General features: G+C 70.6%; 48 protein-coding genes (2 of these 48 only partly in view). 25 read left to right on the top strand and 23 right to left on the bottom strand.

Annotated elements, in window-relative coordinates; all coding sequences use genetic code 11:
* The 6 genes from RSA25_RS01035 to RSA25_RS01010 form a co-directional block, all read left to right on the top strand.
* Nucleotides 1-433, top strand: partial view of a fatty acid desaturase gene (locus RSA25_RS01035; RefSeq protein ID WP_332807064.1) — the end only. 770 nt of this gene lie to the left of the window's left edge; the window shows 433 of its 1203 coding nt (coding positions 771-1203); its start codon lies off the left edge, out of view; the stop codon is at nucleotides 431-433.
* Between the two features lie 72 nt (nucleotides 434-505).
* Complete coding sequence (locus RSA25_RS01030) at nucleotides 506-808, top strand: EF-hand domain-containing protein (protein WP_332807069.1); 303 nt, start codon at nucleotides 506-508, stop codon at nucleotides 806-808.
* Between the two features lie 43 nt (nucleotides 809-851).
* Nucleotides 852-1664: a bifunctional DNA-formamidopyrimidine glycosylase/DNA-(apurinic or apyrimidinic site) lyase gene (gene mutM, locus RSA25_RS01025; protein WP_332807063.1), complete on the top strand. Its 813-nt coding sequence runs from the start codon at nucleotides 852-854 to the stop codon at nucleotides 1662-1664.
* Nucleotides 1665-1728: 64 nt separating this feature from the next.
* Nucleotides 1729-2295, top strand: coding sequence for an ECF-type sigma factor (locus RSA25_RS01020; protein ID WP_332807062.1), 567 nt, complete (start codon nucleotides 1729-1731; stop codon nucleotides 2293-2295).
* 62 nt (nucleotides 2296-2357) lie between these two features.
* Nucleotides 2358-5234, top strand: coding sequence for a protein kinase (locus RSA25_RS01015; protein WP_332807061.1), 2877 nt, complete (start codon nucleotides 2358-2360; stop codon nucleotides 5232-5234).
* A gap of 48 nt (nucleotides 5235-5282) precedes the next feature.
* Nucleotides 5283-6884, top strand: a complete 1602-nt coding sequence (locus RSA25_RS01010; RefSeq protein WP_332807060.1) for a glucan biosynthesis protein D — start codon at nucleotides 5283-5285, stop codon at nucleotides 6882-6884.
* Nucleotides 6885-6935: 51 nt separating this feature from the next.
* On the opposite strand, the gene RSA25_RS01005 is transcribed toward RSA25_RS01010, so the two are convergent.
* Nucleotides 6936-7544, bottom strand: coding sequence for a thymidine kinase (locus RSA25_RS01005; RefSeq protein WP_332807059.1), 609 nt, complete (start codon nucleotides 7542-7544; stop codon nucleotides 6936-6938).
* Nucleotides 7545-7674: 130 nt separating this feature from the next.
* Between RSA25_RS01005 and RSA25_RS01000 the strand changes: the two genes are divergently transcribed.
* On the top strand, nucleotides 7675-9651 hold the full coding sequence (locus tag RSA25_RS01000) for a UvrD-helicase domain-containing protein (RefSeq protein ID WP_332807058.1): 1977 nt from the start codon (nucleotides 7675-7677) through the stop codon (nucleotides 9649-9651).
* 76 nt (nucleotides 9652-9727) lie between these two features.
* Entirely contained in the window at nucleotides 9728-10261 is a 534-nt protein-coding gene (locus RSA25_RS00995) for a GNAT family N-acetyltransferase (protein ID WP_332807057.1), read from the top strand.
* A gap of 72 nt (nucleotides 10262-10333) precedes the next feature.
* Here RSA25_RS00995 and RSA25_RS00990 read toward each other — a convergent pair whose 3' ends face one another.
* The gene (locus tag RSA25_RS00990; protein ID WP_332807056.1) at nucleotides 10334-11008 is read right to left on the bottom strand and encodes a DUF480 domain-containing protein; all 675 of its coding nucleotides are present in this window, start codon (nucleotides 11006-11008) and stop codon (nucleotides 10334-10336) included.
* A 111-nt stretch (nucleotides 11009-11119) separates the two neighbouring features.
* Between RSA25_RS00990 and RSA25_RS00985 the strand changes: the two genes are divergently transcribed.
* From RSA25_RS00985 to plsB, 5 genes are all read left to right on the top strand, one after another.
* Nucleotides 11120-12022: a 5'-nucleotidase, lipoprotein e(P4) family gene (locus RSA25_RS00985; RefSeq protein ID WP_332807055.1), complete on the top strand. Its 903-nt coding sequence runs from the start codon at nucleotides 11120-11122 to the stop codon at nucleotides 12020-12022.
* Nucleotides 12019-12744 (top strand): orotidine-5'-phosphate decarboxylase, encoded by a 726-nt coding sequence (pyrF, locus tag RSA25_RS00980; protein ID WP_332807054.1) that lies wholly within the window; start codon nucleotides 12019-12021, stop codon nucleotides 12742-12744. Before RSA25_RS00985 ends, pyrF begins: the two co-directional genes overlap by 4 nt.
* A gap of 161 nt (nucleotides 12745-12905) precedes the next feature.
* Nucleotides 12906-13742 (top strand): serine protease, encoded by an 837-nt coding sequence (locus RSA25_RS00975; RefSeq protein ID WP_332807053.1) that lies wholly within the window; start codon nucleotides 12906-12908, stop codon nucleotides 13740-13742.
* A 206-nt stretch (nucleotides 13743-13948) separates the two neighbouring features.
* Complete coding sequence (locus RSA25_RS00970) at nucleotides 13949-14926, top strand: hypothetical protein (protein ID WP_332807052.1); 978 nt, start codon at nucleotides 13949-13951, stop codon at nucleotides 14924-14926.
* Entirely contained in the window at nucleotides 14926-17628 is a 2703-nt protein-coding gene (gene plsB / locus RSA25_RS00965; protein WP_332807051.1) for a glycerol-3-phosphate 1-O-acyltransferase PlsB, read from the top strand. Before RSA25_RS00970 ends, plsB begins: the two co-directional genes overlap by 1 nt.
* 42 nt (nucleotides 17629-17670) lie before the next feature.
* On the opposite strand, the gene RSA25_RS00960 is transcribed toward plsB, so the two are convergent.
* Nucleotides 17671-17874, bottom strand: coding sequence for a YdcH family protein (locus RSA25_RS00960; protein WP_332807050.1), 204 nt, complete (start codon nucleotides 17872-17874; stop codon nucleotides 17671-17673).
* An 88-nt stretch (nucleotides 17875-17962) separates the two neighbouring features.
* On the opposite strand from RSA25_RS00960, the gene ttcA reads away from it, so the two are divergent.
* From ttcA to RSA25_RS00945, 3 genes are all read left to right on the top strand, one after another.
* Nucleotides 17963-18883: a tRNA 2-thiocytidine(32) synthetase TtcA gene (ttcA, locus tag RSA25_RS00955; protein WP_332807049.1), complete on the top strand. Its 921-nt coding sequence runs from the start codon at nucleotides 17963-17965 to the stop codon at nucleotides 18881-18883.
* 45 nt (nucleotides 18884-18928) lie between these two features.
* The gene (locus tag RSA25_RS00950) at nucleotides 18929-19834 is read left to right on the top strand and encodes a recombination-associated protein RdgC (RefSeq protein WP_332807048.1); all 906 of its coding nucleotides are present in this window, start codon (nucleotides 18929-18931) and stop codon (nucleotides 19832-19834) included.
* Between the two features lie 99 nt (nucleotides 19835-19933).
* Nucleotides 19934-20722, top strand: coding sequence for a SprT family zinc-dependent metalloprotease (locus tag RSA25_RS00945; RefSeq protein WP_332807047.1), 789 nt, complete (start codon nucleotides 19934-19936; stop codon nucleotides 20720-20722).
* Between the two features lie 50 nt (nucleotides 20723-20772).
* On the opposite strand, the gene RSA25_RS00940 is transcribed toward RSA25_RS00945, so the two are convergent.
* The gene (locus tag RSA25_RS00940; RefSeq protein WP_332807046.1) at nucleotides 20773-21648 is read right to left on the bottom strand and encodes a methylglyoxal synthase; all 876 of its coding nucleotides are present in this window, start codon (nucleotides 21646-21648) and stop codon (nucleotides 20773-20775) included.
* 162 nt (nucleotides 21649-21810) lie between these two features.
* On the opposite strand from RSA25_RS00940, the gene RSA25_RS00935 reads away from it, so the two are divergent.
* The gene (locus RSA25_RS00935) at nucleotides 21811-22101 is read left to right on the top strand and encodes a hypothetical protein (RefSeq protein ID WP_332807045.1); all 291 of its coding nucleotides are present in this window, start codon (nucleotides 21811-21813) and stop codon (nucleotides 22099-22101) included.
* Between the two features lie 24 nt (nucleotides 22102-22125).
* Here the strand turns inward: RSA25_RS00935 and RSA25_RS00930 are convergent, their stop codons facing one another.
* The 3 genes from RSA25_RS00930 to RSA25_RS00920 all read right to left on the bottom strand — a co-directional run bounded on the left by RSA25_RS00930 (nucleotide 22126) and on the right by RSA25_RS00920 (nucleotide 28692).
* Nucleotides 22126-23571: an FAD-dependent oxidoreductase gene (locus RSA25_RS00930; protein ID WP_332807044.1), complete on the bottom strand. Its 1446-nt coding sequence runs from the start codon at nucleotides 23569-23571 to the stop codon at nucleotides 22126-22128.
* 87 nt (nucleotides 23572-23658) lie between these two features.
* Nucleotides 23659-28113 carry a glutamate synthase large subunit gene (gltB, locus tag RSA25_RS00925; protein WP_332807043.1) on the bottom strand — a complete coding sequence of 1485 codons (4455 nt, stop codon included), beginning with the start codon at nucleotides 28111-28113 and terminating at the stop codon, nucleotides 23659-23661.
* A 177-nt stretch (nucleotides 28114-28290) separates the two neighbouring features.
* Nucleotides 28291-28692, bottom strand: coding sequence for an I78 family peptidase inhibitor (locus RSA25_RS00920; RefSeq protein WP_332807042.1), 402 nt, complete (start codon nucleotides 28690-28692; stop codon nucleotides 28291-28293).
* 136 nt (nucleotides 28693-28828) lie between these two features.
* Between RSA25_RS00920 and RSA25_RS00915 the strand changes: the two genes are divergently transcribed.
* On the top strand, nucleotides 28829-29896 hold the full coding sequence (locus RSA25_RS00915) for a DNA topoisomerase IB (RefSeq protein WP_332807041.1): 1068 nt from the start codon (nucleotides 28829-28831) through the stop codon (nucleotides 29894-29896).
* Between the two features lie 8 nt (nucleotides 29897-29904).
* Here the strand turns inward: RSA25_RS00915 and RSA25_RS00910 are convergent, their stop codons facing one another.
* Nucleotides 29905-30246, bottom strand: a complete 342-nt coding sequence (locus RSA25_RS00910) for a hypothetical protein (protein WP_332807040.1) — start codon at nucleotides 30244-30246, stop codon at nucleotides 29905-29907.
* A gap of 199 nt (nucleotides 30247-30445) precedes the next feature.
* On the opposite strand from RSA25_RS00910, the gene RSA25_RS00905 reads away from it, so the two are divergent.
* Nucleotides 30446-31561 (top strand): SDR family oxidoreductase, encoded by a 1116-nt coding sequence (locus RSA25_RS00905; protein ID WP_332807039.1) that lies wholly within the window; start codon nucleotides 30446-30448, stop codon nucleotides 31559-31561.
* Here the strand turns inward: RSA25_RS00905 and RSA25_RS00900 are convergent.
* Nucleotides 31518-32723 carry a serine hydrolase domain-containing protein gene (locus tag RSA25_RS00900; protein WP_332807038.1) on the bottom strand — a complete coding sequence of 402 codons (1206 nt, stop codon included), beginning with the start codon at nucleotides 32721-32723 and terminating at the stop codon, nucleotides 31518-31520. The genes RSA25_RS00905 and RSA25_RS00900 overlap by 44 nt on opposite strands.
* A 201-nt stretch (nucleotides 32724-32924) precedes the next feature.
* On the opposite strand from RSA25_RS00900, the gene RSA25_RS00895 reads away from it, so the two are divergent.
* Both RSA25_RS00895 and RSA25_RS00890 read left to right on the top strand, forming a co-directional pair.
* The gene (locus RSA25_RS00895; RefSeq protein WP_332807037.1) at nucleotides 32925-33311 is read left to right on the top strand and encodes a BlaI/MecI/CopY family transcriptional regulator; all 387 of its coding nucleotides are present in this window, start codon (nucleotides 32925-32927) and stop codon (nucleotides 33309-33311) included.
* A gap of 15 nt (nucleotides 33312-33326) precedes the next feature.
* Nucleotides 33327-35153: a M56 family metallopeptidase gene (locus RSA25_RS00890; RefSeq protein WP_332807036.1), complete on the top strand. Its 1827-nt coding sequence runs from the start codon at nucleotides 33327-33329 to the stop codon at nucleotides 35151-35153.
* Nucleotides 35154-35213: 60 nt separating this feature from the next.
* On the opposite strand, the gene RSA25_RS00885 is transcribed toward RSA25_RS00890, so the two are convergent.
* Complete coding sequence (locus tag RSA25_RS00885) at nucleotides 35214-35540, bottom strand: I78 family peptidase inhibitor (protein WP_332807035.1); 327 nt, start codon at nucleotides 35538-35540, stop codon at nucleotides 35214-35216.
* 230 nt (nucleotides 35541-35770) lie between these two features.
* On the opposite strand from RSA25_RS00885, the gene RSA25_RS00880 reads away from it, so the two are divergent.
* Nucleotides 35771-36964: a Ca2+-dependent phosphoinositide-specific phospholipase C gene (locus tag RSA25_RS00880; RefSeq protein WP_332807034.1), complete on the top strand. Its 1194-nt coding sequence runs from the start codon at nucleotides 35771-35773 to the stop codon at nucleotides 36962-36964.
* Nucleotides 36965-37012: 48 nt separating this feature from the next.
* On the opposite strand, the gene RSA25_RS00875 is transcribed toward RSA25_RS00880, so the two are convergent.
* From RSA25_RS00875 to RSA25_RS00865, 3 genes are all read right to left on the bottom strand, one after another.
* Nucleotides 37013-38098 carry a ribonuclease H-like domain-containing protein gene (locus tag RSA25_RS00875; RefSeq protein ID WP_332807033.1) on the bottom strand — a complete coding sequence of 362 codons (1086 nt, stop codon included), beginning with the start codon at nucleotides 38096-38098 and terminating at the stop codon, nucleotides 37013-37015.
* Nucleotides 38095-40575: a DEAD/DEAH box helicase gene (locus tag RSA25_RS00870; RefSeq protein WP_332807032.1), complete on the bottom strand. Its 2481-nt coding sequence runs from the start codon at nucleotides 40573-40575 to the stop codon at nucleotides 38095-38097. Before RSA25_RS00870 ends, RSA25_RS00875 begins: the two co-directional genes overlap by 4 nt.
* 93 nt (nucleotides 40576-40668) lie before the next feature.
* On the bottom strand, nucleotides 40669-41913 hold the full coding sequence (locus RSA25_RS00865; protein ID WP_332807031.1) for a hypothetical protein: 1245 nt from the start codon (nucleotides 41911-41913) through the stop codon (nucleotides 40669-40671).
* Between the two features lie 155 nt (nucleotides 41914-42068).
* Here RSA25_RS00865 and RSA25_RS00860 point away from each other — a divergent pair, with 155 nt between their 5' ends.
* Nucleotides 42069-42599 (top strand): hypothetical protein, encoded by a 531-nt coding sequence (locus RSA25_RS00860; protein WP_332807030.1) that lies wholly within the window; start codon nucleotides 42069-42071, stop codon nucleotides 42597-42599.
* Nucleotides 42600-42620: 21 nt separating this feature from the next.
* Here RSA25_RS00860 and RSA25_RS00855 read toward each other — a convergent pair whose 3' ends face one another.
* Nucleotides 42621-42920 carry a hypothetical protein gene (locus RSA25_RS00855; RefSeq protein ID WP_332807029.1) on the bottom strand — a complete coding sequence of 100 codons (300 nt, stop codon included), beginning with the start codon at nucleotides 42918-42920 and terminating at the stop codon, nucleotides 42621-42623.
* 105 nt (nucleotides 42921-43025) lie between these two features.
* Between RSA25_RS00855 and RSA25_RS00850 the strand changes: the two genes are divergently transcribed.
* Nucleotides 43026-43709 carry a hypothetical protein gene (locus tag RSA25_RS00850; protein ID WP_332807068.1) on the top strand — a complete coding sequence of 228 codons (684 nt, stop codon included), beginning with the start codon at nucleotides 43026-43028 and terminating at the stop codon, nucleotides 43707-43709.
* Nucleotides 43710-43724: 15 nt separating this feature from the next.
* On the opposite strand, the gene RSA25_RS00845 is transcribed toward RSA25_RS00850, so the two are convergent.
* From RSA25_RS00845 to RSA25_RS00805, 9 genes are all read right to left on the bottom strand, one after another.
* A complete protein-coding gene (locus RSA25_RS00845; protein ID WP_332807028.1) occupies nucleotides 43725-45557 on the bottom strand; it encodes a hypothetical protein in 1833 nt (610 codons plus the stop codon).
* Complete coding sequence (locus RSA25_RS00840; protein ID WP_332807027.1) at nucleotides 45554-47710, bottom strand: hypothetical protein; 2157 nt, start codon at nucleotides 47708-47710, stop codon at nucleotides 45554-45556. Before RSA25_RS00840 ends, RSA25_RS00845 begins: the two co-directional genes overlap by 4 nt.
* A complete protein-coding gene (locus RSA25_RS00835) occupies nucleotides 47707-48831 on the bottom strand; it encodes a BatA domain-containing protein (protein ID WP_332807026.1) in 1125 nt (374 codons plus the stop codon). The genes RSA25_RS00840 and RSA25_RS00835 overlap by 4 nt, the downstream gene beginning before the upstream one ends.
* Nucleotides 48828-49730, bottom strand: coding sequence for a DUF58 domain-containing protein (locus tag RSA25_RS00830; RefSeq protein ID WP_332807025.1), 903 nt, complete (start codon nucleotides 49728-49730; stop codon nucleotides 48828-48830). Before RSA25_RS00830 ends, RSA25_RS00835 begins: the two co-directional genes overlap by 4 nt.
* Before the next feature lie 7 nt (nucleotides 49731-49737).
* Nucleotides 49738-50721 carry a MoxR family ATPase gene (locus tag RSA25_RS00825; RefSeq protein WP_332807024.1) on the bottom strand — a complete coding sequence of 328 codons (984 nt, stop codon included), beginning with the start codon at nucleotides 50719-50721 and terminating at the stop codon, nucleotides 49738-49740.
* A gap of 62 nt (nucleotides 50722-50783) precedes the next feature.
* Entirely contained in the window at nucleotides 50784-51485 is a 702-nt protein-coding gene (locus RSA25_RS00820) for a DUF4159 domain-containing protein (RefSeq protein WP_332807023.1), read from the bottom strand.
* A 7-nt stretch (nucleotides 51486-51492) separates the two neighbouring features.
* A complete protein-coding gene (locus tag RSA25_RS00815) occupies nucleotides 51493-52827 on the bottom strand; it encodes a TldD/PmbA family protein (protein WP_332807022.1) in 1335 nt (444 codons plus the stop codon).
* A 21-nt stretch (nucleotides 52828-52848) separates the two neighbouring features.
* Nucleotides 52849-54483 (bottom strand): TldD/PmbA family protein, encoded by a 1635-nt coding sequence (locus RSA25_RS00810; protein ID WP_332807021.1) that lies wholly within the window; start codon nucleotides 54481-54483, stop codon nucleotides 52849-52851.
* 57 nt (nucleotides 54484-54540) lie between these two features.
* Nucleotides 54541-56169, bottom strand: a complete 1629-nt coding sequence (locus tag RSA25_RS00805; protein WP_332807020.1) for a TldD/PmbA family protein — start codon at nucleotides 56167-56169, stop codon at nucleotides 54541-54543.
* Nucleotides 56170-56312: 143 nt separating this feature from the next.
* On the opposite strand from RSA25_RS00805, the gene RSA25_RS00800 reads away from it, so the two are divergent.
* Nucleotides 56313-56594, top strand: the start of a protein-coding gene (locus RSA25_RS00800; protein WP_332807019.1) for a DUF938 domain-containing protein. It continues 339 nt past the right edge of the window; 282 of the gene's 621 nt are visible here — the first part of the coding sequence; it begins with the start codon at nucleotides 56313-56315; the stop codon falls past the right edge of the window.

Genomic DNA, 56594 nt, shown 5'->3' with positions numbered 1-56594 from the left:
GGACGTGCGCCCCAATATCGCCGTGCCCGACGCCGAGACCCTCAAGGCCCTGCTGTCGCACCGCTTCCAGGCCATGACCGACTACCAGCGCAACGTGTTCGTGCCGGCCCTGCGCGAAGAGGCCGCGATGGCCGGGGCCAAGCTGCGCAAGCTGCTGCCCGGCCGCATGCGCCGGGGCCTGGTCAACGATGGTCGCTGGCTCAAGCCGGACTGCCGTGCCCAGCTCAGCACCTGGGTCGAGCAGCGCCCGCGCATCCGCGTGCTGGTGGAGCATCGCGCGCGCCTGGCCGCCCTGCTGGAAGCGCGCGGCAACGACGCCGCCGAGCGCCTCAAGCTGCTGCAGGCCTGGTGCCACGAGGCCGAGGCCAGCGGCATCGCCGCGCTGCAGGCCTATGCCGCGCGGCTCAAGGGCTACGCACTCACGGCGCACTGAGCCGTGCCCCGCACGCGTGTTGCCCTCTCCGGAAAACGCCGCCTCGCGCGGCGTTTTTCCTGCGCGCTGCTGCTGCTCGGCGCCAGCGCCGCGCAGGCCCAGGTCGCCGACACCGGCAGCTACCTGCAGCGCATGGACACCGACGGTGACGGACGGGTCAGCGTGGAGGAGTACGTGCAGTGGATGCTGTACGCCTTCGAGCGCATGGACCGCAACGGCGACGGCGTGCTCAGCGCCGACGAACTGCCCGGCGGCAAGGGCAGCCCGATCACCCGCGAGCAGCAGCGCCAGACCCTGGTCCAGCGCTTCCACAAGCAGGATGCCAACGGCGACGGCTACCTGAGCGCCAAGGAACTGGCCGCCCCGCCGCGCTGACCGCCGCCTGCACGGCCGGCCGGGCGCTCGCTAGAATCGCCCCATGCCCGAACTCCCCGAAGTCGAAACCACCCGTCGCGGCCTGGCCCCGCACCTGGAAGGCCGCCGCGTGCATGGCGTGATCCTGCGCCGGGCCGACCTGCGCTGGCCCATCCCCGACGAGATCGGCGCGCTGCTGCCGGGCCAGGCCATCCAGGGCGTGCGCCGCCGTGCCAAGTACCTGCTGCTGGATACCGCCATCGGCAGCGCCGTGCTGCACCTGGGCATGTCCGGCAGCCTGCGGGTGCTGCCCGGCGATACCCCCGTGCGCGCCCACGACCACGTGGACATCAGCCTGGACAACGGCCGCCTGCTGCGTTTCAACGACCCGCGCCGGTTCGGCAGCCTGCTCTGGCAGCCCGCCGGGGAAACCCACACCCTGCTGGCCGGGCTGGGCCCGGAGCCGCTGGAGGATGCCTTCGACGGCGACTACCTGTTCCAGCGCAGCCGTGGCCGCAGCGCCTCGGTGAAGACCTTCCTGATGGACCAGGGCATCGTGGTCGGGGTGGGCAACATCTATGCCGCCGAGAGCCTGTTCATGGCCGGGATCAATCCGCTGCGCGAGGCCGGCAAGATCTCGCGGGAGCGCTACCAGCGCCTGGCCACGGCGGTGAAGCAGATCCTGGGCCATGCCATCACCCGTGGCGGCACCACCCTGCGCGATTTCATCAATCCCGACGGGGCCCCCGGCTACTTCGAGCAGGAGCTGCTGGTTTACGGGCGCGAGGGCCAGCCCTGCCGCCAGTGCGGCCGACCGCTGCGCCACGCCACCATCGGCCAGCGCGCCAGCGTCTGGTGCGGCCACTGCCAGCGCTGAGCCGTCGCACGCAGGTTGCGCCGGCGGCGGTATAGTCCGGGCAACGTCACCGGCGGGGTGTGCGATGGACGAAGCACCGGATATCACCGTATGGCTGGATTCGGCCCGTGCGGGCGACCGCGCCGCGCTGGACCGCGTGCTTACCCTGCTCTACCAGGAGCTGCACAGCATGGCCCGGCGCCAGTTGGCCGGGCAGCAGGGGCGCACCCTGGATGCCACCTCGCTGGTCCACGAGTCCTACCTGAAGCTACTGGGCGCCCGCGGCGGCGCCCGCTTCGAAGACCGCGCGCACTTCTTCGCCTATGCGGCCTCGGCCATGCGCAGCGTGGTGGTGGACTACGCGCGCAACCGCCTGGCCCGCAAGCGCGGCGGCGACCTCAAGCGGGTGGCCGAGATTCCCGAAAACAGCAGCAGCGGCGTGCGTCTGGATGAAGACCTGCTGGCGCTGGACGTGGCGCTGGCGCGGCTGCAGGCGGTGGACCACCACCTGGCCAAGGTGGTGGAGCTGCGCTATTTCGCCGGCCTGTCCGAACAGGAGATCGCCGACCTGTGCCAGCGCTCGGAGCGCAGCATCCGCCGCGACTGGCAGAAGGCGCGCATGTTCCTGCTGGCCTCCGTGCGCGAGGATTGATCGACGGCAACACGGTCCTGCGTGGCGGCGTGGGCGGCGGTGCATCGTTTGGGGAGCATGCGATGGAAGCATTGCGCTGGCGGCAGGTGTCCTCGCTGCTGGACCAACTGCTGGAACTGGCCCCGGCGCAGCGCGACCTGCGCCTGGCGCAGCTGCGCGCGTGTGATCCGGCGCTGGCCGACGACCTGCAACGGCTGCTGGCGCACGAGCAGGAAAGCCGCGAGTTCATGGCCCAGCCGCTGTGGACCGCCGCGCCCGAGGACAGCCGCGCGGGCACGCGCGTGGGGCCGTATCGGCTGCTTCGCCTGCTGGGCGAAGGCGGCATGGGCGAGGTATGGCTGGCCGAGCGCGCCGACGGCCTGTACCAGCGCCAGGTCGCGCTCAAGCTGCTGCGCAGCGGCTATGCCGACTCCGGCCTGCGCCAGCGCTTCAGCCGCGAGCGCGAGATCCTGGCCCGGCTGCAGCACCCCAACCTGGCCCACCTGCTGGATGCCGGCGTGGACCTGCAGGGCCAGCCCTACCTGGCCCTGGCCTACGTGGAAGGCGAGGCCATCACCGACCACTGCCAGCGCCTGCAGCTGCCACTGGAGCGGCGCCTGCAGCTGATGCTGCAGGTGTGTGCGGTGGTCAGCCACGCCCACTCCAACCTCATCGTGCACCGCGACCTCAAGCCCTCCAACATCCTGGTCACCGCCGAGGGCGAGGTGAAGCTGCTGGATTTCGGCATCGCCAAGCTGCTCGATGACGACGGCGCACGCGACGCCGCGGCGCATCCGCCCACCGAGGCGCGCGCCTTCACCCTGCACTACGCCGCCCCCGAGCAGGTGCGCGGGGAGCCGGTCACCACGTTGACCGATGTGTATTCGCTGGGCGTGGTGCTGTTCGAGGTGATCACCGGGCGCAAGCCTTACCGCCTGCGCCGGCACAGCGACGCCGAATGGGAGCGCTCGATCCTGGAGGTCAATGCGCCGCGCGCGTCCACGATGCTGCTCCGGGGCGGCCCCGACGCCGCCCCCGGCCCTGCCGCGCGCCGGCTGGCCAGGCGCCTGCGCGGCGACCTGGACACCATCCTGCTCAAGGCCCTGCAGAAGGAGCCGGCCCAGCGCTACGCCTCGGTGGAAGCGCTGGCGCAGGACCTGCACCGTTTCCTCGAAGGCCGCCCGATCCACGCCCGCCCGCAGCGCACGCTGTATCGCCTGCAGAAATACATCGGCCGCCATCGCTGGGGCGTCGCGCTGGGCTCGCTGGCCGCGCTGGCGCTGGTGGGCCTGGCGCTGATGGCGCTGTGGCAGATGCACCAGGCGCGGCGTGAGATCGCCCGGGCCCAGGCCATGCAGGAGTTCACCGTGGGCCTGTTCGACCGGGCCGCCGGGGTGCGCCATGGCAGCTTCGACGTGCGTCAGCTGCTGGCCACCGGGCAGCAGCGCGGCGAAGCCGAGCTGGCCGACCAGCCGCTGTCGCTGGCCGACCTGGAAGGGGTGATCGGGCGTCTGCGGATCGGCATGGGCGACTACCAGCTGGCCCTGCAGACCCTGGATCGCCAGCGCGCGCTGCTGCAGCAGGTGGATGAAGTGCCCGCCCCGCTGCAGCTGGAAGCGGTCACCCAGCGCGGGCGCGCGCTGCGCATGCTCGGCCGCTCGCGCGAGTGCGTCACCCACATGACCCCGATGCAGGCGCTGGCCGGCGCCGAGCGCGGCACGTTGCCCAGCCTGGTGGCCGAGTACCACGCGCAGCTGGGGCGCTGCCAGCAGCTGCTGGGCTACCGCGACGACGCGCGCACCAACTTCGAGCGCGCGCTGGCGCTGCGCCGGGAGGTGCTGGGCGACACCGCCGGCACGGCCGAAAGCCTGGCCGACCTGGCCGCGCTGGACAGCGATGATGGCCGCCCGCAGGCCGCGCTGGCCGGGTATCGGCAGGCGCTGCGGCTGCTGCAGACCCAGGCCAGCGAGCGTCATCCGCAGTTGATCGCGCTGCGCCGGCACCTGGGCGAGACCCTGGCCGCGCAGGGCGACCTGGAGGCCGCCGAACAGAACCTGCATATCGCCTGGTCCGATGCGGTCAGCCTGTACGGCCCGGACCACCCGGAGACCCTGTCGATCCGGCGCCTGCGCGCGGTACTGGCCATGCAGCGCGGCGAGCTGCAGGAGGCCGCCGGCATGCTGCAACAGGTGCATCGCCTGACCCGCCAGGCACTGGGCGAGCAGCACCGCGACACCGGCCTGAGCTGGCACGCGATGGGGCTGCTGGCCCTGGAGCGGGGCGACAGCGCCGAGGCGGTGGCCGATCTGGCGCGCGCGGTGGCGATCTGGCGGCAACCCGATTGCATCGGCCTGCTGCAGCAGGGGCTCTACGACTACGGCAATGCGCTGGCCCAGGCCGGGCAATGGCAGGCCGCGTTGCTGGCGCTGCATGAAGGGCGCCAGTGGCAGGCTGCCCAGCGCGGCGACCAGGACGTGGCGGTGCAGCGCGCCGACCGCCTGATGGCCGAGATCACCAGCGCCTACGGCGACCCGCACCAGGCCGGCGAACAGCTCGCGTTGCTGATGCGGCGCAGCGCCCAGGGGGGCCCGGAGGCGGCGGCGCAGCAGCCGGTGCTGCAACTGGCGTGGGCCCGCAACCTGGTGCGGATGGGCCAGGACGTGGAGGCGCAGCGCGCGTTGCAGCCGCTCACCCAGGGCCAGGCCGGCGACCCGGACAGCGTGCGGCTGCGCTGGCAGGCACGCACCGCGCTGGCCGCGCTGACCTGCGCCCGGTCACCGCCGCGTGGCCGCGAGGCGCTGCTGGCGTTGCAGGCCGAGGTGCAGGCGCAGCGACCACAAGGCGGTCCGGTCAGCCGGGGCATCGACCACGCGCTGCTGGCCTGCACCCGCGCGCGCCCGGCGGTGCTGGGCGCGCGCGTGCTGGCTGAACGCGCGTCCGCGGCCACCTCGGCGAATTAACGTTTGCCTGCCTATGATGGCCGGCCCTTTCCTGCCAACGCTGCCTGCATGCAACGTCGCGACTTCATCCGCAATGCTTCCCTGGCCTTGGCCGCCATCGGCTTTCCCGCGTTGCCGGCCTGCGCCGCGCAGGGCAGCCAGGTCGGGCTGCGCCGGCTCGGCCAGCCGCAGCCGTTCGATTTCGCCACCCTCAAGGGCCAGGCGCGCGCGATGTCGCAGGCCGCCTACCAGAGCCACAAGCGCACCCTGCCCGGGCCGCTGGAGGCGCTGGACTGGGACCAGTACCAGTCGATCAGCTACCGCCAGGACCATGCGCTCTGGGCCGACCAGCCCGGCCGGTACCAGGCCAAGTTCTTCCATCTCGGCCTGTATTTCCATTCGCCGGTGCGCATGTACGACGTGGTCGAGGGCAAGGCGCAGGAACTGGCCTACGACCCGGCCGCGTTCGACTACGGCAAGAGCGGCCTGAAGGGCAGCCACCTGCCGGCCGACCTCGGCTTTGCCGGCTTCCGCCTCAACACCCGCAAGGACACCGACCGCGATTTCGCCGCGTTCCTGGGCGCCAGCTATTTCCGCGCGGTGGGCAAGGAGGGCCAGTACGGCCAGTCCGCGCGTGGCCTGGCCATCGACACCGGGATGGGCAAGCCGGAGGAATTCCCGGACTTCATCGCCTATTACCTGGAACAGCCGGCCGCCGATTCCAACACGCTGGTGGTCTACGCCCTGCTCGACTCGCCCAGCGTGGCCGGCGCCTACCGCTTTGCGATCACCAACGGCGACACCCTGCTGATGGACATCGACTGCGCGCTGTACCCGCGCAAGGCGATCGAGCGGCTCGGCATCGCCCCGTGCACCAGCATGTACCAGGTGGGCGAGAACGACCGCCGCATGGACTGGGACTGGCGCCCGGAGATCCACGACACCGACGGCCTGTCGATGTGGACCGGCAGCGGCGAGTGGATCTGGCGCCCGCTGTGCAACCCGCACAACCTGCGCTTCAACATGTTCGTGGACAACAACCCGCGCGGCTTCGGCCTGCTCCAGCGCGACCGCAACTTCGACCACTACCAGGACGACGGCGTCTTCTACGAGAAGCGCCCGTGCCTGTGGGTGGAGCCCAAGGGGCAGTGGGGCAAGGGCTCGGTGCAGCTGGTCGAGATCCCCACGGTGGATGAAACCTTCGACAACATCGTGGCCTTCTGGAACCCCGAGGCCAAGCCGCAACCGGGCCAGGAACTGCTGCTCGGCTACCGCCTGTACTGGGGCGCCGAACCGCCCGCCCGGCCACCGCTGGCGCACTGCGTGGCCAGCCGCACCGGCCTGGGCGGGGTGATCGGCAAGAAGCGGTCGTACTTCTCCTGGCGCTTCGCGGTCGATTTCGAGGGCGGCGAGCTGGCCGCGCTGATCGACAAGGGCGAGGTGGAAGCCGTGGTGCAGGCCAGTGCCGGCCGCGTGGAGATCGTCTCGGCGCGCCCGCTGCGCGAGATCAAGGGCTACCGCGCCATGTTCGACCTGGTGCCGCCGGAAGGCGCCACCGCCCAGATCGACATCCGCCTGTACCTGCGCAGCGGCGGCAGGACGCTGACCGAAACCTGGCTGTACCAGTACAGCCCGCCGCCGGCCGGTGCGCCGGAGCGCACGCTGTACTGAGGCGCCAGCGGCTGACCACGCCCCTTCATGGAAGGGGGCGTGGAGGCGGCATTACATCCCCACCGGGTCGATCTTTCCCTCGCCGCGGGTGATCTTCTTGAACTCGGCGCGGCTGACCGACACGTAGCGCTCGTTGCCGCCGATCTCCACCTGCGGGCCGTCCTGCACCGCATGGCCGTGGTCGTCCACGCGCACGGTCATGGTGGCCTTCTTGCCGCTGTGGCAGATGGTCTTGATCTCCTGCATCTCGTCGGCCCAGGCCAGCAGGTACTGGCTGCCTTCGAACAGCTCGCCACGGAAGTCGGTGCGCAGGCCGTAGCAGAGCACCGGGATGCGCAGCTGGTCCACCACCTCGCTCAGTTGCCAGACCTGGCTGCGGCTCAGGAACTGCGCTTCATCCACCAGCACGCAGCCGAGTTTGCCGTGGGCCTGCAGGTCCGCGGCGATCAGCTGCTGCAGGTCGGTGTCGCGGTCGAAGGCCACGCCGTCGGCCTTCAGGCCGATCCGCGAGGCGACCACCCCGCGCCCTGCCCGGTCGTCCAGGCGGGGGGTGAGGATGGCCACGCGCATGCCGCGCTCGCGGTAGTTGTGCGCCGACTGCAGCAGGGTGGTGGTCTTGCCGGCGTTCATCGCCGAATAATAGAAATAGAGCTTGGCCATCGGCCAATTCTAGACGCCCGGCCGCCTTTCGTGGCCGCCGGCCGGCCACTGTGGACGCTTTCGTCCGCCCGCCACCAGGGCCCCGCCCCGGCCGGGCGGCCCGCTACAATGGCCCTCCCCCGGAGATGGCATGCACGGTCTCAATCCCCCCCAACGCGCGGCAGTGCTGCACTGCGAAGGTCCTCTGCTGGTGCTCGCGGGCGCCGGCAGCGGCAAGACGCGCGTGATCGTGGAGAAGATCGCCCAGCTGATCGCCACCAGGCGCTACCCGGCGCGGCGGATCGCGGCGATCACCTTCACCAACAAGTCGGCCAAGGAAATGCGCGAACGCGTGGCCAAGCGGCTGCACGGCGGGGATGCCGAGGACGTCACCATCTGCACCTTCCATGCGCTGGGGCTGAAATTCCTGCAGATCGAGCACGCCGCGGTGGGGCTCAAGCGCGGCTTCTCGATCTTCGACGCGGACGATGCCACCTCCCAGGTCAAGGACCTGATGTACGGGGCCAAGCCGGACGACATCGAGGACGTGAAGAACCTGATCTCGCGCGCGAAGAACGCCGGCCTCTCGCCCGAGCAGGCCATGGCCGCGGCGCGCAGCAACCGCGAGAAGGAGGCGGCCAGCGTCTACGAGCGCTACCAGCTGCGCCTGACCGCCTTCAACGCGGTGGATTTCGACGACCTGATCCGGCTGCCGGTGCAGGTGCTGGAAGAAAACCCGGAGATCGCCCTGGCCTGGCGCGAGCGCATCGGCTACCTGCTGGTGGACGAATGCCAGGACACCAACGATGCCCAGTACCGGCTGCTCAAGCAGCTGGCGGGCAGCAAGGGCAACTTCACCTGCGTGGGCGATGACGACCAGTCCATCTACGCCTGGCGCGGTGCCAACCCGGAAAACCTGCAGCAGATGGCGCGCGACTACCCCGCGCTGGAAATCATCAAGCTGGAGCAGAACTACCGCTGCTCCAACCGCGTGCTGCGCGCGGCCAATGCGTTGATCGCCAACAACCCGCACGAGCACCTCAAGAAGCTCTGGAGCGACCAGGCCGACGGCGAGCGCATCCGCGTGTGGGAGTGCCGCAACAGCGAGCACGAAGCGGAAAAGGTCGCCGCCGAGATCGCGTTCCTGGCCACCTCCAAGAATATCCCGTGGAGCGATTTCTGCATCCTGTTCCGCGGCAACTTCCAGTCGCGGCCGCTGGAAAAGGCGCTGCAGCTGGTGCGCGCGCCGTACCACATCACCGGCGGCACCGCCTTCCTGGAGCGTCAGGAGGTCAAGGACACGCTGTCCTGGCTGCGCCTGCTGGTGAACCCCGATGACGATACGGCCTTCATGCGCGCGGTGCAGTCGCCCAAGCGCGAAGTGGGCGCCGGCACGCTGGCCAAGCTGGCCGAGCTGGCCTCGGAGAAGGACCTGCCGATGGCCCACGCCGCCGAGGCGATCGGCGCGCTGGCCCAGCTGCCGCCGCGCGCGGCCAACGGCCTGAGCCGCTTCACCGACATCCTGCGCGACCTGCGCGCGGAGATGCCCAAGCTCAGTTCCGGCGACCTGGTGCGCAAGCTGGTGAAGGAGTCCGGGCTGGTGTCCGAACTGCGCAGCGCCTGCAAGGAAGAATCGGTCTACCAGCGCCGGCTGGGCAACCTGGAAGAGCTGGCGCAATGGTTCGAGGGCGGCCCGCGCGGCGCTTCCACCGCCGACCTGGCCGCGCAGCTGGCCCTGCTCTCGCGCAACGACAAGGACGACGGCGGCAACCAGGTGCGCATGATGACGATGCACGCCTCCAAGGGCCTGGAATTCCCGTACGTGTTCATCATCGGCTGCGAGGACGGCGTGCTGCCGCACCAGGTCAGCCTGGACGAAGGCAACCTGCAGGAAGAGCGCCGCCTGCTGTACGTGGGCATCACCCGCGCCAAGATCCAGTTGTGGATGAGCTACAGCAAGCTCACCCGAAAGTTCGGCGAACACATCCGGCTCAAGCCCAGTCGTTTCTTTGACGAGATCCCGGCCGAGGAAATGCAGCGCGACGGTGCCGACCCGGTGGCCGATGCGGCGCGCAAGAAAGAGCGCGCCAGCGCCGGCCTGGCCGCGATCCAGGCCCTGTTCGACTGACCCACCGCCCGGTCGGCCCTACCGTGTTCGGGGCCTGCATTGCACAATCGGCGCATCGCCTCCCACCGGTACCCGCATGTCCGCCGTGATCCAGACCGAACGCCTGCACCTGCGCCTGATCGATCCCGACCACGACGCGGCGGACATGCTCGCCCTGCTCAACGAGCCCGGCTTCATCCGCAACATCGCCGACCGCGGCGTGCGCACCCTGGCGCAGGCGCGCGACTACACCGCCGAGCGCGTGCTGGGCAGCTACACGCTCAACGGGTTCGGCATGTACGCGATCATCCGCCGCAGCGACGGCGCATGGCTGGGCAATGCCGGGCTGGTGCGCCGCGACGGCCTGCCGGCGCCGGACATCGGCTATGCGTTGCTGGCCGAGTACGAAGGCAACGGGTATGCACTCGAAGCCGCGCGCGGGGTGATGCACTACGCGCGCGACATGCTGGGCCACACCCACCTGTACGGCATCGTGGCGCCGGACAACCTGCGTTCGGCCGCACTGCTGCGCAAGCTGGGCATGGAAGACCGGGGCGACCTGCTGCTGCCCCCACCGCACGGCGGGGACGTGGTGCTGCTGTTTGCCACGCCGGGCGCCCCGGCGCCCTGACGCTGGGCGACCGGGCGTGGCGCGCGACCCACGCACACGCCGCCGGTAGCGGCGACCGCTGGTCGGCTGCCCTCAGCCCCCCAACTGCGCGCGCAACTCGGCCAGCTGTTCCTGCAACTCGGCCACCGTCGCCTCCAGCTGCTGCACGCGCGCTTCCAGGGCCGGGTTGCCGGCGGTGCCGCCAGCGCCGGCGCTGGACGGTGCCGACCGGTACTGCTCCGCCAGCGCCTGCACGTCCACCGGGCCACCCAGCAGGTGCATGTAGCGGTCCTCGCGCTGGCCGCTGGCGCGTGGCACCTGCACGGCCAGGCCACGCTGGATCATGCGCTCCAGGTGATGCCGCACTTCCTCGGCGTCCTGGAAGGCAAACAGGCGCTCGGCGCGGGTCAGCAGCTCGTTCACCGTCTGCGGGCCGCGCAGCAGCAACAGGCCCACGATCGCCAGCTGCTGGCGGGTCAGGTCCAGCGCGCTGCCGGCGCGGTGTTCGTAGCGCTCGGCACGCGAGGAGAACTGCTGCCGGGCCAGACCCAGCGACTCCAGGTGGCGCAGGGCGTGGTGCACGTCGCCGGCCGACAGCGCCATCACCGGCTCGCGGGCGGTCTTCTGGTTGGCCGCCACCTGGGCGGCATTGACCGTCAGCGGGTAGGCGTCCGGGGTGGTGGCCTCCTTCTCGATCAGGCAGCCCAGGGCACGGGCCTGGGCCGCGTTCAGCACGGGCAGGGCGGGGGACGGGGTGTCGTCGGTCATGGCGCGCTCCGGGGTGTTTCAGGGCCGTGCAGCATAGCCGAGGCCTGTCCCGCACATGATTGCCGCCGGACAAGCCGCTAAACTGGCGCGACTTTGTTGCCGGTGATTCCGATGCGTCGTACTGCTGCTGTCTCCCTGTCCGTGCTTGCCTGCGCCGTGATGGCGCTCAGTGCCTGCAAGCGCACCGATACCCCGGCCGATGCCGCCGCCGCCCCCGCCGCGGCAGCCGATGCCGCCGTGGCCGCCAACGACAACCTCAACGCGGTGCTGTGGATGCAGCGCGCGCAGGAATACAAGGCGATCACCGAGCAGACCTACCGCGCCGCCGCCGACCACCTGGACAAGGCGCTGAAGGAACCCAACTGGGATGCGCTGGTGCCCGAAGAGCGCGCCAATGCGGCCAAGGGCCTGAAGCCGGCCGTGGTGCTGGACGTGGACGAGACCGTGCTGGACAACTCGCCCTACCAGGCGCGCCTGGTGCGCGATGGCAAGGAATACGACGAGATGACCTGGGACCAGTGGGTGGCCGAGAAGAAGGCCAAGGCGATCCCCGGCGTGGTCGATTTCGCCAAGGCCGCCAACGCCCGCGGCGTGACCCTGCTGTACATCTCCAACCGCGCCGTGCACCTCAAGGAGGCCACCCTGGCCAACCTGCGCGCCGAAGGCCTGCCGGTCGCCGATGACAGCGTGTTCCTCGGCCTGGGCACGGTGGTGAAGGACTGCGAGCAGGCCGGCAGCGAGAAGAACTGCCGCCGCCGCCTGGCCGGCCAGCAGTACCGCGTGCTGATGCAGTTCGGTGACCAGCTGGGCGATTTCGCCGAAGTCACTGCCAACACCAATGAAGGCCGCGACGCGCTGTTGCAGCAGTACCACGACTGGTTCGGCGAGCGCTGGTGGATGCTGCCCAACCCCACCTACGGCGGCTTCGAGCCGGCCCAGTTCAACAACGACTACAGCCAGTCGCGCCAGGCCCGCCACGATGCCAAGCGCGCCGCGCTGGATTACGCACCGTGAGCCGTGCCCCGCTGCCGCTGCGCGATGACGAGCGCCTGATCTTCGCGCTCGACGTGCCCGACAGCGCCCAGGCGCTGGCGTGGGTGGACCGGCTGGGCGACAGCGTGTCCTTCTACAAGATCGGCATGGAACTGCTCGCCTCCGGCGAGTACTTCCAGGTGCTGGAGACGCTGGCCGCGCGCGACAAGCGGGTGTTCGTCGACCTGAAGTTCTTCGACATCCCGGCCACCGCCGCCGCCGTGATCAAGCGCCTGTCGCAGTGGCCGGTCAGCTACGCCACCATCCACGGCTGGCACCCGGCCATGATGGCGGCGTGCGCGGCGGCCAACGGCAGCGACATGCGCCTGCTGGCGGTCACCGTGCTCACCTCGATGGGCCATGAGGACCTGCGCGGGATGGGCATCGACCGTGAACCGGTGGACGTGGTGGTCGAACGCGCGCTGGCCGCCCAGGCCGCCGGCATCGACGGGGTGATCGCCTCCGGCCAGGAGGCCGCGCCCATCCGCGCGGCCGCCGGTGCCGGGTTCTCGATCGTCTGCCCGGGCATCCGCCCCGGTGGCCCGGTCGGCGATGACCAGAAGCGCACCGTCGGCGTGGCCCAGGCCTTTGCCGATGGCGCCGATGCGATCGTGGTGGGGCGGCCGATCCGCCTGGCCGCCGACCCGCACGCCGCCGCGCAGGCCATCCAGCAGGAAATCGCCGCGGCCTGGCGCGCGCGCTGAACCCGGCGCGGTCGTCTTCCGGATTGCCGCGCCACGGCCTCGGGAAACCCCGCAGGGCCGGGGAAGTGGGCAACGGCGAGCAGTTCGCCGCGCCCCATTGCGATGGAATCGATCCACCGACGCGTTGCCGTCGGTGGATCCCATCACATTGGAGGTGTTGCATGTTCAAACATTCGTGGTTGCCGCTGGCCGGCTGTCTGCTGGCCGTGTCCCTGTCGTTGCCCGGTGCCCAGGCCAGCCAATTGGGCGAGCTCACGCCCAGCATCGTCGGGGGCGTGGATGCGCTGGACGGCGCGTATCCGTTCATCGTCAGCCTGCAGAAGCTGGACCGTGGCGATTCCCAGCGGTCCCGGCACGACTGCGGCGGCAGCCTGCTCTCACCGTCCTGGGTGCTCACCGCCGCGCACTGCGTGGAGGGCGTGCAGGCGCACACCCGCTCGATCGTGTCAGGCACCGCCACGCTGAGCACCGCGGCCAGCCCGGCGCGCTCGAACATCAAGGCCATCCACGTCCATCCGGCCTACAACGGCACCACGTACGCCAACGATGTGGCCCTGATCCAGCTCAGCGAACCGGTGACCGGGGTGGAACCTGTGGCCCTGCTCGAGGGCAGTGACGCCGGCTGGATGCGGGTGGGCCGGCGCTTCACCGTGATCGGCTGGGGCGATACCGAGCTGGAAGGCGAGGCGGGCGATCCCACCCGCCTGCAGACCGTGCAGACACCGTTCGTGCCGGTCACCCAATGCCAGGCCGCCTACCGCGAAATCGGCCTGACGGTGGAGGCCGGGCGCATGCTGTGTGCCGGTGAGGAAGGCAAGGACAGCTGCCAGGGCGATTCCGGCGGGCCACTGGTGGTCAAGCGCAACGGCCGCTGGACCCAGCTGGGCGTGGTCAGCTGGGGCCAGGGCTGCGCCGAGGCGGCGTACCCGGGGGTCTATGCCCGCCTGGCCGATGGCTACATCGGCGACTTCATCCGCACCACCTGGACCCGGGACTGACCGGCAGGCGCCCGCGGCCGGTCCGGCGCGGGCGTGTCATCCAGGCCGCCCGGGCCCGTTGCAGCGCCGGCACGCGCGCCGGCCTGCAGCAAAAGTGTCATCGGATTCAGCAGGTTGGGTCGTAGGGTGGGCGGCTGTCAGGCACATGGCTTGCCGCACTACGGCATAGGCCGCAAGATGCGGACCGGCCCGGGGAGTCCGAATTCATGTCCATGTCGTTGAAGTCGTGGCAGTTCCGAGGGCAGCTGCTTGCGCTGGCCATCTGTGGCGCGGCGCTGTTGGGGGGATGCAAGGGCGACCGGATCGCGCCCGATGCGCCGGCCGCCGAGCCGGTGGCCGCGCTGCAGCACCTGGCCGGCCGCCTGGCCGCCAACGACCTGCTCGGCTACGCCCAGGCGTCGGTGCCGCCGGCCCAGTACGCGCGGCTGCAAACGGCCTGGGCGCAGGGCCACAGCCGCTGGCCGCTGACCGAACTGCCGCTGGACGGCCAGTTGCTGCCGATGCTGGCGGCCCTCTCCCAGCCGGACGCGCCCAGACAGCTGCAGCGCTCCTTCGACGCGCAGATCGCCGGCCAGGCCAGCGGCGTGCGCCAGGCCGCGCAGTCGATGGGGCAGTTCGGCGTGCAGTACCTGCACAACCAGACCGATTACACCGATGCCCAGCGCGCGCATTACAGCCAGGTGGTCGCGGCGTTGAGCAAGTGGGCCGCCGCTGCGCCCCTGACCGACAAGCAGCGCGCCAGGACCACCATCACCCTGCTCACTGCCACCGCGCGTACCACCGGGCTGTCCACCGATGCGCAGCTGCAGGCCGCCGGCATGGAGGGGGCCCTGCGCCGGCTCGGCCCGTTCTTCAAGGCGTTCAAGACCGCGCTGGCCAGCTATGGGCTGGGCCTGGATGCGGCGCTGACCGGGCTGCGCGGGGAGGTGGTCTCCGAACTCGGCCACGATGTGGTGGTGCGCATGCAGTACCCGCTGGCCGGCCAGGAGATCGAGGCCCAGGTGCGCATGACCCGCCGCGAGGGCCACTGGTATGTGACCCGAACCCTGGAAGAAGCCGACACGTTGCTGCAGCTTGCCGACGCCGCGCAGGCCGAACAAGCTGAACACGACGCCCGCCAGCGCGCCGAAGCAGAGGCCGCCGAACAGGTCAAGGAAGGTGCTTCCGCACCGGCTAAGCCATAATGAAGCCGATGCCGAACCAGAATCCCCTGCCTTTCCCCGGCGAAGAGCCGCCCAAGACGCCGGACGCCCCGTCCGCGTCGCCCGACAGCGCGGCTGCCCGTGGCGCCCCGGCCGACCCCGGCCAGGCGGCGACGCCTGCGCCGGATGCCGCCGATCCGGCCAGCCTGGCCCCGGCCGCGATCCTGCCCGGCCCGCGCCCGCCGGCCGGCCGCCGCCCGTGGTGGGCGCGCCTGCTCGGCCGCCTGGTCGAGCCGTGGCTGTCGCTGAAGATCGAACCCGAACACCCCAGCCAGTACAACGATGGCCGCCCGGTGGTCTACGTGTTGGAGGACTACGGCCTGTCCAACGCGCTGATCCTGGACAAGGCCTGCCGCGAGGCGGGCCTGCCCTCGCCGCTGGTGCCCATCGCCGGTGACCCGACCGGGCGCAAGCGTGCCTACGTGGCGCTGTCGCGGCGGAGCAGCAGCAACTCGCTGATCCCCGAGCAGCGCGGCGCCAAGACCCACTCCGATTCGCTGGCCAAGGTGCTGCAGGCCCATCGCGCGCGCGACGAGCTGGACGTGCACCTGGTGCCGGTGTCGATCTTCGTCGGCCGCGCCCCGGACAAGCAGAGCGGCTGGTTCGCGGTGCTGTTCTCGGAAAACTGGGCGCTGGTGGGCCGTTTCCGCCGCCTGCTGGCGGTGCTGCTCAACGGCCGCAGCACCATCGTGCGCTTCGCCCCGCCGATCTCGCTGCGGAGCACGATCAACGAGGGGCTGGACCCCGAGCGCACCGTGCGCAAGCTGCAGCGCGTGCTGCGCACCCATTTCCGCCGCATCCGCGAATCGGTGATCGGGCCGGACCTGTCCACCCGCCGCCTGCTGGTGGACAAGGTGCTGGATGCGGACACCGTGCGCGAGGCGATCGCCTCGCAGGCCAAACGCGACAACTCCAAGCCGGCCGATGCCTGGAAGAAGGCCCACGCCTACGCCTGGGAAATCGCCGCGGACTATTCCAGCCCGGTGGTGCGCTCGGCCAGCTTCATGCTCAGCCATGTCTGGAACCGCATCTACGCCGGCGTGCTGGTGCATCACCTGGACAAGTTCAAGGCCGCCGCGCCCGGGCATGAAGTGGTCTACGTGCCCAGCCACCGCAGCCACATGGACTACCTGCTGCTGAGCTACCTGCTGTACGACCGCGGCATCGTGCCGCCGCACATCGTGGCCGGCATCAACCTCAACCTGCCGGTGGTGGGCACGCTGCTGCGCAAGGGCGGTGCGTTCTTCATCCGCCGCTCGATCCGCGGCAACGCGCTGTATTCGGCGGTGCTCAGCGAATACGTGGCCCAGCTGGTGGCCGGCGGTTACTCCATCGAGTACTTCGTCGAAGGCGGTCGCTCGCGGACCGGGCGCCTGCTGCAGCCCAAGGGCGGCATGATCTCGATGACGCTGCGCGCCTTCCTGCGCCAGCCGCGCAAGCCGGTGTTGTTCCAGCCCATCTACGTGGGTTATGAAAAGCTGATGGAGGGCGGCAGCTACCTGGACGAACTGTCCGGCCGGCCCAAGGAGAAGGAATCGATCTGGCAGCTGCTGTGGTCCATTCCCAAGGTGCTCAAGCAGAACTACGGCCAGGTGGTGGTGAACTTCGGCGAGCCGATCGCGCTCAACGACGTGCTGGCCCGCCAGGCGCCGGAGTGGGACGGCCAGCCGGTCGGCGAAGACGAGAAGCCGGCCTGGCTGTCGGGCACGGTGGATCACCTGGCCGAACGCATCCAGGTGCATATCAACGGTGCCGCCGACGTCAATCCGATCAACCTGCTGGCGCTGGCGTTGCTGTCCACGCCCAAGCACGCCATGGGCGAGGCCGACCTGATCGCGCAGATCGAGCTGTGCAAGACGCTGCTGGTGGAAATGCCGTACTCGGACCGGGTCACGGTCACCCCGCATTCGCCCGAGCGCATCATCGCCCACGCCGAGGAAATCAACGTCCTCACCCGCATCAAGCACCCGCTGGGCGACGTGCTCAGCGTCAGCGGCGATACCGCGGTGCTGCTCAGCTACTTCCGCAACAACGTCATCCACCTGTTCACCGCCTCCTCGTGGGTGGCCTGCTGCTTCCAGAACAACCGCCGCATGAGTCGCACCGGGCTGGTCCAGCTCGGCCGCACCGTGTACCCGTTCCTGCAGGCCGAGCTGTTCCTGCCGTGGACCGGCGAGGAGTTCGCCCAGCGCATCGAGCAGACCATCAACGTGTTCGTGCGCGAGGGCCTGCTGCAGAACGTCAATGACGACGACGGCGGCATCCTGGCGCGCAACACCGGGCAGACCGACGAGGTGTTCCGCCTGCGTGCGATCGGGCACTCGTTGCAGCAGGCATTCGAGCGCTATTACATCGCCATCTCGGTGCTGGTGAAGAACGGCCCGGGCACGCTCGGTGCCGCCGAACTGGAAAGCCTGTGCCAGCAGGCCGCGCAGCGCCTGAGCCTGCTGTACGCCCCGGCCGCGCCGGAGTTCTTCGACCGCACCCTGTTCCGGGGCTTCATCCAGAAACTGCGCGAGCTGCGCCTGGTGTGGCCGGACGAAAACAGCAAGCTGCTGTTCGACGACCGCCTGGATGCCTGGGCCAAGGATGCCAAGTTCATCCTCGGCCGCGAGCTGCGCCACACCATCGAACGGGTCAGCCCGGAAGCGGCCAAGCCCGAAGAGCCGGTCAGCACGGATTGACCGGCGTGGGGGCAGGTACCGACCGTGGGTCGGTACAGGCCGTCATGCCGGCTCGTCGGGAATCTGCATGTCCGCCAGCCGCGCGATGCAGTCCTTCAACTGCAGCTTGCGCCGCTTCAGGCGCTTGGCCTCCAGCTCGTCATCGCCGTTGGCGGCCATGCGCTGGATCTGATCGTCCAGCAACCGATGCTCCTGCCGGAGTTCGGCAAGGCGGGTGCTGATCTGCTCGGGCGTGAGGGTCTCCACAGGCTCCGAGCATACACATCCACCGTGCCGGCCGGGAGTGAACGCGGTCACCACCGCGGCCCCGTGATGGTGACGGCGAGCCGGTAGAATGAGGGCCATGAGCGCCGTCCTGCCCCTGCCCGATCCCGTCCCGCGCGCGCGTGATCCGCGTGCGGCCGACGCCGCGCAGGACAAGCTGGCGCGGCGGCTGCGCCGCCAGGTGGGCCAGGCCATCGCCGACTTCGGCATGATCCAGGCCGGCGACAAGGTGATGGTGTGCCTGTCCGGCGGCAAGGACAGCTACACCCTGCTGGACGTGCTGCTGCAGCTGCAGAAGAAGGCGCCCGTCGCCTTCGAACTGGTCGCGGTCAACCTGGACCAGAAGCAGCCCGACTTCCCCGCGCACGTGTTGCCCGACTACCTGGCCTCGATCGGCGTGGCGTACCAGGTCATCGAGCAGGACACCTACTCGGTGGTCAGCCGGGTGATCCCCGAAGGCCGCACGATGTGTTCGCTGTGCTCGCGGCTGCGCCGTGGCGCGCTGTACCGGCACGCTGCCGAACATGGCTTCAGCAAGATCGCGCTGGGCCACCATCGCGATGACAGCGTGGCCACCTTCTTCCTCAACCTGTTCCACCACGCCAAGCTGTCGGCGATGCCGCCCAAGCTGCGCAGCGACGATGGCCGGCACGTGGTGATCCGCCCCCTGGCCTACGTGGCCGAAGCCGATATCCGCGCCTATGCGCAGGCGCGCGCGTTCCCGATCATTCCGTGCAACCTGTGCGGCAGCCAGGACAACCTGCAACGCCGCCAGATCGGCCAGATGCTGCAGCAGTGGGAGCAGCAGCACCCCGGCCGCATCGACCAGATCGCCCGCGCGCTGGGCACGGTCGAGCCTTCGCAGCTGGCCGATGCGCAGCTGTTTGATTTCATGGCGCTGGGGCGTGCCGACGCCGCCACGCCGCCCGTGCCGTCGGCCTGGACCGACGCCGACCCTGCCGACCCGGGCGGCGCTGCCGGGCACGCCTGAGCCGCCCCACGCCCCGTCTTCCCTTCACCCTTATTCCGGACTTCCATGTTCTTTCGCAACCTGACGCTGTTCCGCTTCCCGACCGCCACCGATTTCTCTGACGTGGACACCCTGCTGCCGCAGGTGCTGCTCAAGCCGGTGGGCCCGCTCGAAATGAATTCCCGTGGCTTCATCTCCCCGTTCGGCCGCGAAGAAAAGGCCGTGTTCTCGCACCGCATCGGCGATGCGCTGTGGCTGACCGTGGGCGGTGAGGACAAAATCCTGCCGGGCGCGGTGGTCAACGACCTGCTGGCGCGCAAGCTGGAGGAAATCGAGGAGAAGGAAGGCCGCAAGCCCGGTGGCCGCGAGCGCAAGCGGCTCAAGGACGACCTGCTGCACGAACTGATGCCGCGCGCCTTCGTGAAGAGCTCGCGCACCGATGCGCTGATCGACCTCACCCACGGCTACGTGGCCGTGGACAGCTCCAGCCGCAAGACCGGCGAGAATGTCATGTCCGACATCCGCGGCCTGCTCGGCAGCTTCCCGGCCATGCCGCTGAACGCCGAAGTGGCGCCGCGCTCGATCCTGACCGGCTGGATTGCCGGCGAGGCACTGCCGACCGGGCTGAGCCTGGGCGAAGAGTGCGAGATGAAGGACCCGGCCGAGGGCGGGGCGGTGGTCAAGTGCCAGCACCAGGAACTGCGCTGCGACGAGATCGACAAGCACCTGGATGCCGGCAAGCAGGTGACCAAGCTGGCCCTGGTGTTCGAGGACAACCTGTCCTTCGTGCTCGGCGATGACCTGATCGTGCGCAAGCTGAAGTTCCTGGACGGCGCGCTGGACCAGCTCGAGCACGCCGATGACGATGGCCGCCGCGCCGAACTGGATGCCCGTTTCGCGCTGCAGAGCGGTGAAGTGCGGCGCCTGTTCCTGCTGCTGGAAGAGGCGTTCAAGCTCAGCAAGGCCGACTGACGCACCGGGCCGGGCGACCGGGGGCCCTACCGCCCCCGCCCGCCCGGCCTGAACAGCGCGCAGTCATGTGCCGGTCACCGCCGGCGCTATGCTGTACCCATGTCCGGATTCCTCCGCCGCCTCATTTCGCCGGCTGCCCCCACCCTGCAGCGCGACACGGTACGACTGCGCCTGGACGATGCGGAGATCGACGTGCTGCGCGTGCGCGATCCGCGCGCGCGCCGGATCAAACTCAGCGTGGACGAACGTGGCGTGCGCCTGACCCTGCCGCCGCGGGCCAGCCTGGTGATGGGCGAGCGTTTCCTGGAGCAGCACCGCGACTGGTTGTCCACGCAGCTGCGCAGCTACCAGGCGCAGAACCTGCCGCCGCCGCTGGTGATCGGCGAGGCCGGCGTGTTGCCGTTGCGCGGGGCGCTGCTGCCGTTGCGCTGGGAAAGCGGCCGCTATGCGCGGCTGGACCTGGACGCGGCCGGTGCCTGCCTGCACTGGCCGGCACGCGGCAGCGAGGCAACGCTGCGGCGCACGCTGCGTGAGTTCTATGAGGCCCAGACCCGTGCCGACGTGGGCCAGTGGCTGCCGCGCTACCTGCCAGGCCTGCCGCGCGCACCGGCGCGGCTGCGGCTCAAGGTGATGTCCTCGCAATGGGGCTCGCTGGCTCCCGACGGCAGCATGGCGCTGGACCTGGCGCTGGTGCTGGGGCGGCCGTCGGCGTTCGAGTACGTGCTGGTGCACGAGCTGTGCCACCTGATCCAGGCCAACCACTCCCCGGCGTTCTGGGCCGAAGTGGAGCAGCGTTTTCCCGCCTGGCGGGCCGAGCGCGATTATTTCCAGCACGAAGGCCGGCGCCTGAAGGCGATGTTGCGGCAGACCCTGACCCCGGCGCCGTAGCGCCAACCGTGGCCCGGCGCGCCGTGCCGGCAGCGTGCGTCCGGCCGGCGTTACCTCGCGCTGGCGCGCATCGTCGCGGCCTGCGCCCAACGGGCGGCGACGCGCGGCGCGGTGATGCAGACGGCCTGGTCGGTGACGGTGGTGACCGCGCGCTCGAGCAGCTGGATGTCCGCTTCGTGCTGGCGGGCCACGTGCGGGTCTTCGAAGAAGATCGCGCGCTGGCAGTCGCCCTCCAGCACGCGGTCGGCGATCTGCGCATCGCCGCCCATCGGGCCGCTCTGGTAGCGCTGCACCCAGGGCTGGTCCTGCGGCCAGCCGCGGCTCCAGGCCAGTTCGTTGAGGCGCTGGCCGGTGGTGCCGGTGCCCACCCGGTGGGCGAACCGCGACAGCAGCGCGAAATGCTCGTCGGCGAAGGCCAGGATGGCCGGCTTCATCGCATCGTGGGCGATCAGCGCCAGGGTCTGCCGCGGGAAGGCATGCAGGTCGTCGGCGCCCGGGTCCGGGGCCAGGCCGGCATGCACGCGTTCCACCTCGACCCAGTCGCGCGCGGTGGCCACGGTGGAGATGAAGGGCTTGCCGTTGATCACGCACTGGCGCTTGAGCGCGGTGGCCTCGGGGAAGACCGAGGACGGGTCGACCGGGTCCATCAGGTAGATCGCCCCGTCCAGGGTGCGCTCGGGCGAGCCCATGCCCACCACTTCGGCCACCAGCTTCATCAACCCGCCCTGGCGACCGTTGGGATAGCGCTGCAGCGGCGTGAACCCCGGCAGGAAGCCCAGCTTCTGGATCGCATCGAAGGTGCGCCCCACCGCGTGCAGCTCCACGCCCAGCTCGCGCAGGCCGCCATCGCAGGCGCGCAGCCAGCGGAACAGCGCGGCGTGCTTGTCGTGGTGGTGCAGGCGGTTGGCGGCCAGGCCGATGCGCATGGGCAGGATCCGAGACAGGGCAAGCCGCATTCTATGTCGCTTCCAGCCCAGCGGAAGTGCGAAGTCGATCACCGGCCTTCACGCGTTTTCGTATTAGTTGCATGGTTCGCCGGCAGGCCATAACCGACAGTAGGCGCTGTCAGTCAATCAGGATTCCCTGCCATGACCCTTTCACAAACCCTTCCCAGCCTGTCGGTGCAAACCTTCAGTGCCGACCGCGGCGCACGCATCGGCGCGCTCGGCCGCCTGCTGCGCCATGCGGCCAGCGGTGACGCCGACGTGCTGCTGGCCGGCCTGGCGCGCATGCTCGATGCGCACATCGGCCACGGCCATGGCGACGATGCCAGCAACGAGCGCATCCGCGCGCAGCTGGATGAGATCGAGCTGCTGCTGGCGCTGGAGATCGAGCGCGCCGGCGTGCGCGCGGCCACCGCTGAATCGCGCGCGGCGTAAGCAACGGCCGGGCCCCGCCCGGGGTCAGACCGCCAGCAGCTGGGCGATGCTGGCCGCCGCGTCGCGGCCTTCGGCCACGGCGGTGACCACCAGGTCGGCACCGCGCACGGCATCGCCACCGGCAAACAGGCGCGGGTGCGCGGTCTGGAACGGCAACCGGTCGCGGCCGCCGGCCACGATGCGGCCGTTGCTGCCGGCTTCCACGCCCAGCTCGGTCAGCCAGCCCGGCGCGCTCGGCGAGAAGCCGAAGGCGATGATCACCACGTCCGCCTCCAGCAGCGATTCGCTGCCTTCGATCGGCACCGCGTTGCGGCGGCCCTGGGCGTCGGGTTCGCCGAGCCGGGTCTCCACCACCATCACCCCGATCACCTCATCGTCCGCGCCGGCTTCGATGGACAGCGGCTGGCGATTGAACAGGAACCGCACGCCTTCTTCGCGCGCGTTGGCCACTTCGCGCGCCGAGCCGGGCATGTTGGCTTCGTCGCGGCGGTAGGCGCAGGTCACCTTGGCCGCGCCCAGCCGCACCGCGCTGCGCACGCAGTCCATGCCGGTGTCGCCGCCGCCCAGCACCACCACGCGCTTGCCCTCCAGGTCGGGCAGGGCGATCTGGTCCTCCCAGCCGGCGATCGGGCGGCCATGCGCGTCGCTGCCACTGACGATGCGGCTGTTCTGCACCAGGAAGGGCAGTGCGGGCAGCACGCCCTTGAGGTCCTGGCCCAGCAGGCCGCCATCGGTATAGCGGTAAGCGCCGGTGCCCACGAACACCGCGTCGTACTCGGCCAGCAGCTGCGCCATGCTCACGTCGCGGCCGATCTCCACGCCCAGCCGGAACTGCACGCCCATGCCCTCGAGCACGTTGCGGCGGCGGCTGATGACGGCCTTGTCCAGCTTGAAACTGGGGATGCCGAACTGCAGCAGCCCGCCAATCTGCTCGTAGCGGTCATACACCACCGCCTGGATGCCGGCGTGGGCGAGCTTGTCGGCACAGGCCAGCCCGGCCGGGCCGGCGCCGATCACCGCCACGCGCCTGCCGGTGGGTTCCACGGCGGTCATGTCCGGGCGCCAGCCGGTGGCCAGCGCGGTATCCACGATGTACTTCTCCACCGCGCCGATGGTGACCGCGCCGAATTCCTCCAGCGTGCAGCTGCCTTCGCACAGGCGGTCCTGCGGGCACACCCGGCCGCACACTTCCGGCAGCGGGTTGGTGGAATGGCAGAGCGTGGCCGCTTCATGGATGCGGTTTTCCTGCACCAGCTGCAGCCACTGCGGGATCGCGTTGTGCACCGGGCATTTCCAGCTGCAGTACGGGTTGCCGCAGTCCAGGCAGCGGCCGGCCTGGAACTGCGCGTCTTCCTTGCCGAACTTGCCGTACAGCTCGCCCCAGTCGCCGGAGGTGCGCAGTTCGACCGGGATGCGTTGGGGCATGGTCCGGGGCAGGTCGAGGAACTGGAAGGCTTGCTTGCGGCTCATGGGTGGGCCCTGCGGTGGTGAATTGCCGGCCAACGGCCGGCGATACAGATGGGGTGGCCGGCCAGCGGCCGGCAGTACCGGGATGGGTCAGGCGGCGCGGCGCAGCGATTCGGTGAGCGATTCGATGCTGGCGGCCTTGGGTTTGACCAGCCAGAACTTGCCCACGTAATCGCGGAACTCGTCGAGGATCTGCTGCGCCCAGATGCTGCCGGTCAGTTCGCGATGGCGGCTGATCAGGGTGTGCAGGTGCTGGCGGTGGTTCTCGAAACCCTCGGCGGAGATGCGGTGGATGTCGATCAGCTCGTGGTTGTAGCGGTCCACGAAATCGCGGTCGATATCCAGCACGTAGGCCAGGCCACCGGTGAAGCCGGCGCCGAAGTTCAGGCCCACCTTGCCCAGCACCAGCACGATGCCGTCGGTCATGTACTCGCAGCAGTGGTCGCCGGCGCCTTCGATCACCGCCAGCGCGCCGGAGTTGCGCACGCCGAAACGCTCGCCGGCGCGACCGGCGGCAAACAGCTCGCCCCCGGTGGCCCCGTACAGGCAGGTGTTGCCGATGATGGCCGTGTTGCGCGCCTCGAAGCGCGCGCCACGCGGCGGGCGCACCACCAGGCGGCCGCCGGCCATGCCCTTGCCCACGTAGTCGTTGGCTTCGCCTTCCACTTCCAGCTGCAGGCCGCCCACGTTGAAGGCGCCGAAGCTCTGCCCGGCGGTGCCACGGAAGCGCAGGGTCAGCGGCGCGTCACTCATGCCCTGGTTGCCGTGCACGCGCGCGATGGCGCCGGACAGGCGGGTGCCGATGGAGCGGTCGGTGTTGTGGATCAGGAAGCGGTGCTCGCCGCCCAGCTTGCCGGCGATGGCCGGGGCCAGCAGGCCGTCCATCTGCGTGGCCAGGCTGTCCGGCGATTCGTACAGGCGCTGGGCCGCGCAATGGCTGCCTTCGTAACGGGCCGGATGCAGCAGCCGCGACAGGTCCACGCGCACGCCCGGCCGCGGCGATACCTCCAGCTGCTGCAGCAGGTCGGTGCGGCCCACGATCTCGTCCAGCGAGCGCACGCCCAGGTAGGACAGCCAGCCGCGCACTTCCTCGGCCAGCAGCCGGAAGAAGTTCTCCACGCGCTCGGGCAGGCCGGTGAAGTACTGCGCGCGCAGGCGCTCGTCCTGGGTGGCCACGCCGGTGGCGCAGTTGTTGAGGTGGCAGATGCGCAGGTACTTGCAGCCCAGCACGATCATCGGCGCGGTGCCGAAGCCGAAGCTGTCCGCGCCCAGCAGCGCGGCCTTGATCACGTCCAGCCCGGTCTTCAGGCCGCCGTCGGTCTGCAGCAGGGTGCGCCCGCGCAGGTCGTTGGCCACCAGCGCCTGGTGCGACTCGGCCACGCCCAGTTCCCACGGCCCGCCGGCATAGCGGATCGAGCTCACCGGCGAGGCACCGGTGCCGCCATCGTGGCCGGACACGGTGATCAGGTCGGCGCCGGCCTTGACCACGCCGGCGGCAATGGTGCCCACCCCGGCGTGGCTGACCAGCTTGACCGAGACCAGCGCCTCCGGATTGACCTGCTTGAGGTCGTAGATGAGCTGGGCCAGGTCTTCGATGGAGTAGATGTCGTGGTGCGGGGGCGGGGAGATCAGGCCGATGCCCGGCTTGGCATAGCGCAGCCGCGCGATCAGCTCGTTGACCTTGTGCCCGGGCAGCTGGCCGCCTTCGCCGGGCTTGGCGCCCTGGGCCACCTTGATCTGCAGCACCTCGGCGTTGACCAGGTACTCGGCGGTGACGCCGAAGCGGCCCGAGGCCACCTGCTTGATCTTGCTGCGCTTGTGGGTGCCATAGCGCACCGGGTCTTCGCCGCCTTCGCCGGAATTGCTGCGCCCGCCCAGCTTGTTCATGGCGATGGCCAGGGCCTCGTGCGCCTCCGGGGAGAGCGCGCCGAGGCTGATGGCGGCGGTGTCGAAGCGGCGGAACAGGTCTTCGGCCGGGGCCACTTGGTCCAGCGGCGTGGGCGTGGGCGCGGCCTTGAGCTGCAGCAGGTCGCGCAGCGCCGACACCGGGCGGCCGTGCACGGCCTCGCAGTAGCGCTGCCAATCGGCCGCATCGCCACTGCGCGCGGCTCGCTGCAGGGTCATGACCACGTCGGGGTTGTACATGTGGTACTCGCCGCCGTGCACGTACTTGAGCACGCCGCCCACGTCCGGGCGCAGCAGGTCGTTCCAGGCCCGTACGGTGAGCTCGCGGGCTTCATCATCCAGGCGCGCAAAGCCCACCCCGGCCACGCGCGAGGCGGTGTCGGGGAAGCACAGGCCGACCACCTCGTCATCGAGGCCGACGATCTCGAACAACTGCGCGCCACGGTAGCTGGCCACCGTGCAGATGCCCATCTTGGAGATGATCTTGGACAGGCCCTTGTAAATGCCCTTGCGGTAACGGCGGCCGATCTGCGACTGCTCGCCGCCCTTGCTGAGCTGCAGGATGCCACGCCGGCCCAGGTCGAACAGGGTCTGGTAGGCCAGGTAGGGGTACACCGCGGTGGCACCGAAGCCGAGCAGGCAGGCCATGTGGTGCGGGTCGCGCGCGGTGCCGGTTTCCAGGATCAGGTTGACGTCGCAGCGCAGCCCGGCGTTGGACAGGTGGTGGTGCACCGCGCTGGTGGCCAGCAGGGCATGCACCATCGGGCGGTCGGCCACCGGGTAGCGATCGCTCAGCAGCAGCATCACGATGCCCGCGCGCGCGGCCGCTTCGGCCTCGGCGCAGATGCGCTCGATGCCGGCCTTGAGGCCTTCCTCCAGGCTGTAGGAGAGGTCGATCAGGCGGTTCTTCTCGACGTACTGCTCCATCTTGATCAGCTGGCGCAGCTTGCGCTGGCTGAGCACCGGCGAGTTGAGGATGACGTGGTTCACCGTCTCCGCGCCGGCATGGAAGATGTTGGTCTCCTTGCCGAGCTGGGTGGTGAGGGACATGACGCAGTCTTCGCGCAGCGGATCGATCGGCGGGTTGGTGACCTGCGCGAACGCCTGGCGGAAGTAGTCATACAGCGGGCGGCTGTGCTGGCTGAGCACGGCCATGGGCGTGTCATCGCCCATCGAACCGGTGGCTTCCTGCTCGGTCTCGGCCAGCGGGCGCAGGATCTGCTCCACTTCCTCGGTGCTGAGCTGGAACAGCTTGTGATAGCTGCGCAGGGTGCGCTCGTCGAACGGCTCCTCCACCAGCGAGGGATCGATCAGTTCGGTCTGCAGGTAGGTCACGCCCTGCTGCAGCCACTGCTTGTACGGGGCGCGGCCACGGTTGATGCGGTCGATGGCGTCCGAATCGAGCAGGTCGCCGCGCTTGAGGTCGATGGCCATCATCTCGCCCGGCCCCAGCTTGCCCTTGCGCACCACGCGCTCGGCCGGCACTTCCCACACACCCGCTTCGGACGCGACCAGGAAGTGGCGGTCGGAGGTGAGCATCCAGCGCGCCGGGCGCAGGCCGTTGCGGTCCAGCGTGCACGCCGCATAGCGGCCGTCGCAGGCGACGATGCCGGCCGGGCCGTCCCACGGCTCGCTGTTGAGGCCGTAGAACTCGTAGAACGCGGCCAGGTCGGGGTCCTTGAACTCCAGCGACTGGGTGGCCGGCGGCACCAGGATGCGCAGCGCCTGGATCAGCTCCATGCCGGCACTGACCATCAGCTCGAGCATGTTGTCCAGGCTCTGCGAATCCGAGCCGTGCATGGCGATCACCGGGTCGAATTCGCCGATGTCGAAGCGCGGCGTCTTCCACACCTTGCTGCGCGCCTGCGCCCAGCGGCGGTTGCCCTCGATGGTGTTGATCTCGCCGTTGTGGGCGAGCATGCGGAACGGGTGGGCCAGCGGCCAGCGCGGCAGGGTGTTGGTGGAAAAGCGCTGGTGGAACACGATCGCGCTGGAGGCCAGGTCGTTGCGCTGCAGGTCCACGTAGAAGCGGCTGAGCTTGTCCGGCAGCACCATGCCCTTGTAGCTGATGGCGTTCGGGCTGAGCGTGGTGACGTAGTAGTCGGCGTGGTCGCGCAGCTGCTGTTCGCTGCGGCGGCGGGCCAGGAACAGGGCCAGGGTGAAGGCCGCCTCGTCCTGGTCGGTGCCGGCATCGACGAAGACCTGTTCGATGCGCGGCAGGGTGTCGCGGGCCAGTTGCCCGCACACGCTCGGGTCGGTCGGCACCTCGCGCCAACCGACCGGTCGACAGCCGGCGTGGCGCAGTTGCGCTTCCAGCGTCTGGCGGCAGGCCTGCGCGGCGGCGGCGTCGTGCGGCAGGAACACCACGCCGGCGGCGAAGCGCGCGCCTAGGGTGAGCCCGGCCTCGGCGGCGAGGGCCTTGAGGAAGACGTCCGGGCGGCGCAGCAGCAGGCCGCAGCCATCGCCGGTGATGCCATCGGCGGCCACGCCACCGCGGTGGGTCATGCGCGACAGCGCGGCAATGGCGGTGTCCACCAGCAGGCGGGACGGTTGATCGTCGAGCTGGGCGACCATGCCAAAACCACAGGCGTCGCGCTCATCGTGCGGGTCGTAAAGCCCTTGGCGGTTGCGGGGGGCCATCTCTGCCTCAATGTCGGGTGAGCGGCGACACTCGTCCCCGCTCAATCCGTTGAGCGCATCTGGAGGCACCGGATGACTCGACTAGATCACAGTTGCTGCAACGCCGCAATACACGGTTGCAGGCGCAACCAAACCCCTTCAAAAGCGGCCTGGAAGTGACTTCCAGGCCTGCCCTGTTCAGCCGCAGCGGAGGCCGCTGACGTTGCCCTTTTCGTCCACTTCGATGTTCAGCCGTTCGCCGACGAATTCCATCGTGGTGGCATCGGTGGGCTTGAGCACGCGCAGCTGCTGGGCGCTGGCATCCTGCTGGGCCTGGTTGCCCACCGCATCGGAATACGCCTGGCCGACCAGGCTCTGCACCTGGGTGGCGTCGCAGGTGCCCACCGGCGGCGCTTCCAGCGCCTTGCCTGCTTCATCGGTGGGGGCGGCCGCGGCTTCGGCGGCCTTCTGCGCATGGGTGCCCACCGCTTCCTGCTCGTCCATCGGCGGGGCCTGGCAGGCGGCCAGCGCCAGCAGGGTGGGAAGGAGGGCCGCAAGGCCAACAGAACGCCGCAGGCGGCGGAACGACAAGGACGGCATCGAGACTCCAGACATCGAACCAGGGAAACCTTGGAGGATATCGCCAAGCGCGGCGTGAGGTGTTCGTGTTGTGTTATTGACGCGGCCTCGCACCGCTACCGGGTATCACTGCCTGCCCTGTCCGTTGCCGCCGCCGATGAGCCCCAGCCGTCCTGCCGCCACCCCCGAAGCCGCCGCTGCCCGCGAGGCCGGCCTGCGCTATGTCACTGACGAGATGCCCGGCCTGGCGCGGCGGCGCGCCGGCAAGGGCTTCAGCTACCGCGATGCCGACGGCGCGGCGGTGCGCGATGCGCCCACCCTGGCCCGCATCCGCGCGCTGGCGATCCCGCCGGCCTACACCGACGTGTGGATCTGCGCCTCGCACAACGGCCACCTGCAGGCCACCGGCCGGGACGCGCGCGGGCGCAAGCAGTACCGCTACCACGCCGACTGGGCGCGGGTGCGTGGCGACGGCAAGTTCGACCGGGTGATCGCCTTCGGCACGGCGCTGCCCACCCTGCGCCGGCGCGTGCGCCGCGACCTCAAGCTGCCCGGCTTCCCGCGCGACAAGGTGCTGGCCATCGTGGTGGCGCTGCTGGCGCAGACCCTGGTGCGCGTGGGCAATGAGGTCTACGCCCGCGACAACCGCTCCTACGGGCTGACCACGCTGCGCAACCGGCACCTGGCGCTGGTCAAGGGCGGGCGGGCGCAGATGCGCTTCCGCGGCAAGTCCGGGCAGGCGCACGAGGTGGACGTGGACGATCGCCGCCTGGTGACGCTGATCCGCGGGTGCCAGCAGCTGCCCGGGCAAGCGTTGTTCCAGTACCGCGATGACGACGGCGCGGTGCAGCCGGTGGATTCGGGCATGGTCAACGACTACCTGCATGATGCGATGGGCGAGGACTTCAGCGCCAAGGACTTCCGCACCTGGGGCGGGACGCTGGAAGCCATCCGCCAGTTTGCCATCACCGAGCTGCCCGAACCCGCCAGCGAACGCGCGCTGGCGGCGTTGCAGAAACAGGTGGTGTGCGAGGTGGCGACCCTGTTGGGCAATACGCCGTCGGTGTGCCGCAAGTCCTACATCGATCCGTGCGTGTTCGACGGCTGGCGCGCCGGCTCGCTCAAGGCGCTGGCCGGCCTGCGCGGCGAGCGGCAGTGGGAACTGGCCACCCTGAAGGTGCTCAAGGCCGCGCGGCGCACGGTCAAGCGCGCGCGCGCGGCCTGAGCGGGCGATCAGCCGCAGTAGAGCGCGGTGATGTTGTTGGTGCCGCCGGTTTCGATGGTGAGGCGGTCACCGCCGGTTTCCGCGCCCGGGGTGGGGTTGGCCGCGCCGCTGGCGGTGGGGCCGCTCTCCTCGCGCTCGCCGCGCACCACGTTGACCTGCAGGCTGTCGCTGTCCACGCGGGCGCGTTCGACGGTGGCGGCCGAGGCGGCCAGCCCGACGGCGCCGCGCACCTTGTCCACGTGGCACTGGCCGGAAATGACGCCATCGATGGGCTGTACCTGCGCCATCGGCGTGGTGCTGCATGCGGTCAGCAGGGCCAGGGTGGCGGCGGTGATGAGGGGGCGATACATGGGCGAGGCTCCAGCGGGGTTTCCGGCCTGCAGCCTGCCGCGCGGCGCGTATGCGGCGGATGAATGATGCCGCCGCGCCAGCGCCCGGTGCACGCCAGCGCTGCGCCTTGCACGGTACGCGCACATCCTGCTCACCGGCTCTAGCCACGCGATTGCGCACACTGCACCGGCACTCGAACGCTGTCGCAAAGGAGCCGCCATGGCCACCCGCAAGACCTCGACCCGTCCCCCGTCCTCCGCTGCCACCACCGCCCGCAAGGCGGCGCGCAAGCCGGCCAAGCCGGCAGCCGAACGCAGCCCGGTGGTGAAGACCGCCACCCGCAAGGCGGCCGCCGGCGACCCGCGCGCCGCGCGCGTTGCCGCCCGCCAGCGCCGCCTGCAGGACCAGGAAAAGGCCAAGGACGCACGCGTGGCGAAGAAGGCCACCGGCAAGACCGCGAAAAAGGCCACCCAGGCCGGCAGCCGCAGGCAGCCGGAGAAGATGCCCGCCCAGCAGCTGGCCAAGCCCGGCAACGAGCATGCGCTGGAGCTGGCACCGCGCTTCCTCGCCCCTGACTACATGGGCAGCGGCAAGCTGGCCGGCAAGCGCGCGATCATCACCGGCGGCGACTCGGGCATCGGTCGCGCGGTAGCCGTGCTGTTCGCCCGCGAAGGCGCCGACGTGGCCGTGCTGCACCTGGACGAGGATGCCGATGCGCAGCTCACCCGCCAGCACGTGGAGGCCGAAGGCGGCCGCTGCGTGGTGATCGCCGGCGACGTCCGCGACCCCCGGTTCTGCAACCGCGCGGTGAAGCAGGTGGCCAAGGCATTCGGCGGGATCGACATCCTGGTCAACAACGCCGCCTTCCAGCTGCATTGCGAGCGCCTGGAAGACCTGGAGGACGCGCACCTGCAGGAGACCCTGCAGACCAACATCGGCGGTTACATCCAGATGGCGCGCGCGGTGCTGCCGCACCTGCAGGAAGGCGACTGCATCATCAACACCGGCTCGGAGACCGGGCTGTTCGGCAGCAAGGCGCTGATCGACTACTCGGCCACCAAGGGCGCCATCCACGCCTTCACCAAGGCGCTGGCCAGCCAGTTGCTGCCGCGCGGGATCCGGGTCAACGCGGTGGCGCCGGGGCCGGTGTGGACGCCGCTGAACCCGGCCGACAAGCCGGCCGACGACGTGGCCGAGTTCGGCAAGGACAGCGACATGGGGCGCCCGGCGCAGCCGGAAGAACTGTCGCCGGCCTATGTGTTCCTGGCCTCGCCGGTGACCGCCAGCTACATCAGCGGGGTGATCCTGCCGGTGATGGGCGGGCCGCGCGGCTGACGCCGGTTGGCGGCGATGCCATGGGCGCGGCCGGCGCACCGTCGCCCTCGCGGGCGGCGGGCGTCGCCGACGGCGATTGATAGAACGCGGCCACCTGCGCGATGAATTCCTGCGGGTTGGCGCCGACCAGGTTGGTGAGCACCACCACCGCCAGGTCCTGCTCGGGATACACCACGAAGGCGGCGCGCGCGCCGCCGATGCCGCCCACCTGCAGCGACGGTTGCGTGCCCATTACCGGCCAGCCGGCCGCCCAGGCGCCGTCGGCGCCGCTGGCCAGGCGTTCGGGCTGCCACATGCGGTGTACGCCGGCGGGCTTGAGCAGCTGCCCCTTCGACAGCGCGATCAGCCAGCGGCCCACCTCGTCGGCGGTGGTGAGGAGGCCGGCACCGGCCCACAGTTCCGGTGAGACGTCGTAGAACCAATGCGACAACCGCGCCGGCGCCCCGGGCGCGTCGGTCCTGCGCGGGAACCAGCTGTAGATCGTGGCCGCATCGGCGGTGAGGTCGTAACTGTCGCCGAAGGTGGTGCGCGGCATGCCCACCACGTCGAACTGATGGCGGGCCATGTACTGCGCATACGGGACGCCGGCCTGGCGGGTGATGATCCGCGCCAGCAGCACGTAGTTGGTCTGGTTGTACCGGTAGCGCGCGCCCGGTTCGGCTTCCATCGGCAGCGCGGTGACCTGCGCCCACGCCGCCTGTTCGCTGCCGCCGCCGAGCAGGCCCTGTGCGTCGAGGATGTCGGGCAGGCCGGAAGTGTGGGCGAGCAGCTGGCGCACCCGCACCTTGCCCCATGCCGCCGGCAGATCGGGGAGATAACGCGACACGGGGGCCTGCAGGTCCACGCGCCCGGCCTGTGCCAGTTGCGCCATCGCCACCCCGGTGAAGGCCTTGGTGGCCGAGTTGAGCGGGAAGCGCGTGGCCGGCGTGGCCTGCACGGCGTTCTCCACGTTGGCCAGGCCATAGGCCTCGGACAGCACCATCGCGCCGTCCTTGACCACCGCGATCTGCAGGCCGGGGATGCCCTTGTCCTGCATCGTGCGCTGCACGAACTGGCGGGCCTGCGCGTTGGCCGGCGCCCACGCGGTGGACGGGGCGGCCAGGCACGCCAGGGGCAGCACGAGGGCGGCCAGGACGATGGCACGGAGGGAGCGAGCGCGCATGCGGTGTTCCTTGGGCAGGGGCAGCGGCGCCGGGCGCCGCAGGCGCGGGGCATCCGCGCTCGCAGGGTTGGATGTGGCCGGGGGCCAAAAGGTTTAAGCGCACCGCCGTCGTCGACCTTTCGTCGGGACGGGCCATCGGGCACTTGACGACAGTTGTAGTCACTGGCACGGTAGCGACACGTGTAGTCATCGGAGCGTGCCATGCGCGGCAAGACCATCGGGGACCAGGAACTGGCCCTGTTGCAGTACATAGCAGAACAGGGCGGTGCCACCGTGGGCGAGGTGGCGGCCGGGTTTGGCGAAGAACGCGGGCTGGCCCGCTCGACCGTGCTGACCATGATGGAGCGCCTGCGCGGCAAGGCCTACCTGCAGCGCCGGCAGGTGCAGGGCGTGTACCGCTACGCCGCCACCACCGGCCAGGACAGCGTGGTGCAGGGCGCGGTGGCCAGCTTCGTGGAGAAGACCCTGCAGGGGTCGGTGTCGCCGTTCGTGGCCTTCATGTCGCACAAGGCCGAGGTCAGCGACCAGGAACTGGCCGAGCTGGAAGCACTGGTCGCGCAGCTGCAATCACGCAAGCGGGAGGGCTGAGCCATGGAGAGCACGATGATGGAACTGCTGATGCGGCTGGCATGGACCAGCGTACAGAGCGCGGTACTGGTGGGCCTGGTCTGGGCCGTGTGCCGGTGGCTGCCGGGCCTGCCGCCGGCCACGCGCTGCCGGCTGTGGTGGCTGGTGGCCGCGCAGGCGGTGCTGGGCCTGGTATGGAGCAACCCGCTGGAACTGGCGGTGTTGCCGGCGCCGGCGGCCGCGCCGGTGGTCCAGGCGCTGGGCGCACCGGTGGCCGACAGCGCGGTGACGTGGGCGCCCGCCGCATTGGACAGCGTGGCGATGGCCGCGCCGCAGGCGGCGACGTGGTCCTGGCCGCTGCTGCTGCTGGCGGTGTGGGCAGCGGGCGTGGCGGTGCTGGTGCTGCACAGCCTGCGCGGCTATCGCGCCAGCCGCGCGCTGGTCAACGCGGCGGCGGCGTGCACCGATGCCTCGCTGCGGCAGGCGCTGCACCTGGCGGCGGAGGCGCATGGCCTGCGCCGCGCGCCAGCGCTGAAGATCTCCGCGCAGATCCACTCGCCGCAGCTGATCGGGCCGTGGCGGCCGGTGTTGCTGCTGCCCGCGCGCGAATTGCCGGCGATGGCCGCCGACGACCTGGACATGGCGCTGACCCATGAACTGATCCACCTGCAGCGGCGCGACCTGTGGTGGGGACTGCTGCCGGCGCTGGCCCAGCACCTGTTCTTCTTCCACCCGCTGGTGCACCTGGCGGCGCGCGAATATGCGCTGGCCCGCGAAGAGGCCTGCGATGGCGCCGTGGTGGCCGGGCACGGGCATTGCCGGCACGACTACGGCCGCCTGCTGGTGCAGCTGGGCGTGGCGCCACGGCCGGCGGTGGGCGTGGCCAGTGCCTCGCCCAACTTCCGCAGTCTCAAGCGGCGCCTGCTGAGCCTGCAGCAGACCCGGCGCTTCCCGCGCGTGGCGGCCATGGCGATCACGGCGATGTTCGTGGTGGTGGGCATTGCGCCGCTGCGACTGGTGGCGGCGCCCCCACCGCCGGCCCCGCCGCCGCCGGCACCGACGGCCCCCCACGTGCCACCGCCGCCGTCTGCGCCGCTTGCGCCCCCCAACCCGCCTGCCCCGTCGCTGAAGGCATCACCCGCTTCACCGGCCGTGCCTGCGGCACCCGCGGCACCCGCGGTGCCGGAAGCGCCGGCCGTCCCGCGTGTCGCGCGCGTGTCGACGCTGCTGCAGCCGCTGGGCCGGGAGGTGTCGATGGTGACCCACGGCCAGGTCAACCTGTCACGCCAGGCGGCCCAGGCCTTCGTGCTGATGGACGGCGACGACAACTTCGTCGATGCCTCGGTGGCCGATCTCAAGCAGGCGCAGCGCGACGTGGCCGACGGAACGCCGGCGCTGTGGGTACGCCGTGGCCAGGCGCGCTACCTGATCCGCGATCCGGCGGTGCTTCGCCCACTGGCCCGCAACCAGGCCGAAGTGGCGGCACTGGGCAATGCCCAGGCCGCACTGGGTGATCGCCAGTCGTTGTCGGGCGAGCAGCTGGCCAAGCTGAGCATGCAGGTCACCGCCGATGTCATGGCGCATGTCGATGTGGACGCCGTTGCCCGGGCGGCGGGACGCCAGGCCGGCATGGACGCCGCCGCCGAAGCCAACCAGGCCGCACGCCAGGCGCGCACCACCGCGGTGCGGGCGATCGATGCGCAGCAGATGGCCCGGGTGGCCCGCGAACAGGCCGAACTGGGCCGTGAACAGGCGCGCCTGGCCCAGCAGCAGAGCGTGGCCTCGGCGCGGGCCGCACGCGCGGTGCGCACGGCCATCGACCAGGCGATCGCCAGCGGCAAGGCCGAACGCCTGCGCGATTGACCGCGCTGCCACGGCGGCCGGCGCTGCGATGCCGGCCGCCGCGATGGGCCGCGGTCTTGGTCAGCCGCAGTTGGCGCGCACGATCTTGTTCTGTTCGTCCACTTCAATGCTCAGGCGGTCTTCGCGGAAGTCCATGGTCATCGCCATGCCCGGCTTGAGCACGCGCGCATGGCGTGCGCCGCTGGCCTGCACGGCCTGCTTGAGCACGGCTTCGCTGGCGGTCTGGCCGACGAAGGGGGCGATCTTTTCCGGGTCGCAGCGTGCGGCCGCATCGGCCCCGGCGGCCATCGGCTCGGAGGTCGGGGCGGGCGTGGTGCGCTTCGGCGGCTGGCTGCAGGCAACCAGCGGCAACGCACAACCCAGGGCAAGCAGGAAGGACAGGCGCATGCGGGGATCCTCGCGGAATGAGTGCACCCAGTCTGCGAGATCGACGCGTTAGGGCGCGTCAACGCCGCCGCCCCGGGCCGATGCCTGGCGCCAACGCCCGCTCATCGGAAAACCGCCGGGAACCGAGAGCCGCTTCACACTTTTGGCCGGCAGTGGCGCCCCGGACGATGACGCGATTGCCCTTGACGCTGCTAGCGTCGTCGGACTGCATTCTCGAGAAGGAACCTCGCATGTCCAGTCCTGCCCGCGTCACCATCGACAACCGCACCGCCACCGCGCTCACCACCCACGTCACCCGCAACTACTGGGTGGAGGGCGATGGCGCCAGCATCGACGGCAAGTCCATCCCCGCGCACAGCCAGCAGGCGTTCGACATATCCGCCAAGACCGGCCACCACGGCGAGCTGGATATCCAGCTGCTGGAAACCGGCTCGCGGCGCCTGATCGCCACGCTGGACATCAAGAGCATCAAGGACCCGCAGGACGGCCACGGCCTGCAGCCGAGGTCGGACATCGATGGCCTGCAGATCACCGCCGTGGGCCATCGCAGTTCGCCCGGCGCCAGCGACCTGCGCCGCATCGAGGTGACCCTGCTCGATGCCAGCACCGCGCGGCTGCCCTACAACCAGGTGTCGATGAAGGCCTCGCACAACAGTTACCAGCGCGATGAGAGCCTGATCGACCAGATCCGCTGGGACAACACGACGCCCTACAACAGCGGCTGTGGCGCGGTGGAGCTGGATATTTCGCAGTCCAGCGATGGCAAGGCATGGTCGGTCGGCCACGACGCCAGCTACCACGAGCACTACCGGCAGCTCTCCGGTTTCCTGGCCGACCTGACCGCGTGGGCCCGCGAAACCCCCGGCCACGACGTGATCACCCTGCACCTGGACCTCAAGCACACCGCCACCGCGAATTTCCCCGCCGAGCTGGATGCCTACCTGCGCGACCGCCTGCCGGAAGGGTCGGTGTATTCGCCGGCCGCTTTGATGGGCACCGCGCCCACCCTGGCCAAGGGCGCCGAGGCGAACGGCTGGCCGACGCTGGAGGCACTGCGCAACCGCTTCATCATCTGCATCACCGGCGATGGCGATGACAAGAAGACCTACGCCGAGACCGATCCCAAGGCACGGCTGTGTTTCGCCGACAAGGACATCGACGCCGACGGCACGCCATCTGACGCGCATCGGGTGTTCTTCAACATCCACATCCTGCATGCGAGCCGGGACAAGTGGATGAAGACCTTCCGCGACAACGCGGGCAAGCCGCAGGTGATCACGCGCGCGTATGAAGCCAACAGCGAAGACAACTGGAACGATTGCCTCAACAGCGGCTGCAACCTGATCGCCACCAACAAGATCCGCGGGCATGCGTGGGCCATGGTGGGCACGCAGCGGTTTGCCAGGAAAGTGCCGCTGGTCTGAGCACCGGGCGCTGCCTGCCGGCGCGGCAGGCAGCGTTGGCCGCGTGGCTCACCCGCCCTGCAGGGCCAAGGTCTCGCGTTCGCGCTGGTGTTCGGCCACCAGCCGCTGCATCAACAGCGACAGCGTCACCACGTCCTGGTGGTTGTGCTCGGCCACCCGGCGCAGGTTGACCGCGTTGCCGCCGCGCAGGTAATTGAGCCAGGCCGCCGGGGCTTCCGAACCGGGCAGGTCGTCCTCGCGCACGATCTGCAGCAGCTGCCGCTCGATGGTGGCCAGCCGGCAGTTTTCCCAGGTGCCGCGGTAACGCCGGCGGGTGGGGAACAACAGGTCCACGTGGTCCAGCGGGGTGATCGGGCAGCGTTGCCGGGCCAGCCGGTAGCGGGTCTTCAGCAGCGGCGCGTCGTAGCAGCGGCCGTTGTAGCTGCAGAACACCGTGGCCGGCTGCAGCCAGCCGGCAAAGGCGCGCAGCATGGCGGTCTCGGCGGCCAGGGTGGTCATCAGCAGCTGGCGGATGCGCAGGCCCTCGCCCTGTTCGGGATGGGCATGCCAGTCGGCGGCGCCGATCATGAAGGCGCGGGTGCCGGTGCCGCCGGCCAGGCCGGTGGTTTCGGTATCGAAGAACATCAGGTTCTGCGGCTGCACCTGTTCGCCTTCGCGCTTGGCGAAGGCCAGCGACAGCGGCACGGTGGGAATGGGCTGGGGCAGGAAGGATTCGATCAGGAACAGCCCGGGTGCGATCTCCTCGCCGGGAACGTGGCGGTCCTGGGCGCTGGCGCGCGGTTTGGCGGCCACGCCGGCGCCGCGCCCGCGCAGGCCAAGCAGGCGATGCAGGCCGCCCACGTCGGGTTTGCGCAGTGCCGGTGCAGGCGTTGGCCTGGGCGCGGCGGGCGGCGCGGCAACCCCGGTGGCCTTGTGGCGGATTTCCTGTTCCACCCAGGCGAAGACCGAGCCCGGTGCGGGCGGCCGGCCGTGGGTGTCGTTGGCGGCCGACGGGGTGGGCGCGGTGGCGGGCGCCGACGCGTTGGCCGGTGCCGGCCCCCGGTGGGCACCGGCGGGATGACCGGCGCCCACCGGGGGCGTGGCATCGCCGGCCTGCCGGCGCAGCAGGCGCAGTTTGTCCAGGCTCAGGCTCACTGCGGCACCACCTCGGCATGGGCGGTGTGGTGAGCCCCGGTCGCAGGCAGCGCCTGCGCGTCGAACAGCGCCAGCACCTTCAGCGCCAACGCCTTGGGCGTGGTGTCGTCCTGCTCCTGCCCGGCCAGTACCGGACCCACGCAGGCCGGGCAACCGGCCTTGCAGTCGCAGCGCTCCACCAGTTCGCGCGCGCGCATCAGCAGTTCGTCCTGGCGCAGCCACAGCGGCTCGCTCAGGCCCACGCCGCCGGGGAAGTTGTCGTACAGGTACACGGTGGGCACGAACTGCTGCTGCAGCTCGATCGCGCTGGCGTCGAACTCGGCCCCGCGCAGCTGGCCGCGGCCGCTCTGGTCGGCGATCGCAAACCACGCGCCATCGCCATTGCCGACGGCCTTCTGCAGGTCGCGCGCGTCGGCCATCACCGCCACGGTGGCCACGATGTGCAGCGCGTAGGCCGCGCCGAGGAAACCGTCCAGCGCTTCCTGCTTGCTGTCGAACGCGGTCAGCAGCAGCGCCTGTGGCAACTGCCACCACACCGCGGTGGTGTGCAGCTCCTGGTCGGGCAGGTTGACCGGGCCGTAGCCGATGTTCTCGTGGGTGTAGTAGCGGATCTTCTTGTAGCCGGCCACGCGCCGCACCACGTGCACTTCGCCGTGGTGCGCATCGCCCTGGCCGGCGAGGCAGCCGTCGAAACGGTCCAGCACCTTGAGCTTGGTGAAGTCGATGCTGTCGGTGTAGTAATCGACATGGGTGCGGGTGACGTAGGCCTTGCGCCCTTCCCAGTCCAGCCGCTCCACCTGGTAGGGCGTGGACTGCACCATGTGGATGGCGCCCTCGTACAGGGTCAGCGCGGCGGCCGAGTAGTCCACCTCGGCGATGATCTGCTGCTTGCCGTCGCTGCGGTCCACCACCACGAAGTTGCCGTCGGCCACCGAGCGCAGGCTCACCGCGTTGGCCGGGTAGCTGTCGGCGATCCATTCCCAGCGGTCGCCCTCGCGGTGGATCACCTCGGTCTCGGCCAGCGCTTCGAGGAACACCAGCGGGTCGATCGGGCCGAACGGGTCGCCGGCCAGGAACGGCAGTTCGAAGGCGGCGCAGCGGATGTGGTCGAACAGGATCAGCGGCTGGTCCGGGGCGATGCGCGCATGCTCGGGCGAGGCGTCGGCAAAGAAGTCCGGGTGGCGCACCACGTACTGGTCCAGCGGCTGCGAACTGGCCACCAGCACGCCCAGCGCGGGCTGCTGGCGGCGCCCGGCGCGGCCGAAGCGCTGCCAGGTGGCGGCCACGCTGCCGGGGTAGCCGTTGAGCACCACCACGTCCAGGCTGCCGATGTCCACGCCCAGCTCCAGCGCCGAGGTGCTGACGATGCCGTCGATCTGGCCGGCGCGCATGGCCCGCTCGGTCTCGCGGCGCTCGGTGGGCAGGTAGCCGCCGCGATAGGCGCGGATGCGGGCCGGCTTGCGCGGGTCGTGGTCGAAGATGTCCTTGAGGTACTTGGTCAGCACCTCCACCATCAACCGGCTCTGGGCGAAGATCAGCGTCTTCAACCCGGACTTGATCGCGATGCGGGCAATGCGGTTGCTCTGCGAACGCGCCGAGGCGCGCAGGCCGAGGTCGGCGTTGACCACCGGCGGGTTCCACAGCAGGACATGCTTGGGGCCGGTGGGCGCGCCGGATTCGGTGATGGGGGTGACCGGCGCTTCGATCAGCGCCTGCGCATGCGCCTGCGGGTTGCCGATGGTGGCCGAGCACAGGATGAACTGCGGCTCCACCCCGTAGAAGGCACAGATGCGCTTGAGCCGGCGCAGCACGTTGGTGACGTGGCTGCCGAACACGCCGCGGTAGGTGTGCACTTCATCGATCACCACATAGCGCAGGTTCTCGAAGAACTGCGCCCACTTGGTGTGATGCGGCAGGATTGCCTGGTGCAGCATGTCCGGGTTGGACACCACGATGTCGCCGTGCAGGCGGATGGCCTGGCGCGCATCGCCGGGGGTATCGCCGTCGAAGGTGAAGGCCTTGACGCCCAGGTCGCCGGCGCGATTGAGTTCCAGCAGCTCGGCCACCTGGTCCTGGGCCAGCGCCTTGGTCGGGAACAAGTACAGCGCCTTGGCCTTGCCCTGCATGGCCGCACTGACCACCGGCAGGGTGTAGCACAGCGACTTGCCGCTGGCGGTGGGGGTGACGATGGCCACGTGTTCGCCGCGCTGGGTGGCCGCCCACGCCTCGGCCTGGTGGCTGTAGAGCTGGTCGATGCCGCGTGCCTTGAGCGCCTCGCGCAGGGCCACCGGCACGTCCGCCGGGATCGGCGCATAGCGGCCTTCGCGGCCGGGCAGGGTGAAGCTGCCGGTGATGCGGTCGGCATAGCGCTGCTGCAGGCGCGCGGTAAGCAGCGCGCCGTTGCGCGAGGGCAGGCCATCGGTGGTGGACAGCCGGCGCTCGGCGTCTTCGGTGCGCTTGGCGAGTTCGTAGGCCATGAGAAGTAGAACCGGGACGTATTGCGAGGGGTCACATGGCACCACAGACGCGTCTCAGAGTGTGAGATATGGCGGCCGCAGGCCGTGAACCGTTCAGTGCCCCGGGGCAGGGCGGCCCTCGAACGTGATACGACGTGCAGCATCACGACGGACAACCTGCCACGCCTTGCGCGCAACGTGGAGGCACTGCCACACCAGCGCTGCCGTGATTACGGGCCACCAGAGCGCGCCGGCCACGCTGGGCAGGTGCAGCCGTGCCAGTGAGGCGGCGATTCCTTCGATGCCAGGGAACGGAACCGCGCTCGTTGCCAGCACCCCCAGCAGCAACGCCACCCAGGCCAGGGAGGCCCCGATTCCGCTCAACGGAAACGCGTGCCGGTCTTCGGCCAGGGACCAGTGCGGGCCTGCTGCCAGGACGGCCCCGTCGGTTTCGCGCACCTCCAGTGTGAGTTGGGGCCGAACGTCGAAACGCCCGGAGTGCGCCCACTCCGGTGGAACGACCACCTGACGGTCAGTGCCGATGAGCCATATGCCATCGCAGCGGGGGTGCAGGTGCAGCCGGCACAGCACCCCTGAGATCTGGATGACCCGCAGTGGTATTGCTGGACCCCGACCGCGTGGGATGACCCCCAACGCGCCGATTCCTCCGGCGATGATGGCGGGGCTGTTGAGGACCAGCCACTCCCCCGTCGATACGGTATCGGGCCGGAGAAAAAGCGACCACAGGGCCACCAGCGCGACCATCAGACCGCCCCAACGCAGCCCGGCACTGCGCCGCAGCGCGACTTCGGCTGTGCTTTCCAGGCGGTCGCCGCCGGGCTGGCTGGCGGCCAGGGCACATGCACGCGGACGGCGCGGGGACGTCTGTGCGGGTTCGAGAGCAGCCTCTCCGCGGGCGTGGTGTCGTTCGCAGCGCCCCTGTGCGCCGACGATGTGGAAGCCGTTCAAGCGCACCACCCAGGCAACATCGCCCGCCATGACGACGTCGGCATGGTTGTCCGTGGCCAGATGGCGCCAGCCGTCGAAAGGAAGGACGGCCTCCACGCCCGCCAGCAGGATCCGATGCAGTGGCCAATCGCCGATGGCTGCGGCCGAGCCGGGATCGAGCGCCCCGGATAGGCGCCGCACGTGGTCATCATGCACGGCACCGGTGATGGCCCGAATCGGGGCGAACGCGGCGAGTTCCGCTTCACTGAGCCGGCGTAGCGGAGCGCCACTGCGCAGTGCGTGCAGGGCCTGGTTCCGCACCGACCGCCAATGGAGGTAGCCGAGCACGAGCACGATCGGCACGGCGATCAGGATCAGGACGGCAAACGGCGACATCGGATCGACCCACATGCAACGAGGGCGAGCAGTTTCAAGCGGTTACGGAGGCCGGGCAATGAAACTTGTTGCGGATCGCGGCGGACACCCGCTGAACGGCTGCACAGCCCCAACGAAATCTGAAGCCCGTATCCGTATCCTCGACAACTGGACGCAACAGGCAAGGGCGGATGGCGGTGGCAGTACGTGCAACGCAGGGAGCACTTCTAGCCGGCATGCTGCTGGCGGGCATCGCGCAGGCGCAACAGGTAGCGCCGGTGGCCGTTCCCGCAGCCGCACCGGAGCCGACAACGGCGTCTGCTGCGCCGCCGGGTGCGAATGACCCGCCCGCTGTCCCAGCTCCCGCGCAGGGCGACGTGACCACGTTGGGCGAAGTACGCGCGCTCAAGCCCGAGGACGACGTGCCGCTGGACCTGTATCGCTTCCGCAGCCCGGTAAAGGCCGAATCCAACCGCTTCAGCAAGTCCTGGAGCGAGCCGCCCAGCCCCCAGCAGGTAGGCATGAGCGGCGGCTACCTGATGATGGGCATCAACTACGGGCTGGGCAAAGCCGCGCAGGGCCTGCATCGGCTGACCGGCGGGCCGGACCAGATCCAGTCGGCGGTCGCCCGGCCGCCGCCGTCGCTGACCGAGGAGCAGCGACGCCGCGCCTTGAAGTACTGCGGCGGCGCGGACGACTGCGCCGCACTGCCGCAGGATTGAGGCCGCCGCCCGGCGCGGGGTTCAGTAACGCTTCGCGCCGCGGACCGCGTTGTCCATCGATTCCTGGATGCGCTTGATGTCGTTGTTGCCGGCCTCGACGTACTTCTCAACGCAGCGGAAATGCTCCTTGACCTCGTTCTGGTAGCGGCTCAACTCGGACGCGCTGCTGCCCGAACTCCGGCGCGGCGGTTGGCAACGCGGCTCGGGATAGCGGCTGGCGCTGAGGTTGCTGGGGCCGCTGACGGCCGTTGCGCTGCCGCTGTACAGCAGCGAGGCGCCGGACAACAGCGCGAGGGTGACGCCCGATACGACACGCGACATGCGCGATCCTCCCTGGAAAGCGGCAGTATAGGCCGCCCGGTGATGACCCCGACCCTGTGCGTGGCGCCACCGTCATCCCACATCCACGGAGTACGGCCGCGCATGATGCGTTTCCTTTTCCTGCTGGCGCTGGCCAGCCTGTGCGACACCGCCTCGGCGCAGGCCGCGCAGGATCCGCGCAGCTGTCGCAACGGCGGTTTTCCGACCGAGCAGGGCGATTTCGCGCTGGCCAAGGTCACCGGCACCCCGCGCCTGTACCTGCTGGCCGACAGCGAGGGCTGCCCCGCAAAAGGAGAGCCGGCGTGCCGCCAGCGCAGCTATGTGGTGGGCGGCGACACGGTGCTGACCGGCTATGCGCAGGCGGGCTATCGGTGCGCCTTCTATCCCAACAAGGGCGGTGGCAGCGCCGGGTGGGTGGAGGCGCAGCGGCTGCAGCCGTTGCCGGTCGCGCGTGCGCCGGCGCTGCAGGCGTGGGCCGGGCAGTGGCGCAATGGCGATGACACGTTGCTGCTGCGCGTGCAGGACGGCCAGCTCGCGGTGACCGGCGAGGCCTACTGGCCCTCGGCCAGGCCCACCCCGCAGCGCCCGTACGGGCCCAACCTGGGGCAGATCGATGCGATCGCGCGCCCGAGCGGGGCGATCGTGCATTTCAAGGACAGCGATGACGCGGCCTGCGAACTGAAGGCGCAGTGGTTGGGCGACTACCTGGTGGTCTCGGACAACAGCCAATGCGGCGGCATGAACGTGCGTTTCAACGGCGTGTACGGGCGCGACCCCGCCGCGCGCTGAGCCGCGCCGCCGCGGTCATGGCGCGGGCCGCACGGGCGGGCGCCGGCGCTCCAGCCACCACAGCAACCCGGCCACGCCCAGGAAGGCCAGCCACCACGGCCAGCGCGGACCGGGCCGGCTGGCCTCGCGGGCCTGCGCGGTGCCGGCCCCCTCGAGCGCCTGCTGCGCCATCGCCTCGCGCAGCTGCTGGCGATGCATCGCCCGCGCCTGGTCGGGCGCGTACACGTAGAACGCCTGGGTCTGCGTGCCTTGCCGCAACTGGTGCCAGCCGGCCTGCGCCGGCCAGTAGGCCGCGCAGGCCGCGCTGCCGGTGGCCGGATCGATGCGCAGCGGCACCGCCGCGCCGGCTGCGTCGTCCACCTGCGCGCCTTCGGCCACACCGCACAGCGCGACGCGTTCGCCTGCCCACGGCGTGGCCGTGTCCAGGCGCGCGGCCGGTGCGGCCGGCACGGGCCGGGCCAGGTGGGCGAGCACCGCGCTCCACAGTTCGGCGTGGCGATCCTCGCGCCCGGCCAGCACCAGGCGGTAACTGTCGGTGACCGGCAGCAGGGCCAGGCGGCCGCGGCCGACGCGGCGCCAGCCACCGACCGCCTGCCCGGCCGCGTCGTGCAGCAGTGGCGTCGTGTCGGCGGCGCGCAGTGCGAACTGCGCCAGCACCGGCACGTCCGCCGCGTGCGAGGCGCGGTCGGCCGCATCGATCGCCGCGGTCGGCGGCACGGCCGCGCGCGAGGGGCCGCGGCGTGCCTGCAGCAGCGCCGGGTCGGGATCGGCCGGCAAGCGCAGCGGCGTGGTCGAGGACGTGCCGCTGGCCGCCAGGCCCCAGCGTTGCAGGGCCTGCCGCGCGCCTTCGCCGAGCGGGCCGGTGCTGCGCACCACCACGCCCAGGCCATCGTGCAGCGCCTGCTGGACCAGGCCGCGCTGGGCCGCGCCGAGGCCGGCCAGGCTGCGTTCGTCCAGGATCAGCACGTCGGTGGCGGCCAGGGAGGCCGCAGTGAGCGCCAGCGGCGCATCGCCCAGCGACACCCCGCCACCGGCGCTGGCCTGGGCATGCACGGCCAGCCCGGTATCGGCGGCCCAGCGGCGCAGGTACTTCAGCTCCGGCCCCGGCGCGCCGCCGAGGATCAGCACGCGCGGCGCCGGCTGTTCCAGCGTCTGCAGCGGCACGGGCGAGGTGTCCACGGCGTGGCGGCCGGCATCGAGCAGCCGCACCTGGAAGACGCTGCGGCCGCTGGCCCGGGCAACGCCCTCCAGCTGCACGTTGCCATCGGCGGCAAGCGGGCGGCGGTCCACCACCTGGCCGGCGGGATCGAGCAGTTCGGCGCTGCCGTTGGCCACGCCCTGCGCGCGTGCCTGCACCGCGAAGCTGCTGCCCGGTGCGGTGGGGGCCGGCGGCGTCAGCGCGACCCAACCGCGTGGCGGCGCGGACGGCTGCCAGCGCACCTCTGCGGGCAGCGCGGTGTCGCGATCGCGGGCGGGCAGGCCATCGCCCACCACCTGCAGGGATCGCGTGCCGGGGTGCTGGCGCAGCGCCGTGGCCAGGTCCGGGGCGGTGGCGATGCCGGCCGCGGCGGTGGCCTCGGGCAACGCGATCGTATTCGCCGCCGGCGACGGTGCGTGGCGCGCGGCATCGGCCGCGGCGGTGAGTACGGTCAGTTCGCCGGCTGCCACCGGCACGTGCGGCGGCAGCAGGGTGAAGTAAAGCAGCGTGGCGCTGGCCAGTTGCAGCACCAGCAGCAGCGCCATCGTTACGCCGCCACGCGCAGCCGCGCCACGCGGCCAGCACAGGCGCGCGCTGCCGACCAGCACGATGGCCAGCAGCGCCAGGGCAAGGGCAAGGTGGGCGGTCACGGGCGCCCCTCCAGTGCATCCAGGTAGGCCTGGCCCATGCGGTCCGGGGCGGCGCGTCGGGTCACCTGCGGCAGCGGGCGCTGCAACGCGCGCCACAACTGCGCGCGCAATGCCTGCCGGCAGTCGCTGCAGGTCGGGTCCATGCGCAGCGCTTCCACGGTCGCGGCCAGGCTGAGCGGATCGGCCAGGCGCGCCTGGTGACGGTCCAGCCACGTGCCCAACGCATCCAGGTCTGGCGTATCGCCGCCGGTGCCCAGCTGCTGCCACACCGCCACGATGGCCGGGTCCGGCGCGGGCAATGGCGCGAGCGCCAGGGTGCGGCTGCCCAGGTCGGTGCGGTCGCCGCCCATCCGGCGGTTCTCGTCGATCGGCGGCAGCTCCGGGCCGACCCGCGCCAGGTAGATGCGCTCGGCCTGCTGGACCTGTTTGATGAAGGCCAGCGCCTTGTTCGCATAGGGCAGGGCGGCCTCGGGCCGGCCCTGGCGCAGCTCGCCTTCGGAGGACCACATCTGGTCGAGCGCGGCCTTGAGCGTGGCGCGGGTCTGCGGGTCGAGCAGCGTCGCCGCCTCGGCATGGTCGTGGGTATGGCCGTACTCGGACAGCACGTCGGTGGCGCTGCCGAAGACCGGCGCACCGTCGGTGGCGGGCGTGCCATGGTCGTGGTCGTCATGGCCGGCCGAGGTGGCGGCGGGCGCGTGGTCATGGCCGTCGTCGCGCGGGACCGGGGTGTCGGACGTGGGCAAAGGGGCGTCGGTGGGCGGCGGCCTGGGCGCGCCCTCGCTTTCCTCGCCCAGGAACTGGCCGTAGCGCAGGCGCAGGATGCGCTGGTCCACGCCGATCGCATCGGCGCGCTGGGTGAACGTGTCCGGCGGCAACTGCCGACGCAGCCGGATCAGTGCCTCGGCATCGATGATGATCTGGCGCTGGCTGCGGAAGTAGGCCGGCAGCGTCTTCTTGACCATGCCCTCCAGCGCGGCGCCCTGCACCTGCTCGAGGCTGGGCAGGCGCAGGATCACGCTGCTGCTGCGCGCGGTCTGGGGCGTGGGCGCGTGGGTGTCGCGCACCTGCAGTTGCACGATCACATCGTTGCCGGGCTGCGCACCGAGCGCGGCCAGGTCCAGGGTGTGCGCGAAGCGGCGGCGCGTGGGCGTGCCGCTGCCGGCCAGGGTGAGGGTCTGCTCGCGGAAGGTGATGTTCTCGCCGCTGCCCTGGGCCAGGGTGATCTTCAGCTGCGCCTGCGCCTGCACGCCGTGGTCGTCGCTGGCCTCGAACTGCAGCGCCCACTGCCGCTGCCCGGGCGTGGCCAGCACCAGCGTGCGGTCCGGCACCAGCACGCGCACGCTCGGCGGCTGGTCGGGCACCACGTCCAGGCGGTACAGACGCGGGTCGCGCAGTGCCGGCTCGGTGACCACGCGGTACACGGCCGCGCGTTCGATCACGGCACGCGCGCTCCACGCCTGTCCGTCCTGCTGCAGGGCGATGCGGCGACCATCATGGAACTGCAGGGTGGCCTGGCGCGGTGGGGTGCTGAAGTGCAGCGACCAGTGCAGCTGGCTGCCCTGTGCAAGCCGTGCGTCCAGGCCGTGCTGCACGCGCTCGGGCTGGCCGGTGTAGGCCGGTGCGCGGATGGCCAGGCGCGTGGCCTGCAGGCGCGGCGGGGCCGCCGGGTGGGCGGCGGCGGGACCCGCCGGCGACGGCCCGGCCGGGCGGCTGCGATCGCGCGGCCAGCCCAGCGCCAGCGCGGTCACGGCCAGCGCCAGCACCCAGGCCAGGCCAAGCGCGCGGCGCGGCCAACGCGGGCGCAGGTCGGGCATGCGCGCCTGCAGTGCGGCCTCCACCCGGGCCTGCTGGCGCTGCTGCAACGGGTTGAGCGTGGCGGCACCGACGAACAGCAGGTCCGCGCTGTCCTGCGCCACCGGGTGGGTGTCCAGCTGCCGGACCAGCCAGTGCCGGTCCAGGCGCCGGCCACGCCAGGTGGCGAGCGCGGCGGTGGCCAGCAAGGTGGCGCTCAGCACCACCGTGGCGATGTCGAAACCGCCCACGCGCAGGGCCACGGCCGTGGCGGCGAGGCAGGGCGGAACGGCCACCAGCAAGGTCGCCGCGACGACGCGGCGACGCGCCCGCTGCCAGCCCCGGTGCACGGCGTTGCTCATGCGCTGCCTGCCCGGCGCGCGGCGGTGGCCAGCCAGCGCTCCAGCGCGAACAGCAGCACGATCAGCACCAGCAGCCACGGTGCAAGCGGGCGTGGTGGCGGCGCGGGTGCGCGTGCGCCGGTCAACGGTGCATGGACGCCGGCGGCGACCCACTGCGGCGCGGCCACCGGTTGCACGCAGGCGGCAAGCCGGCGCGGGAAATCGGCGTCCTGCAGGATCGGCAGCCGCGCCGGCGACAGGGCCGCGCTGAAGCGCAGCAGCCGACCCTGGCCGACCCGCTGCTCGCGCAGCACTGGCAGGCCTTGCGCGTCGCGCAGGACCACGACCGCCTCGCGCGCGTCGGCGTCGGCGCCGGGGGCGGCTAGCAGCGTGCCGCCCGCCTGCAGCCACGCCTGCCAGCGGGGCGGCAACGGTGCCGGCGACAGCCAGACCCCGATCTGCCCCTCGGCCGGCACGCGGGCATCGGGCGGCGGCAGCGGCTGGCCACGCCAGGCCTGCTGGACGGCGTTGAGCACGCGCAGCGCCGGCGCATCGACCGGTGCGCCGAGGTGCAGCCGGGGCGCGCGGGATGCGGGCGCGGGCGGCGCCGTGGCCTCGCGTGCCAGCGGTCGCCACTGCACCGGGCGCGACAGGCGCGGGCGCTCGCCGTCGGCGCCGGTCATCGGGTCGGGCAGGTAGACGGTCAGCGGCGCGCCGGCCGGCAGCTGCTGGTCCAGCTCACGCAGCAGGCTGGACAACGGTTGCGCGGCGGCAGGCGCCGGCGTATCGAGGGCGGCAAAGCCCGGGGCCAGCCAGCGCGCATCGGCATCGCGCGGCAGCACGCCCACGGCGTCCAGTGGCAGGCCGGGGGCCACCGCCACCACCGGGCGGGCAGCGCCATCGCCGCCGAGCAACACCGGGCGCGCCAGCAGCAGGGCCAGGGCCGCCAGCAGCAACAGCCGCACCACCAGCAGCGGCCATTCGTCCAGGCGGATGCGTTGGCGCGGGCGTGCCTGCGCCCGCAGCCAGCGCAGCGCCGCAAACGGCAGCGGTGCCAGCTGCTGGCGGCGGGCCAGGTGCACCAGCAGCGGAATCAACCACGCGGCCAGCGCCAGCAGGCCCAGCGGAAACAGCAGCGTCATGCCCATGCGCGGCGGCCCGTGCCGAACAGCACGCCCAGTGGCGTATCCAGTGGCTGGTCCAGGTAACCCAGCGCATGGGCGATGCCGGCGGCCTGCAGGCGCGCCTGCAACGCGCGCTGGGCCTGGTCGAACCGGGCCAGGTAGCCGTCGCGGATCGCGCGCCCGTCGCCGAGCAGGGCCTCACCGGTTTCGGGGTCTTCGAAGCGATGGCCCTGCGCGAACGGAAAATCGCGCTCCTCGGCGCTGAGCAACTGCACCTGCAGCACCTCGCGGCGGGCAGCGGCCAGCCGCTCCAGCAACACGGTGTTGGCCTCATCGAAGCCATCGCCGAGCGCCACCAGCAGGTGGCCGGCCTGCACGCGCTCCCAGACCGGGCGCAGGGCGTCCAGCGGCGGCCAGCCGCCGTGCGCCTGCACGCCGCGCAGCAGCAGGTGCACGCGGTCGCGCTGGCGCGGGCCGGTGCCGGCCGGCACCACCTGCACGCCGTGGCCATTGACCACGATCGCGCCGAAGCGGTCGCCCTGCTGCAGCGCCAGCTCGACCACGCAGGCCGCGGTGGCGCAGGCGTGGTCCAGCCGCGACCAGTCCGGGCGGGCGCGGTCGGCCTGGGCGGCCGACGCGCTGGCATCCAGCAGCACCCAGGTGGTGATCGGGCTTTCGCGTTCGGACTCGCGCACGAAGAAGCGGTCCGAGCGGGCATACAGCTTCCAGTCGATCTGGCGCAGGGCATCGCCGGGCTCGTAGGCGCGGTACTGGGCGAACTCCAGCCCGGCACCGCGGCTGCGGCTGGCGTGCTGGCCGATGCCGTGCGCGCCGCGCGCCTGCCGGGGCACCAGGCGCAGTGCCTTGAGGCGGCTGCGCACCTCGGCCGGAATCGCGATGGGGGCGTGCTGGCTCACCTCTGGCTCAGGCCGGGAACGGCACGGCCTGCAGCAGCGCGGCGATCACCGCATCGGCGTCCTTCTGCTCGGCCTCGGCGGCGAAAGACAGCAGCAGCCGGTGGCGCATCACCGGGCCGACCAGCGCCTGCACATCCTCGCGGGTGGCCGCAAAGCGGCCCTGCAGCAGCGCGCGCGCCTTGGCCGCCAGCACCAGCGACTGCCCCGCGCGCGGGCCGGCCCCCCATCGCACCCACTGGTTGATCGCCGGCGGCGCGCCCGGGCCGGGCCGGCTGGCCCGCACCAGGCGGGTGATCCAGGTCAGCACGTCGTCGCTGACGTGCACCTGGCGCACCGCGGCCTGCAGCGCCAGCACCGCCTCGGCGTCCATCACCTGCGGCACCTGGCCGGTCGCGCTGCCGGTGGTCTGCAGCAGGATGTCGCGTTCTTCCTGTTCGCTGGGGTAGTCCACCCGCACGTGCAGCAGGAACCGGTCCAGCTGGGCCTCGGGCAGCGGGTAGGTGCCGGCCTGCTCGATCGGGTTCTGCGTGGCCAGCACGAAGAACGGGGCGGGCAGCGCGTAGGTGGTGCCGGCGTAGCTGACGGTGCGCTCCTGCATCGCCTCCAGCAGGGCGGCCTGGGTCTTGGGCGGGGTGCGGTTGAGTTCGTCGGCCAGCAGCAGCTGGGTGAAGATCGGCCCCTGCTGGAAGCGGAAATGGCGATGGCCGGTGCCGTGGTCCTCCTCCAGCAGCTCGGTGCCCAGGATGTCGCTGGGCATCAGGTCGGGGGTGAACTGCACGCGCCGGAACTGCAGCTCCAGCGCTTGGCCCAGCGAGCGCACCAGCAGCGTCTTGCCCAGCCCGGGCGCGCCTTCCAGCAGGCAGTGGCCGCCGGCCAGCAGGCCGATCAGCAGCTGCTCCACCACCGCGTGCTGGCCCACCACGGCCTGGCCCAGCGCGGTGCGCAGCTGCTGCAGTCGGGGAAGAAGGGAATCAAGGCTGTCAGTGGGCATGGCACGCTCGCATCATCGGGGGAAACGCCACGACCGGCGTGGCTGCAGGGGTAGGGCAAACGTCAGTTGTTCAACGCATACATCACGATGTTCACGCCGAACTTGGTGTTGTCTTCGGCCAGGAAACGCTTGTTGCGCCAGTCGTAATCCCACTCGCAGCCGTAGTCCTTGTTGCTGTAGAGCACGCCGAGGCGTCCGTCCACCTCGATGCCCTTGAGATAGTCGTGGACCAGGTCGTCGCCCCAGCCATTGAGCTCGAACCCGGTGGCCGGCGGGCCCTCGGGGAAGCGGAAGAAGCTGCGGTACAGCGCGTGGCCGTTGGGCAGCTTCTTCAGCGCGGCCGGGCCGAACAAGGCGCGCATCTGCGCCTCGAACGACGTGGCGAACAGGCCGTCGATGTCGTGGTTGCAGTCATCGACGAACACGAAACCCCCGTTACGCACGTAACGCACGAAGTTCTGCCGCTCGGCGGCGTTGAACTCCACCAGCGTGTGCCCGGCCAGGTAGCAGAACGGGGCCTCCAGCATGCGCGGGTCGGACAGGGCGATCACATGCTCGGTGGGGTCCACGCGCAGGGTGGTGTAGTCGATCAGCGAGGTGATCAGGTTCGAGGGCATGCGCGCATCCACGTCCCAGTCGCCGGAGTCGTACTTCAGGCGGGTGAACCAGAAATCGTAGCGTCCGGCCTGGGCGCGCGCCAGCGAGGGCAGTGCGGCGAAGGCGGCACTGCCCAGCATCAGGCGCAGGAACTGCGCGCGGTCCATCGATCGATCAGACCGCGTCGGACAACGAGGTGAAGGTGAAATCGCGCAGCTTCATCGGCGGGATCATCATCACAAAGCTCGACTCGTCACCGGCCACGCGCACCGGCTTGCCCAGCTCCTCGATGTTGTTGAGCATGATCACCGGCGACTCGTTGAAGCGGAAGTTCTTCACCGGGTACTTGATCTGCCCGTTCTCGATGTAGAAGGTGCCGTCGCGGGTCAGCCCGGTGAGCAGCACGGTCTGCGGATCGACCATGCGGATGTACCAGGTGCGGGTGACCAGGATGCCCTTCTGGGTGCCACGCACCAGCTCGGCGGTGCTCTTCTCGCCACCGCTCATGAGCAGGTTGCCCGGGGTGGCGTTGGCCGTCTTGCCCTGCTTGTTGGCCCAGAACCGCGAATACTCCAGGTTGGCGATGCGGCCGTTCTCGATGATCGGCAGCTTGGTGCGCGGCATGCCCTCGTTGTCCCACGGCAGGACCGGGGCCTCGGGGTGCCACGGGTCGGCATGCATGTTCACGCGCGGGTCGTAGACCAGTTCGCCGAGCTTGTTGCCGCCGCCCTTCTTGGACAGGAAGCTGCGGCCTTCATCGGCCGAGCGCGCGCTGAAGAAGTTCATCATGAAGCTGATCAGGCCGGCGGCGGCCGCCGGTTCCAGGATGACCGTGTACTTGCCCGGTTCCAGCGCCTTGGCCTCGGCCGATTCGGTGGCCTTGCGCATGGCGATGCGGATGTCCTGGTCGGCCTTGAAATCCGCCGCGTCCTTGAGGTTGCGGCCGACCCAACCCGAACCGCGGCCGTCTTCGGTACGCACCGTGCAGGTGTAATCGAAGCTGGTGCTGCGCTGGTAGCCGAAGTTGCCGTTGCTGTTGGCGGTGGCATAGAAGCCCTGGCCGTCTTCCAGGAAGCCGGCGGCGATCAGGCCGTTGCCGCGGCACGGGGCGATGGAGTCGGCGGCGACCTTGGCACGGAACGCCGGGTCGATGGCGGCGGTGGAGGCGCTGAAGGTCGGGCTGGGCGTGTAGGCCTGCTTGCCGATGGCGGGCATGAACTCCGGGTTCTCCGGGGCCAGCCGCGCCAGGTCTTCGGCGCGCCGCACCACCCGTTCCAGCGCGGCATCGTCGAAGGCGTTGATCGAGGCGGTGCCCACGCGCTTGCCGAAGGCCACGGTGACGGCCAGTTCGGTGTTGTCCACGATGCCGCTGGTGGACACGTTGTTGAGCGCGAAGCGGATGTTGCCTTCGATGGAACCGGCCAGCACGGCGGTGCATTCATCGGCCTTGGACAGCGCGATGACCTTGTCGAGGATGGCCTTGGCTTGTGCTTCGGTGAAGATACTCATGGTGTAAAGGCTCCTGACCGGTCAGCCGAGGCTGCGGGCGGTGTTGATGACGTTGATGCCGTTGAAGCGCGCGGTGGACGAGCCATGCGAGACCGCCGAGACCTGGCCCGGCTGGCCCTTGCCGTCGAAGAACGAACCGCCCAGGCGGTAATCGCGCTCATCGGCCACGGCGGTGCAGGCATTCCAGAATTCCGGCGTGCGGATCTGGTAGGCCACGTCCTCGAGCATGCGGGTGATCTTGCCGTTCTTGATTTCGTAGAACAGCTGGCCGCCGAACTGCGCGTTGTAGCGCTGCTGGTCGATCGAGAACGAACCGTCGCCGATGATGTAGATGCCGTTCTCCACGTCCTTGACCATGTCGGCCACGCTCAGCGGCGTCTTGCCCGGGGCCATGGACACGTTCGCCATGCGCTGGAACTGCACGCTGGACCAGGAGTCGGCATAGCAGCAGCCGTCCGAAGCGGTCTTGCCCAGGATGTGGGCCTGGTCGCGGATGGTCTGGTAGTCCACCAGCTTGCCGTCGGTGATCAGGTCCCAGCGCTTGCACTTCACGCCTTCATCGTCGTAGGCCACCGCGCCAAGGCTGCCCGGCTGGGTCTTGTCGGCGAAGATGTTGACCTTGTCGCTGCCGTACTGGAAGTGCTGCTCGCGCTTGTCCAGCGTGGCGAAGCTGGTGCCGGCGTAGTTGGCTTCGTAGCCGAGCACGCGGTCCAGCTCCAGCGGGTGGCCGATCGATTCGTGGATGGTCAGCCAGGTGTGCGACGGGTCCAGGATCAGGTCGTACTTGCCCGGCTTCACCGACGGCGCCTTGAGCTTCTCCTGGGCCTGCCGGGCCGCGGCGATCGCATCTTCCTTCATGTCGTAGGAGGAGCTGTAGTTGACCACGCCGTTGGGGGTGAGCACCTTGCCGGCGGCGGCGCCGTCGAGGTATTCGTAGCCCATGCCCATCGGCGCGGACAGCCCTTCGCGGGTGCGGAACTTGCCGCTGGCCTTGTCGATGGCGGTGATGGTCATCGGCGCCCAGATGCGGTGCACGTCCTGGTCGATGTAGGAGCCGTCGGTGCTGGCGAAGTACTTCTGCTCGTTGACCAGGAACAGCATCGAATTGACGAAGCTGGCGCCGGCGGCCAACGCGGCCGCGTTGACGTCCAGCAGCAGGTCCACCTTTTCCTTCACCGGCACGTCCATGGCGTTCTTGCGGATCGGCGTCTTCCAGCTCACCTCGCCCACGCCCGGCGCGGCAGCCAGCTGCACTGGCGCGGTCTGCACCCCGGCGTTGGCCTTGGCGATGGCCGCGGCCTGCTGCGCGGCGCGCGCCACGTCGGCGGTGCCCAGCGCGTTGGTGGCGGCAAAGCCCCAGGCGCCGTTGACGATCACGCGGATGCCCACGCCGGTGGACTCGGTGTTGACCACGTTCTGCACCTTGTCCTCGCGGGTGATCACGAACTGGCGCAGGTAGCGCCCGATGCGCACGTCGCAGTAGGTGGCCCCGGCCTGGCGGGCAGCGGCCAGCGCGGCGTCGGCCAGGCGCTTCTTCAGGCCCAGGTCGAGCGTGCTCTGCAGCTGCTCGGCGGCGATGGCCTTGCCGAAGAACGACGGCACGATCAGGCCGCCTGCGGTAAGCCCGGTGAGGGCGAGGAAGTCACGTCGTTGCAAGGCAGCTCTCCACGTCGGTGTGGCGGGGCGGGAAAACGAGCGCAGCCCGGGACAGGTTCATCCCAGGCTGCGCGCGGTGTTGATGATGTTGATGCCGTCGAAACGGCTGGTCGAGGAACCGTGCGAGACCGCCGAGACCTGGCCCGGCTGGCCCTTGCCATCGAAGAACGAACCACCGAAGCGGAAGTCGCGCTCATCGCAGATCGCGCTGCAGGCGTTCCAGAACTCCGGCGTGCGGATCTGGTAGGCCGCATCCTCGACCATGCCGGCCAGCTGCCCGTTCCTGATCTGGTAGTACAACTGGCCGCCGAACTGCGCGTTGTAGCGCTGCTGGTCGATCGAGTACGAGCCGCGGCCGTGGATGTACAGGCCGTTCTCCACGTCCTTGATCATGTCCGCCACGCTCAGCGGCGCCTTGCCCGGCGCCAGGGACACGTTGGCCATGCGCTGGAACTGCACGCTGGACCACGAATCGGCGTAGCTGCAGCCGTGCGACCGGGTTTCACCCAGCAGGTGCACCTCGTCGCGGGTGGCCTGGTAGTTGACCAGGATGCCGTCGCGGACCAGGTCCCAGCGCCGGGTCTTGACCCCCTCGTCGTCATAGCCGACGGCGCCCAGGCTGCCGGGCGCGGTCTTGTCGGCGAAGAAGTTGACCCGCTCGCTGCCCCAGCGGAAGCCGGCGTCGCGCTTGTCCAGCGTGGCGAAGCTGGTGCCGGCGTAGTTGGCCTCATAGCCCAGCACGCGGTCCAGCTCCAGCGGGTGGCCCACGTTCTCGTGGATGGTCAGGAACAGGTTGGACGGGTCCAGCACCAGGTCGTACCTGCCGGGCTTGACCGAGGGCGCCTTGAGCTTCTCGCGGGCGTGGCGCGCGGCGGCGATGGCATCCTCCACCGGATCGTAGGAGTCGCGGTAGGCGGTGAGGCCACCGGGCAGGGCGACCTTGCCGCGGGCGTCGCCGTCGAGGAACTCGTAGCCCATGCCCATCGGCGAGGACAGCCCGGCCCGCGTGCGGAACTTGCCGCTGGCCTTGTCGATGGCGGTGGCGGTGAACGGCAGCCAGATCCGGTGCACGTCCTGGTCGATGAACGAGCCATCGCTGGAGGCGAAGTACTTCTGCTCGTTGACCAGGAACAGCGTGGAGTTGATGAAGTCCGCGCCGGCATCGAGCGCGGCGGCATTCACGCTCAGCAGCAGCGCCACCTTGTCCTGGATCGGGACCGCCATCGCATTCTTGACCAGTGGCGTCTTCCAGCTCACCTCGCCCACGCCCTGCACCGGGGCCAGTTGCACCGGCCGCAGCTGGATGCCGGCGTTGGCACGCGCGATGGCCGCGGCCTGGGCCACGGTGGCCTGTACCGCGGCCGGGGTCTGCTGGTGGGTGGCGGCAAAGCCCCACGCCCCGTTGACGATCACGCGGATGCCGATGCCCGAGGATTCGCTGTTGGTGACGTTCTGTACCTGTGCCTCGCGGGTGATCACCGCCTGGTTGAGGTAGCGCCCGATGCGCACGTCGCAGTAGCTGGCACCGGCCCGCCTGGCCGCGTCCAGCGCGGCCTCGGCCAGCCGCCGGTTGGCGACCGCATCGCCCGGCTCGAGCAGCTGCTCGGCGGCGATCAGGCGGGTGTGCGGCAGCATCAGGCCAGCCAGGCCCATGCCAGACAGCGTCAGAAACTCACGGCGTTGCACTGCTTGCGATTCCCCCGGTACGGTCGCGGCAGGACGCCGGCGACAGTGGACTCAAGCCTCCGACTTTCGGTGGCGCCCGGCAGTGGCACAAGTGACTGCGGTCATGGTTGGATAGGCGGCATCCAATTCATCTTGAGCATCGTATGAGCCAGCAGCGTTGGTCCGAGGCCTGCGAACGCAACCGTGCGCCGATCCTGGCCGTCTTGCAGCGCCACCTGCACGATCGCCGCCGCGTGCTGGAAATCGGCAGTGGCACCGGCCAGCACGCGTCGTATTTCGCCGCCGGGCTGCCGCACCTGCACTGGCAGGCCAGCGACCATCCCGACCACCTGCCGGGCATCGCCGAGCGCCTGGCCGAGGCGGCCCTGCCCAACCTGCCCGCGCCGTGGCCACTGCAGGCGGTGCTGTCGCCGCACCCGGGCCTG

Source organism: Stenotrophomonas sp., from assembly GCF_036662295.1.
Classification (GTDB): Bacteria; Pseudomonadota; Gammaproteobacteria; order Xanthomonadales; family Xanthomonadaceae; genus Stenotrophomonas.
This window is presented reverse-complemented; position numbering and strand designations above follow the sequence as displayed.

Bases quoted from the DNA above. Each gene is read 5' to 3' on its own strand.
- mutM (WP_332807063.1), top strand. From the start codon at position 852: ATGCCCGAACTCCCCGAAGTCGAAACCACCCGTCGCGGCCTGGCCCCG.
- RSA25_RS01020 (WP_332807062.1), top strand. From the start codon at position 1,729: ATGGACGAAGCACCGGATATCACCGTATGGCTGGATTCGGCCCGTGCG.
- RSA25_RS01015 (WP_332807061.1), top strand. From the start codon at position 2,358: ATGGAAGCATTGCGCTGGCGGCAGGTGTCCTCGCTGCTGGACCAACTG.
- RSA25_RS01010 (WP_332807060.1), top strand. From the start codon at position 5,283: ATGCAACGTCGCGACTTCATCCGCAATGCTTCCCTGGCCTTGGCCGCC.
- RSA25_RS01005 (WP_332807059.1), bottom strand. From the start codon at position 7,544: ATGGCCAAGCTCTATTTCTATTATTCGGCGATGAACGCCGGCAAGACC.
- RSA25_RS01000 (WP_332807058.1), top strand. From the start codon at position 7,675: ATGCACGGTCTCAATCCCCCCCAACGCGCGGCAGTGCTGCACTGCGAA.
- RSA25_RS00995 (WP_332807057.1), top strand. From the start codon at position 9,728: ATGTCCGCCGTGATCCAGACCGAACGCCTGCACCTGCGCCTGATCGAT.
- RSA25_RS00990 (WP_332807056.1), bottom strand. From the start codon at position 11,008: ATGACCGACGACACCCCGTCCCCCGCCCTGCCCGTGCTGAACGCGGCC.
- RSA25_RS00985 (WP_332807055.1), top strand. From the start codon at position 11,120: ATGCGTCGTACTGCTGCTGTCTCCCTGTCCGTGCTTGCCTGCGCCGTG.
- RSA25_RS00975 (WP_332807053.1), top strand. From the start codon at position 12,906: ATGTTCAAACATTCGTGGTTGCCGCTGGCCGGCTGTCTGCTGGCCGTG.
- RSA25_RS00970 (WP_332807052.1), top strand. From the start codon at position 13,949: ATGTCCATGTCGTTGAAGTCGTGGCAGTTCCGAGGGCAGCTGCTTGCG.
- plsB (WP_332807051.1), top strand. From the start codon at position 14,926: ATGAAGCCGATGCCGAACCAGAATCCCCTGCCTTTCCCCGGCGAAGAG.
- ttcA (WP_332807049.1), top strand. From the start codon at position 17,963: ATGAGGGCCATGAGCGCCGTCCTGCCCCTGCCCGATCCCGTCCCGCGC.
- RSA25_RS00950 (WP_332807048.1), top strand. From the start codon at position 18,929: ATGTTCTTTCGCAACCTGACGCTGTTCCGCTTCCCGACCGCCACCGAT.
- RSA25_RS00945 (WP_332807047.1), top strand. From the start codon at position 19,934: ATGTCCGGATTCCTCCGCCGCCTCATTTCGCCGGCTGCCCCCACCCTG.
- RSA25_RS00940 (WP_332807046.1), bottom strand. From the start codon at position 21,648: ATGCGCATCGGCCTGGCCGCCAACCGCCTGCACCACCACGACAAGCAC.
- RSA25_RS00935 (WP_332807045.1), top strand. From the start codon at position 21,811: ATGACCCTTTCACAAACCCTTCCCAGCCTGTCGGTGCAAACCTTCAGT.
- RSA25_RS00930 (WP_332807044.1), bottom strand. From the start codon at position 23,571: ATGAGCCGCAAGCAAGCCTTCCAGTTCCTCGACCTGCCCCGGACCATG.
- gltB (WP_332807043.1), bottom strand. From the start codon at position 28,113: ATGGCCCCCCGCAACCGCCAAGGGCTTTACGACCCGCACGATGAGCGC.
- RSA25_RS00920 (WP_332807042.1), bottom strand. From the start codon at position 28,692: ATGCCGTCCTTGTCGTTCCGCCGCCTGCGGCGTTCTGTTGGCCTTGCG.
- RSA25_RS00915 (WP_332807041.1), top strand. From the start codon at position 28,829: ATGAGCCCCAGCCGTCCTGCCGCCACCCCCGAAGCCGCCGCTGCCCGC.
- RSA25_RS00910 (WP_332807040.1), bottom strand. From the start codon at position 30,246: ATGTATCGCCCCCTCATCACCGCCGCCACCCTGGCCCTGCTGACCGCA.
- RSA25_RS00905 (WP_332807039.1), top strand. From the start codon at position 30,446: ATGGCCACCCGCAAGACCTCGACCCGTCCCCCGTCCTCCGCTGCCACC.
- RSA25_RS00900 (WP_332807038.1), bottom strand. From the start codon at position 32,723: ATGCGCGCTCGCTCCCTCCGTGCCATCGTCCTGGCCGCCCTCGTGCTG.
- RSA25_RS00895 (WP_332807037.1), top strand. From the start codon at position 32,925: ATGCGCGGCAAGACCATCGGGGACCAGGAACTGGCCCTGTTGCAGTAC.
- RSA25_RS00890 (WP_332807036.1), top strand. From the start codon at position 33,327: ATGATGGAACTGCTGATGCGGCTGGCATGGACCAGCGTACAGAGCGCG.
- RSA25_RS00885 (WP_332807035.1), bottom strand. From the start codon at position 35,540: ATGCGCCTGTCCTTCCTGCTTGCCCTGGGTTGTGCGTTGCCGCTGGTT.
- RSA25_RS00880 (WP_332807034.1), top strand. From the start codon at position 35,771: ATGTCCAGTCCTGCCCGCGTCACCATCGACAACCGCACCGCCACCGCG.
- RSA25_RS00870 (WP_332807032.1), bottom strand. From the start codon at position 40,575: ATGGCCTACGAACTCGCCAAGCGCACCGAAGACGCCGAGCGCCGGCTG.
- RSA25_RS00865 (WP_332807031.1), bottom strand. From the start codon at position 41,913: ATGTGGGTCGATCCGATGTCGCCGTTTGCCGTCCTGATCCTGATCGCC.
- RSA25_RS00860 (WP_332807030.1), top strand. From the start codon at position 42,069: ATGGCGGTGGCAGTACGTGCAACGCAGGGAGCACTTCTAGCCGGCATG.
- RSA25_RS00855 (WP_332807029.1), bottom strand. From the start codon at position 42,920: ATGTCGCGTGTCGTATCGGGCGTCACCCTCGCGCTGTTGTCCGGCGCC.
- RSA25_RS00850 (WP_332807068.1), top strand. From the start codon at position 43,026: ATGCGTTTCCTTTTCCTGCTGGCGCTGGCCAGCCTGTGCGACACCGCC.
- RSA25_RS00840 (WP_332807027.1), bottom strand. From the start codon at position 47,710: ATGAGCAACGCCGTGCACCGGGGCTGGCAGCGGGCGCGTCGCCGCGTC.
- RSA25_RS00835 (WP_332807026.1), bottom strand. From the start codon at position 48,831: ATGACGCTGCTGTTTCCGCTGGGCCTGCTGGCGCTGGCCGCGTGGTTG.
- RSA25_RS00825 (WP_332807024.1), bottom strand. From the start codon at position 50,721: ATGCCCACTGACAGCCTTGATTCCCTTCTTCCCCGACTGCAGCAGCTG.
- RSA25_RS00820 (WP_332807023.1), bottom strand. From the start codon at position 51,485: ATGGACCGCGCGCAGTTCCTGCGCCTGATGCTGGGCAGTGCCGCCTTC.
- RSA25_RS00815 (WP_332807022.1), bottom strand. From the start codon at position 52,827: ATGAGTATCTTCACCGAAGCACAAGCCAAGGCCATCCTCGACAAGGTC.